We start from the raw sequence: 57671 nt of genomic DNA, 5'->3' as shown, positions 1-57671 counted from the left end.
GCGAGGCGTCGCGGGCGGCCTCGCGGCATTCGCGGCGTTCGTGGGGGTCCGGCATCACGCGGTAGGGGTTCGCGTCGGGCCGGCCTACCCGTGGCGGCGGCCGTGACTTCGGCGTCAGGTGCGCCGGGCGCCCGCCCCGGGTTGACGTCGTGTCGGCGCCCGGTCGCGCCAGGGGAGGGGCGAACTCAGGCCAGATCACAACTCGTTGAACCTGACCTTCGATTCCTACTGATTGTTCGTAACGCCATCGTGGGTCAGTGTGGAGGCCGTGCACGAGGCATATCGGTGGGTGCGACAGAGAGGAAGGGGCGCTATGCGGGACAGCGCGGATGTGGGGATGGCGGCTTCGGTCGGGCCGTGCGCGAGCATCCCCGTCGAGCACATGGAGTTCGTCCGCCAGGTGCTCGACCGGGTGGGTGACAAGTGGAGCATGCTGGTCATCGCCGTCCTGGAGAGCGGCCCGATGCGCTACACGGACCTGCAGCGCCAGATCCCGGGCATCTCCCAGCGCATGCTGACCCGAACCCTTCGCCAACTCGCGGAGGACGGACTGGTCAGCCGTACCGCCTATGCGGAAGTGCCACCGCGCGTCGAGTACGCGCTCGCCCCGCTCGGCGGCGGACTGTACGGCATCGTCAGGCAGTTGATCGGCTGGGTGGCCGACCACCACGACGAGATCCGCGCCAACCGTTCCCACGCCGGCGCCACCGCCTCCTCCGCGTCCCGGCCCTGAGGGCGGCGCGCTTCGCGCTCGCGGAGAGTGGGTGACTCTGAGGGGTAGGGGACAGGGGCAGCGGTGTGCTCTACGCACACCAATGTGCCTTTTGTGAGGCCCCCGTTACATCCCTATGGTGAGGCAACGCACTATTCGTCACCACGCGAGGAGTGACATGCCTGTCCAGCGTCTCAACCACGCCGTGCTCTACGTCCGTGACCTCGAACGCAGCGTCGCCTTCTACGCCGACCTGCTGAACTTCCGCGTCAACCACCGCCTGCACGCCGACGGCGACAAGGTGCCCGAGGCCGCGTTCCTACAGGCCGAGGGGTCGACCAACGATCACGACCTGGCCCTTATGCGGATCGATGGCCCGAGTTCCCCGCCGAGGCCGGGGCCGGGGCGACGTCCGGGGCTCGGGCACCTGGCGTGGGAGGTGGACACCCTGGCCGAACTCCAGCAGGTCCGTGGCAGGTTGCTGCGGGCCGGTGAGGTGGTCCACGAGATAGACCACGGCACCACCAAGTCGCTGTACGCCAGCGATCCGGACGGTCTGCAGTTCGAGGTGTGCTGGCTGGTGCCCGCGGACAAGGTCGACGAGGTGACCCGCGAGGCGTTGGCGCCGCTCGACCTGGACGCGGCGATCGCACAGTTCGGCGCCGACCTGCCCAGCGGGACCGGCATCTCCACCCCGGCCCGCCACTGAACCGTCAGCCACCCTCCCTCGGCGGGCCGCCACGCCCGCGGCCCGCCGGACCCCGTAAGAGCCTCCCGGCCCCCCACGCCGGCCGGCCGGTCAGTGCGGCGCGCGAGTTGGGACCGAAGGGGCTCGTGGGCCCATACGAAGAGTGGCCATCGCGCACACCACGTCGGCCGGCCTGAGTACGGTGCCGGAGTGACTGGTAATGGGGAACAGCGCGCCATCGCTGACCGATACGTAATCGTCGCCCGCATCGGCAGCGGAGGCATGGGAACGGTGTGGCGTGCCACGGACCAACTCCTGGGCCGTACCGTGGCGATCAAGGAGATCCCCCTGCACACCACGGGGGTCGAACTCGCCCACCGGATGCGGCGCGCGATGCGCGAGGCCCGCGCCGTGGCCCGGATCTCGCACCCCCACGTGGTGGACGTCTACGACCTGGTGCAGCACGACGGGCGGCTGTGGATCGTGATGGAACTGGTCAAGGGCCCGTCCCTGGCGGAGTACCTCGCCGCCAACGGGCCGCTGTCACCGGCTCAGGCCGCCGCGGTCGGCCTCCAACTCGTCGCGGCGCTGGACGCGGTGCACGCTGTCGGCGCGCTGCACCGGGACGTCAAGCCGGCCAACGTGCTGCTGCGCCCCGACGGCAACGTCGTCCTCTGCGACTTCGGCATCGCGGTGCTCACCGACAGCGACACCGACTCGCTCACCGGGCCCGGCGAGGTGGTCGGCTCCCTCCCGTTCCTCGCCCCGGAGCGCCTGGTCGACCGGCCGGTGGGGCCGCCCAGCGACCTGTTCTCGCTGGGCTGCACCCTGTGCGCGCTGGTCTCCGGCCGCTCGCCCTTCGAGCGCTCGGAGGCCGCCGCCATACTGCACGCGGTGGCCCACGGCCAGCCCGCGATCCCGCAGAGCGTCGGCCCGCTGCGCCCCCTCATCGAGGCCCTGCTACGCAAGGAGCCCGCCGAACGCCCCCTCACGCCCACGGTCCTGGCGCACCTGCGCGCCGTCGCGGGTGAGGTCCCGCAGCGGCCCGCCACCGTACGCGACGCCGTGTTCCCGAGCCCGCACCCCGCACCCGCGCCCCTCCCCGTACTCACGCCCACGCGCCGCCGGCCGCCGCGCTGGGCCTTCCCCGTGATCGGCGCGCTCGTGGCGGGCGTGGTCGTCGCCGTGGTGCTGGTGAGCCGCTCGCCGGACGGTTCGTCGGCCGCGGCCGGCGCGACGACACCCACCGGCGGGGCGACCCGGCCCGCCGCACCCCCGGCCGCCGACGGGCGACTGACGCCGATCGACGCCGTCATGCCCGTCCCCGGCGAGTTGGGCCACGCCGCACCGAGCACCTACTGGCTGTTCTCCGCCGACCAGTACACCCGGGTCGATGTCGCGGCCTCCGGAACCCCGTTCCGTAAGAGGCACACCACCTCAGCGACCTCACTGAGCGGGTGGAGCAACACGTTCCAGCGCGCGCCCGGCTTCACCGAGAAGATCGACGCGACGCTGCGCGTCCCCGGCCAGCGGGACCAGTACTGGGTCTTCTCCGGCGACCAGTACCTGCGGATGAGGGTCGGCGCGAGCCACCCCCACGCGGACACGCTGCTCACCGGGCCGCGCCCGCTCAGCGACTGGGCCGAGGCCTTCGCCGGCCGGCCGGACTTCCTGGACGGCATCGACGCCATCATGCCGACCCCGGACGTGCCGAACGAGGTCTGGGTGTTCGCGGGGAGCGAGTACGTACGCGTCCGCCTGCACGACGGCGCGCGGCCCGGGGGCGTGGTGGCCCGTGGGCCGTCGAAGCTCAGCGCCTGGTCCGACACCTTCGACGACTTCCCGGACTTCAAACGGGAACTGCGCGCCGTGCTGCCCGTACCGAACGAGCCGAACCAGTTCTGGGCCTTCTCCGCGAGCCGCACCATGAAGATCGAGGTCGCTGACGGCGACTACGCCGACGCCGTGCTCGAACCGCCACGGCCGATCCCGCACTGGGACGACATCGGCGACGGCGGCGCCGGACAGGAGTGACCTCCCGGTGCCGCGAACGGCCCGGGCCCGCTGGCCCGGGCCGGCCGCGACGGGCCGTCAGCGGATCTTCTCGCCGTAGACGCGCTCGACCGCCATCCTCATCAGCACCCTGCGGTCGGAGACCATCACCGATCGGTACTCCTCCCAGTTCGGATGCTCCCCGGCCGCGCGGCGGTAGTAGTCCACCAGCGCCTCGACCTCGACGCCGTGCGGGTCGCTGCCCGGCCCGACCAGCGTCACGGTGCCCTCGGCGGTGGCCCACGCGAACCCGTCGGGGCCGGTGACCTCCAGGGCCGCGCGCGGGTCACGTCGCAGGTTGGCCGTCTTGGCCCGGCCCTCGGTCATCGAGACGTAGAGGACCTCGGCCTCCCGGTCGTAGAAGGGCATCACGGGCGAGAGCTGCGGGCGGCCGTCCGACTTGATGGTCGCGAGGACACCGAGCCGGCTTTCGGCGAGCAGCGTGCGCGGATCGTACGAGGTAGCGGTCATGTCGGAGATCAAGCCACGCGCGGGGGGTGGCTATTCCCCCGCGTGACGAACCCGCCGCCGATGCCCCCGCGGAACCGGCCGATCGGGTGAGAAGCCCCGGGCCGCCACCCGCCGGGCCCGGCGCACCGCGCGCCCACAGGAGTGCACGACCGCGCCCGTGCCGCGCCCTGGACGTGGCCCGCGCGGCGTCGGTCGCGGTCACGACCAGCGGGGGAAGCGCCGCGGGCCGGTGCCACCCGCCGGGCCGTCGTCCGCGCGCCGGGAGCGCGGGGCCTGCCCCGACTCGTGCCGCCGGTAGGCCGCGCCCGACCCGCCCGGGCCCCAACTCGGCCCGCGCGGCACGCGTTGCCCCTCCCGGTCGGCGCGGTGGCGGAAGTCGCTGGGCGCCATCCCGTACGCGGCGCGGAAGGCGCGGCTGAAGCCCGCCGCGTCGGTGTACCCCCAGCGCGCGGCGATGGCCTGGATGGGCACCGCGCGCCACCGCGCGTCGGCCAGGTCGGCACGGCAGCGCTCCAGCCGGCGGTGCCGGATGGTCGCGGCCACGGTGCGCTGTCGCGCGCGGAAGAGGGCGTGCAGGAACCGCAGCGAGATGTGGTGGTGCGCGGCGATGGTCGCCGGGGTCAGGTGCGGATGCGGAAGGTTCTCTTCGATGAAGCGCTCGATGCGCGCCAACAGCATCCGATGGCGCGCCTCCGGCGGGAAGTGGGCCTCGGCGTCGAGGTAGTGCGCGAAGACGGACGCGGCCAGTTCCACCGCCGTCGCGCCGATCCGCTGCGCTGCCACAGGCGTCAGCGCCGGCCCCTGCCGCAACACGCTGCGCAGGAAGTCGGCGAGCACCGCACCCGTGCCGTGCGTGGCCGACATGTTGCGCACCAGTAAGCGGTCCACCCGGTCGCTGGCTAACGGCAGCACTCCGCGCGGCAGTTGCAGGGCCAGCACCCGGGAGTCCGCCCGCCCCGCCCCGCCGCCGTCGGGCGTGTGGCAGTCGTAGGGGTGCGACGTGCTGCGCAGCGCGAACTCGCCGGCGGCCAGCAGGATGTCGCGGCGCCGCTGCGAGACGCGCTGCTCGTGCTGGACCGCGAGTACGAGTTCGTACTCCTCGGGGTCGCTGCCGTTGATGAGCGCGGCGGTGCGCTGCGCCCTGACCGGTGAGAAGACCAGGGAGGTGAGGCGCGCACCGCCCAGGGCGAGCGTTTCTAGGTGGGCAGAGAAGTCGTTCACGTGCTCACTGCTGACACGAGCCGGTGACACGGTGCGATTGCTCACCTCGCACCACCAATCGAACCGCTCTTCCCGCGGCAGATCGTCCCCGTGCTGGAAGCTGTACGTCACGCGTCCTCCGTTGATGACGTGCGCGCGTCCGCCGCCTGAGCCCGTGATCGGCCCGCGCCGACGTGCCCGTTCCGCGCCGACGCCCCGGTGCTTCGCCTCGGCCCGACGGGCGCGGCCCCTCCCGCGAGGGGCGGCGGTCCGCGCTTGACTGGCTCACCGAGTCTTGGGCATCGAACCTTTGTCCTGCAGCCCCTTCGGGCGCGTCGGACCACACTGATGCGGGCGTGTGACACGGACGTAGCGCTGCCGTGCCCGCCACGGACGAAACACCCCACGTCCGTGCCCGAGCCGCGCGGCCCCCGGGCCACGGCGGTAACGCGTGTCACAACTGACGGTGGCCGTGGGGGCCGGTGTGTGTGCCGGGGGAGATGTGCGTGGTATCCGGTACGCGCTGCTCTGCCCCGGCCAGCGGCCGAATGTCCGGGTTCCTCCGCGCGGGCCTCGCTCTGCCGGGCACGGTACGGGGCGGACCGGCGCTGGCGCGGACCGCGACGGGCAGGCGCGCGACCGCGCCCGGCGTACGCTCTCGGGGGCAAGGCGGGCCCGGCGCGTGACGGCGCCGGTCCGGGCCCGGCCCGGCGGCCGTCGCCCGGTTGTCCCGCGCGCACGGCGGGCGCGCCGAGGCGCGCGCCGCACAGACTCCGGCGCGACCTGCCGCCGCCCTCGCACCCGGAGCACCCACCGGCGTACGCGTACGCGCCCATCCGGCCGCCACGCGCCGCCTCACGCCGGCGCGAGGCGGCGCATGGCGCCCTAGCGTCGGCCCCGCAGCCGGCGCAGAAGCTGCTGGGCCTGGGCCCGCTTGCGGGGATCGGACGCCGCGCGCTTGCCCTCCGTGACCAGCTTGCGCCCCTGGGGGCTGCTCGCGAACGCCTTGATGCGACTCAGCAAGCCCGACATGGCTCCTCCATCTGTTCGTTAGCCGTACGACACGGCTCCCTGGCCGACCATACGCGCCGCCGGCCACGGCCCTGACCCGCACGGCACCCGGCGACGCGCGGACCGTGTACCCGGCTACACAGGCCGGCAATCGCAAGCCGCTGGCCCCGCCGGGGCGGTCACACGGCCGACACCAGCGCAGCCGCCCCTTACTCGCCTGCGTGCCGCTCGGCCCGGCGGCCATACTGGACGGACAGGGGAGGCACGGCGACACACGACGGGGGCGACGGCAGCCGATGGCGGATTCGATGGCGGACACCAGGCTGATCCAGGGCCGGTACCAGCTTCTCGACATCATCGGGCGGGGCGGCATGGGCGAAGTGTGGCGGGCCCGCGACACCTCGCTCGGCCGCCTCGTCGCCGTCAAGTGCCTCAAGCCGATAGGCCCCCAGCACGACGCCTCCTACCTGCCAGTGCTGCGCGAACGCTTCCGCCGCGAGGCGCGGGTGGCCGCGGCGCTCCAGCACCGCGGGGTGACCGTGGTGCACGACTTCGGCGAGTACGAGGGCATCCTCTACCTCGTGATGGAGCTGCTCGAAGGGCGCAACCTCAGCCAGCTCCTCGACGACAGCCAGCCGCACCCGCTGCCCGTGGCCGACACGGTGGACATCGCCGAGCAGGTCAGCGACGCCCTGGCCTACACCCACCGGCAGGGCATCGTGCACCGCGACCTGAAGCCCGCCAACATCATGCGGCTGACCGACGGCACGGTGAAGATCTGCGACTTCGGCATCGCGCGCCTCGGCCACGACATCGGCTACACCTCCCGGCTGACCGGCACCGGCATCGCCATGGGCACCCCGCACTACATGTCGCCCGAGCAGATCGCCGGCGGCCTGGTGGACCACCGCAGCGACCTGTACTCGCTCGGCTGCGTGCTCTACGAACTGGCCACCGGCGTCCCGCCGTTCGACCACGACGACGCCTGGGCGGTGCTCGTCGGCCACCGCGACACCCCGCCGCAGCCCCCGCGCGTCCACCGCCCAGAGCTGCCCACGCCGTTCGCGGACGTCGTCCTTGACCTGCTGGCCAAGGACCCGGAGCGGCGCCCGGGCGACGCGGCCACGCTCGCCACCCGCATCGCCGCCAGCCGCGCCAGGATGACGGCGGCCGGCCAACTGCCCCCCGCCGCCCCCGCCGCCCGCGTCGCCGTCGGCCCGGCCACCGCCCCGGTCGGCGGCGCCCCGGACGTCGACCCCGACCTGCCGCGGTGGGCGCGCCACATCACCACCGGCACCAAGGCCATGGGCAGCGGCACGGTCGTCGAGCAGCCGCTGGACCGCACCGCGGGACTCACTGGCGCGTGGACCGGCCCCCACGCCAACCTGTCCGAGGCCCCGCCCGGCCCCGAGCAGAAGCGCCCCACCCCGCCCCCGGGCGTGCTCGACCGACTCGCCATCCGCCACCACGCCGGGCTCAGCTTCGCCCGTCTCGGCCGCTGGGAGGACGCGGCCGAGGTGCACCGCGCGGTGGCCGCCGAGCGGGAGCGGGCGCTCGGCCCCGACCACCCCGACACGCTGGCCAGCCGGTACGAGGTCGCGTTCACGCTCAGCCGGCTCGGGCAGCCGGCCGAGGCGCTGCGCGAGTACGGGCGGGTGGCCGAGGGCCGCGACCGCGTCCTCGGCCCGGAACACCCCGAGACCCTCGCGGCCCGCCAGGAGAGCGCGTACGTGCTCAGCCAACTCGGCCGCCACCAGGAGGCGCACGAGGTCTACGGCGTCGTACTCGCCGCCCGCGAGCGCGTCATGGGCCCCGACCACCCCGACACCCTGCGCTGTCGGCACAACCTGGCCTTCAACCTCAGCCGCCTCGGCCGCCTGGAGGAGTCGTACCGCATGGCGCGGGAGGTGGCCGACGCCCGGTCCAGGGTGCTGGGCGCCCTGCACCCGGACACCCTCGTCACCCGGTACGAGGTGGCCTACGCGCTCGGCCAGCTCGGCCGCTCCGACGAGGCCCTGCGCGCCTACCGCGAGGTGGCCGCAGCCCGCGAGGAGGCGCTCGGCGCCGACCACCCGGACACCCTGGCCGCCCGCTACGAGGTGGGCATCAGCCTCGGCCGGCTGGGCCGCAGCGAGGAGGCCCTCGCGCTCTACCAGGCCCTGGCCGCGGACCGGGCGCGCGTGCACGGCGCCGACGACCCGGAGACCCTGCGCGCCCGACACGGCCTCGGCGTCAACCTCGGCCGCCTCGGGCGCTGGGAGGAGGCGCTGGCCGAGGCCCGGGACGTGTGCGCCGTCCGCGAGCGCGTCCTCGGCCGCGACCATCCGGACACCCTGGTCAGCCGCCGCGAGGTGGCCGTCTGCCTGGGCTGGCTCGACCGTTGGCCGGACGCGCTGACGGCCTACCACGAGGTCGCCGCGGCCCGCGCCCGCGTCCTCGGCCCCGACCACCCGGACACCCTGGCCAGCCGCAACGACGAGGCCCAGTGCCTGGAGCGGCTCGGCCGCCACGAGGAGGCGGTCGCCGTCTACCGCCAGGCGGCCGCCCTGCACGGCGGCGAGCCCCCGCGCGACGGCTAGCGGGGGTGCGATCGCGCGGCGCCTGTGGTGAGCTACCCCACACGACCGTCGGCGACGAGGGGTGAAGGCGATGCCGCTTGAGGGCGAGTACGCACCGCATCCGGTGCGGTGGGTGCGCGAACAGGTCGAGCTGTACGAGAGTTCGGGCGGCACGCGGGGCGTGACGCTGTGGGACACGGGCCTGCCCGTCGTCATCCTCACGACGCGCGGCGTCCGGAGCGGCAGGATCCGCAAGATCCCGCTGATGCGCGTGGAGCACGAGGGGCGGTACGCGGCCGTCGCATCGAACGGCGGCTCCCCGCGTCACCCGCTCTGGTACGCCAACGTCACCTCGGGCCCGCACGTGGAGCTGCAGGACGGTGCCGTACGCCGGGACATGACGGCCCGTGAGGTCACCGGGGACGAGAGGGCCGCCTGGTGGGAGCGGGCGGTCGCCGCGTACCCGCCGTACGCCGAGTACCAGGAGAAGACCGATCGCGTGATCCCCGTCCTCGTGCTGGAGCCCACGCCCACGCCCGCGACCGGGCCGGCCGGCACACCGCCAGCGGGGGCGGGAACCTGATGCGCGCGGTGCGTGCCGTGCCCCGCTTCCGTGCCGTGGCGATCGGCGTCCTCACCGCGCTCGCGCTCGCCGCCGCGCCCCGGGCGGCGACGACCGCACCGGCGTACGACCGTGGCCCAACGGACGCGTCGAGTGCGGCAGTTGTCGCCGAGGCCACGGGACGGGCCGCGTCGGCCGGGGCCGGGACGCGCCGCGCGCTGCGACCGCTGGCCGAGCTGTCGGCGCGGCGGCTGCGGACCGCCGACCTGGTGGCCGCGGCGAAGTGGGGGACCGGGCAGTCCATCGACGACCCGGAGCGCGAACGACAGGTTCTGGCGGACGTCGCCCGGCAGGCGGGCGAGGTGGGCGGCGACCCGGTGGCGACGGTCGCCGTCTTCCGCGACCAGATCGAGGCGAACAAGGTCGTCCAACGCGCGCTGCACCGCCAGTGGCGTGCCGCGCCGGCCTCGGCGCCGACGGAACGACCCGACCTGGCCGAGGTCCGGGCGGAGATCAGCCGGATCAACGGCGGCCTCGTCCGCGCCATCGCCGCCGCCGAGCCCGCCCGCACAGCCTGGCCGTGCCCCCTCGTGCTGCTGTCCGAGGCCGCCCGCGCGCACCGGAACCACGCGCTGGACGGCTTGCACGGCGTGGCCCTCGCACGCGGCCTGCGCTCGGTGTGCCAACCACCACCCACCGCCTCGGCCGGACGCTAGCCCCGTAGCCCCGTAGCTCGGAAGCCGGGGTGCGTCGCGTCGGATCGTCGGTCGTCGCCTGACCATCACGCCTTCGTCGCCGTTCAGTTGCTGGTCCTCCCCGCTTTCCGCGCAACTTCCGCGTGTCTCGTACGGGTGTGCGGCTGCTCCTCCCGATGCGGTCGGGCATCTTCCGCAGCGACCTGTCCCATGGCCCCGACCGGTGGTTAGGCTGACTCCGGATGACGAACCGGGAGGAGCACGGACGTGGCCGACAGCACCACTGAACAAGCACTGGCGGGCGGCAAGAAGCCGCAACTCGACCTCAGCGACGCGAAGTGGCAGTCGAGCAGCCAGGGATCGGGTGACGTCCAGATCGCCTTCGTCGAGGGGTACATCGCGATGCGGGACGGCCGTCACCCGGAGGGCCCCGCGCTGATCTTCACCCCTGCCGAGTGGCGCGCTTTCGTACTTGGCGCGCGTGACGGCGAGTTCGACCTGACCTGACGCGGGTCGGCCACCCGCCGTGGCCCACCGCCGGGCCTCGCCTGCCCGGCCCCGTAGGATCCCGCCCTTTGCCGCACAGTCGGCAGGGCCGACGAGCTGCCCCGGCCGCACCAGCGGCCCGGGCAGCTCGCGCGCGTTCGCCGCGGCACGCGGCCCGCACCGCCGCCACCCGGCCAGCCACCACCTGTCCACGCCGCCTGTCTAGGGTGCCCCCATGACCGTGCCCACGCCCTGGCCCGCCGCTGCCCCGCTGACCACGCCGCGCCTGCGCCTGGAGCCGCTCCGCCGCGCGCACGCGCGCGAGGCGGTGGAGGTCCTCGACGACGTCCGGCTGCACACCTGGACCGGTGGGGCGCCCAGCTCGCTCGCGCGACTCGAAGCCCGCTACGCCCGCCAGGAGGCGGGCCGGTCGCCGGACGGCACCCAGGGGTGGCTGAACTGGATGCTGCGCCGGGCCGTGGACGGGCAGGTGGTCGGCACCGTCCAGGCCACCCTGTGCCGCCCGGGCGCGGGAGGGCTGGAGGCGTCGCTCGCCTGGGTGGTCGGCGTCCCCTACCAGGGCGGCGGTTACGCGCGCGAGGGGGCGCTGGCGATGGCGAGTTGGCTGCGCGCCCAGGGGGTGACCAGGCTGGTCGCGCACATCCATCCGCGGCACGACGCGTCCATGGCCGTCGCGCGTGCGCTCGGCCTGACCGCGTCCGACGAGGTGGTGGACGGCGAGATCCGCTGGAGCACCGCCGCCGGGCCGCGCGCCAGCCCCTGAGCCCGCGCGCCCGCCGGGCCGGCGACCGGAGGCCCGCCGCCACCGGCGGTCAGCGGTCCGGCACCGCCGGTTCTTCTGTAGTCATGGATAAATTAACCGGGGCTTTCGATCTTCGAAATCCGTGGCCTGGGGATGGCGCTGAGCGACTCCCCGGGCGCCGCACGCCCTCCCTCCGGGCACGTACCATGTCGGCATGTCGTTTCTCCGCCGCCGCAGCGCCGCCACGCCGACAGGTCCGGACTTCGATGTCCTCGCCATGGACCCGGGGGACTGGCCCGGCGACCTGGGTGCCGGGCTGCTGCCCGCGCCGGACGGTAGCTGTCAGGGCGTGTTCCTGCGGTACGACCTGTTCGGCGGACGCGGGCCCGCCATGATCATCGGCAACCTGCCGGCCGGCTCGCCCGTCCGCGAGGTGGGCGAGGGCGTGCCCTTCGAGGTGACCCAGCTTCTCGACGCCCTGGGCAACGACGAGCCCGTGCAGGTCGTCTCGTCCGAGGACAGCCCCGTGATGCATGAGGACAACCTGCTGATCGTCCGCCGCATCAAGCTCTCCGAGAGCCGGGTCTCCTGTGTGCAGTTCGACCGTAGCGACGGCGTCCTGGTCACCATCGCGAGCTGGGACCGGCCCATCACCGACGACCTCTACCGGCTTCTGAAGCCGCTGCCGGCCGAACTCTTCCAGCAGGGCTGACGACAGCAGGGTCACGACCGGGCGAGCCCCGGACGACGGGCCCCGCGGCACTCGACAAGGCCCCCGGCGCATCGGCGCGCCGGGGGCCTTCGCCGCTCCTCTCCCGTCCGGCTACCGGCCCGAGGGCCGCAACGTCACGTCCGCCGCCCGCACGAACGCCACCCGGTGCCCGAACTGGATCTGGTAGTACGTCTCCTCGCCGCGCACCACCTTGTGCCCGGCCGGGTCGAAGGTCGTCGCCCACAGGTACTCGCCCCGGGTGCGCAGCCCCACCGCGTACCGCTGGCCCGCCTTCAGCGCGTACGGCAGCGGCGACACCGCCTGCACCGGCACGCCCTGCGGGTAGGCCGCCGGCTCCGGGTACGCCCGGCCGTAGACCGGCACCTCGCTCCTGCCGGGTCGTGGCGTCACCACCCAGCCGGTGGCGTGCACGGCCGTCGGCTGCCGCGCCGGGTTGTGGAACCACGCGCGCTGGCCCAGGTACCAGATCGCCGTCCAGTCGCCCTCGTGCCCGGCTACCGCGTAGCGCTGGCCGGTGGAGGCGCGGGCGCCGGTGTCGTTGACCCCGGTCGTCGCCGGCGACCCGTCCGGGCGCAGCCCCACGTCCGAGACCAGCGCCGCGTCCGCGCGCGGCGCGGTGTGCAGCCGCACGGCGCCGGAGCCGTGCGGCGCGCACGGCTGACCCGGCTTACCGCAGTCGGTGTAGTCCGGCTGGTGCCGGTCGTAGTCCGGGCGGATGGTGACCAGCCCGCCGTCGGGCCCCGCCGTCTGCCGGAGCGGGGCGCCGAGCAGCCGGAAGTAGTGCGCCCAGTCCCAGTACGGGCCCGGGTCGGTGTGCATGCCCCTGATGGAGGAGGTGACGGTGCCCGGCACGTTGTCGTGGCCCAGGATGTGCTGCCGGTCCAGCGGGATGTCGTACCGCCGGGCCAGGTAGCGCACCAGCCGCGCCGACGACCGGTACATCGCCTCGGTGTACCAGGCGTCCGGCGCCGTCAGGAACCCCTCGTGCTCAAGGCCCACCGACTTGGCGTTGACGTACCAGTTGCCGGCGTGCCAGCCGACGTCCCTGGTCGGCACGTGCTGCGCGATGTGCCCGTCCGAGGCCCGCAGGGTGTAGTGCCAGGAGACGTACGTCGGGTCCTGCACCAGCTTGAGCGCGGTGTCCCAGTACCCCTCCGTGTCGTGCACGATGATGTAGTCGATCCGTTGCGACGCGGGGCGGTCGGCCTTGTCGTGGTTACCGTAGTCGCCGTCCCCCAGCTCCTGGTACGGCGCGGGCACGGACTCGCAGGACACGCCGCGCGGGCACTCGACGTCCGGCCCCCGCTCACCGGCGGGCAGGCCGAGCCGGCGCAGCGTCGCGACGTCCGGGCGCAGCCCGGGGCTCCGGTCGAGCCGCACCCGCTCACCCGCGTCGGTGGTGCGCTGGGCCCCGGTGCGCAGCACCGCGTACACCTCGTCCGCGAACGCCCTGGCCGTCGCGGTGTCGGCTGCCCCGGCGTAGTCGGCGACCGCCGCGTACCAGCGGGCCGGGTCGCGGCTGAGCGGCAGGCCGAGACGTTTCTGCGCGGCGGCGAGCAGCGCCGCGCCACCGTGCACGTTGGCCGTGGGGCTCTCCCGCAGCTCCCGCGCCGGCAACCCGGTCAGATGCCGGGCCCGCTCCAGGGTGCGCAGGCGCGCCGGCAGGTCGTCCGCCACGGGCGGCGCCGGCGGTGCGGGGGCCGCCTTCTTGGGCGCTCGCGCGTCGTCCCCGCGCGGGTCCTCGGCGCCGTGAGCGTGGTGCGTGGCCGAGCGCGGGGCCGAGGCCAGCGCCGTGGCCGCGTCGGTGAGGTGCATCGGCCCGTAGCCACCGCCGACACTGGGCGCGCCCCGGTGTCCGTCCCAGCGGGACTGGAGGTACGAGACGCCGAGCAGCACCTCGCGCGGCACGTCGTAGCGCTCCGCGGCGGCCGTGAACGCCTGCTGGAGGCCGCCGCCGCGCGGCTGGTCGGCCGTGGCCGTGGGGGCCGCGGCCAGCAGGGGGAGGAGCAGGGCGATCGACGCCGAGGCGCTGAGCGCGCGCGATGACGGCCGGGCGCGACGGCCGCCGTGGCCGCTCGCCGCCGCTCGTTTCCGGGTGAATCCTGGCAACCTTGGCAACGCAGCCTCCTCAAGCTGAGCCGTAGCTCCCACGCGGGGTGGCGCGCGGGAGCGATCGGGCGTGCGGGGCTGAACCCACTTAGAGGTAGCCGCTGGCGAGGGGCTCGTCAATCACGTCCGAGCCGGTTTCTCAACTGACCCGTACTCTCGGGCGCGTTGCCCCTGTCGGCGCCGTGTCGCGGTGGCGCCGGCAGGGGCGGTGACGGTCCGCGCCGGCTCAGCGCGTGCCGACCGCGGCGCGCACGGCACGCCGCGCGAGCGCGCAGTCGTCGTGCAGCCGCCGCAACAGCAGTCGCTGCTGCTCACCGGCTCCGGCGCCCGGCTCGCCGGGCGCCGCCGGGGCGGGGTCGCGCATCGTGCGCTGGACGGCCGTCTCGTACATGCGGATCTCCCGGGTCAGCACCAGCATGAGGTTGACCAGGAACGCGTCGCGCGCCGCGCACCCCGCGCTCTGCGCCAACTGGGAGATCTGCCGCCGCGCGAGCGCGGCGTCGGCGCCCACCACCACCCACAGGGTGGCCAGGTCGTAGCCCGGCAGGTACCAGCCCGCGTGGTCCCAGTCGATCAGCGCCGCCCCCGACGGCGTGAACAGCATGTTCGAGAGCACCGCCTCGCCGTGGCAGAACTGCCCCTGCGTCTGCCGGCCCTGGGCCTGCGCGATGCCGCGCAGCAGCTTCTGGAGGTCGCCGATGTCCCGGTCGGTCAGCAGCCCCAGCTCGTGGTAGCGGGCCAGCCGGGCGGCGTAGTCGATGGGAGCGTCGAACAGGCCGGGCGGCGGGCGCCAGGCGTTGACCCGGTGGATCGCGGCGAGCGCGCTGCGCAGGTCGGTGCGCGGCGGCGGCTCGGTCGGATGCCGTTGCAGGGTGGTCACCCGGCCCGGCATGCGCTCCATGACCAGCGTGCAGTTGTCGGGGTCGGCGGCGATGAGCCGTGGTACGCGCACCGGCGGACGGTGCCGTACGAAGGCCCGGTAAGCAGCTATTTCGTGCTGGAACCGGTCCGCCCAGGCCGAGGAGTGGTCGAGCAGGCACTTCGCGACCGCCGTGCTCCGCCCCGTCGTGCCGACCAGGAGCACCGAGCGCCCGCCGCGGCGCAACACCTGGACGGGGTTGAACTCGGGACAGATGCGGTGCACCGCCGCGATGGCCGTCCGGACCCGGGCCCCCTGCGGGCCGGACAGGTCGAGCCTCCCGCTCAGCGGCTGGGGAAGAGCGCCCTCAGCGCGTCGTGCCCGTCCGCCGCGGCTGGGATCGAGGTACGGCCCGCCGCCGGCGTGTGGGCGATGCGGCCGAAGAGGGGCGGACACGGGGGACGGTGCTGTGTACATGGGCGAGACAGATCCCTTCGTGTGCCGGCAAGTGCGTGCGCTCCAGACCCGGGAGGTGACCGCACCCTGGGGAATGCGGACCGCCTGCCGGGCTGGGCCCCGGCGCGCGGACGCGGTGCGCAAGCCCGGTCCAGGGTGGCGCCGCCGTGGCGGGCCCCGGCACTGTCGTGACGGTTCCTGGGAGGGGCCGCGCCGGCTCGGGAGCCGGCACGCCACGCGCCGCTCGGCCACGGAACCCGCGACATCACCGCACGTGGTTGCGTCACCTGAACCCGAGAGCCAGGGGAGGGTGGCGCGTTCCTACAGGACACCCGCGCACGGGTGGCACACCATCTGGCGGACCCTGGCGAACCCTGGCGAATGCTCGCTACCCCCCACCCCTGGGGCTACTGTCAACTCAGCCGAGGAACCTGGGGGCTTGACGTGACGAGGGAACCCAACACCCGTCTTTCGGACCTGTTCGGCCTCGCTGGCTGGTCCAAGGGGGAACTCGCGAGACTCGTGAACCGGCAGGCGGCGGCCATGGGCCATCCGCAACTGGCGACCGACACCTCGCGGGTGCGGCGATGGATCGAGACCGGCGAGACGCCCCGCGATCCCGTACCGAAGGTGTTGGCCGCCCTGTTCACCGAGCGACTCGGTCGTGTCGTGACCATCGAGGACCTCGGATTCGGCCGCCACGGACGCGCGGGCAAAGGACAAGCGCACGACGGTCTGCCCTGGGCGCCCGGGCGTACGGCCCAGGTCCTCACCGAATTCACGGGAATGGACCTCATGTTCAACCGACGCAGCCTGGTGGGCGCGGGTGCCGCGCTCACCGCGGGCTCCGTGCTCAGCAGCGCCATGTACGACTGGCTGCACGCCGATCCCGCCCTGTCAGCCGACGCCCCCTTCCACCCCGGTTCGCACGCCGCCGACCACGCCAGTTTCGACCGCTACGAGGCGGCGCCCGTGGGCTCCGCCGAGATCGAGGCGCTGGAGAAGTCCGTCGACATCTTCCGCGCCTGGGACGCCTCCCGTGGTGGCGGGCTCCAGCGCAAGGCGGTGGTGGGCCAGCTCAACGAGGTGGGCGGCATGCTCGCCTACCATCACCCGCCGCATCTGCAGCGCAGGTTGTGGGGGGTGGCGGCCAACCTGGCGGTCCTGGCCGGGTGGATGTCCCACGACGTGGGCCTTGAGCCCACCGCCCAGAAGTACTTCGTGATCGCCGCCCACGCCGCGCGCGAGGGGGGCGACCGCCCGCGGGCCGGTGAGGCGCTGTCCCGGGCCGCACGGCAGATGGTGCACCTGGGACGGCCCGACGAAGCCCTGGACCTCATGAAGCTGGCCAAGTCCGGCTCCGGCGAGGAGGCACTGCCGCGCACCCGCGCCATGCTGCACACCATCGAGGCGTGGGCACAGGCGTCGATGGGCCGGGGCCAGGCCATGCGCCGCACGCTGGGCGAGGCGGAGGAACTCTTCGTCTCGGACAAGGGCGACGTGCCGCCGCCGAGCTGGATGCAGATGTTCGACGAGGCCGACCTGCACGGCATGCAGGCCCTGGCGTATCGCACGCTCGCCGAGCACGAGCCCGGTGCCGCGGTCGTGGCCCAGCAGCACGCGAAGGAGGCGCTGCGGCTGCGCGTGGGGGGCCGGGAGCGGTCACAGATCTTCGACCACATCTCGATGGCCTCGGCCTGCTTCATCGACGACGAGCCGGAAAAAGGCGACCGTTACGCACGGTTGGCCCTGGTCACCATCGGCGAGACGTCCTCACTGCGCACCTGGGACCGACTGCGCGAGATGTACCGGCTCACCGGCCAGTACGCGAGCCAGGCGCAGATCAGGAACCTGCGGGAGGAGATCAAGGAGGCCCTGCCGCATCGCGGCGGCGAAGGACCGGAGCGCGGCGCCGCCGTCTGACGGCCTGTCGCCGCGACCACTACCCACTCACGAGGCCCTCGTCACGCAGGTCGACGCGGGCCCGCACGCGATGGCCGTCCTCACCAAGGGAGTTGACCCGGAGTCACCCGGGCCCGAGCCCTCCGGTGGGCGGGGTCACGCGCACGCACGGCACGCCGGTCGGCGACGGGTATGCCGCGAGCGGAGCGACCACGGTCGCCGTGGGGCGCCGTGGCGTGAGCAGCGCGCGCCCACCACCGTGCCGGGTCGGGGCGGACGCACGACCGACGGTGTGGTCGTCCGTCGCAGGGGATCCGGCCGTGGCGGTGTGCGGGCGGTGGCGGGTCACGCGTCGGAGCCGATCCGGGTGACGAGGACACACGCGTCGTCCTCGCGCTCCTCGTTGCCGAAGGTCTCGGCGACGGTCCGCACGCACTCCTGTGCCGTACGGGCCGAGGCGAACCGGTCGGCGAGGCGCAGCAGTCGCTCGGCTCCCGTCGCGTCACCGGCCAGTGGGCCACGGGGCGCCAGCCCGTCGGTGTGCAGGACGAGCGTGTCGCCCGGCTCCAGCACCTCGGTGCGCTGGGTGTACGTCGCCCCGGAGGTGGCGCCGAGCAGCACGCCCTCCGGCGGTCGCAGCGACCACCCCGCTCCGCCGCGGAACAGCAGCGGGGCGGGGTGACCGGCCTGGGACCAGGTGAGGGTGTGGGCGCGGGGGTCGTAGAGGGCGCAGATCGCGCTGCCGAGCGCCGGTTGGGGCGCGGCGTCGACCATGTGGTTCAGGAACCCCATCAGCGGGCCCGGCTCCACGCCGGCCACGGCCATCCCGCGCAGCGCGCCGAGCAGTGTGGCCATGCCCGAGGTGGCGGCCACCCCGTGGCCGGTGAGGTCGCCGACGCTGAGCAGGGTGCGCCCGTCGGGCAGGTGGAGGGCGTCGTACCAGTCGCCGCCGATCAGCGCGCTGATGGCGGAGGGGAAGTAGTGGGCCGCGAGGTCGAGTGAGTCCTCGCCCGTCGGGTGCGGCAGGCGCAGCGAGCCGCGCCAGGGCGGGAGGACGGCCTCCTGGAGTTCGACCGCGAGCCGGTGCTCGGTCTGCGCGATGTGCCGCTCGCGCTGGAGGAAGTCGCGGGACTCGCGCACCGCCTGCTGGCTGCGGCGCAGCGCGCTGACGTCGCGCAGCACGGCCCACATGGAGCCGGTGCTTCCGTCGGCTTCGAGGACCGGCTCGCCCATCATGTGCACCGTGCGCTCGCGCGGGCCCGGGCCCAGGATGCGGAACTCGCCGTCGATCGGCGTGCCGTCCACCAGGCAGTCGGTGACCATCGCGGTCAGCGCCGCCTGGTCCGCGGGGTGCACCCAGGAGGGCAGCTCGTCCAGGGAGAGACCGCCGTCGGCCGGCCGCCGCCCGAAGATCTCGTACAGCTCCGGCGACCACGTCACCTCGTCGGTGAGCAGGTTCCACTCGGCGCTGCCGACGCGGCTCAGCAGCGAGCGGTGCTCGGGCTCCGGCGGCGCGGCGGGCCGGCGCTCGTGCGGCGGCGTCTCCTCAAGGTCGGTCGGCACTCCCTCGCGAAGCTGGCCCAGGTGCTCGCCGAGGTCGTCCAGGTGGTGGACGGCTAACTCACACAGGGCGCGTTGCCAGCGGGCGCGCGGATCTTCGAACTGCTCGTCCTCGACCCCGGACCCACGGCGGACGGCGTCCAGGCCGCCGCGCAGCCGGCGGGTCTGCGAGATCAGTGCGTCGAGGGCGCCGCGCTCGGGCGGCTGCGGTGCGGGACGGTCCGCGAAGAGGGGCGACGGCATGGGACGTACTCCGATACAGGCGCGGCGCGACCAGATTGGACGGAAGGGCCGGTGACGACTGTCGCACAGGCTGCGACGGACTGTAAGGGATTTGGCAATACCCGATACGGTGGTGCTCTTGACATATGCCAGCGGCCTTCCGTGGATATGCCGGGCACATTCGCGGAGCGAGGGCTTCCGGGTAGGCTGCGGCGCTCGGGACGCGTGGCCGCTGCCGTTCATCAGGCATACCGGCGCGGACATCGGCAAGAATGCCGATCGAAGGAAATCCCGTTGCCAGTCCAACCCCCCGCCCCGGATGCTGACCTCATGTTCGATCCAGACATAGCGCCCAGCGGCTCCCTACTCGGCCTCCTCCAGCGAGGCCGCGGTGACGGGACCCTGCACGCCCTCGCGGCACCGCGAGCCGAGGCGCTCGAAGCGCTGCACCACTGCGTGCTGCGCGATCCACGCCGCGACTGGCAGGTGGAGAACCGCTCGCTGTACTACGCCAGGCTCTGCGTGGACCTCGACGGCGGACTTGAAGAGATCGAACAACACCTCTTCCACCCGGACGACCTCCTCGACACCGCCGAGGAGCGCACCGGGCTCGCCCTCGCCGTCCTCGGCCACCTCGCCTCGTACGGGCGCGATGACGCTCTGCACCTGCTGCGCCGGTACGCGGCGACGGGCGGTAACTGGCAGTGGGCCCTCGACGAGCTGGCGCTGCGGGACGACGACAGCGGGCTGCGCGCCCTCAGCGGCCTGGTGCTGGCCCGCTTCCCGCACACCCCCGAGGGGGAGGCCGCGCTCGCGACGGCGGCCAGGGACGCCTTCGAGCCGCGCCCCTGGCGGCTGTGGGCGGAGGACACCTCCGAGCCGGGGAACGCCGCCCGGGTGCGCGCCGCCCTGGAAAGCGGCTGCTTCGACCGCTGGCAGCGACAGCTGAGGCCGACCGGGCCACGGCCGGGCTGGAGCGTACGGGAAGTGCTCGACTGGGCCCAGCAGGGCCAGGACCAGCACCCCACCCAGGACCGGCAGGGGCCGGCCGCCCGGTGCCTGACGGCCGTCGCCGGACCCGACGACCACCCGGCGATCGTCGCCGCGGCCACCCACGGCCCCGACGCCGCGCGCGCCACCGCCCTGCGGTACCTGGCCGAACAGCACGCCCCCGAGTCGCTCGCCCTCATCGAGGCGGCGGCCGAGTCCCCCTCGTCCCTGGTGGCCGACGCGGCCATCGGCGCCTTCGAGCGCATGCGCAGCAACGCCTCGCTGGTCAGAGCCCGAAGCTGGGCGCGTCGCGACGACGCGCTCGGCGCCGCCGCCGCCTCGCTCCTCGCCCGCAGGGGCGGCCAGCGCGACGCCACCGTGGTGCTGAGCGCGCTGCGCCGCGTGGTGCGCACCGAGGGTCCCGACGCCGCGCCACTGTGGGACCTGGTGGACGGCGCGGGCCGGCTCACCATCGCCTGCGCGGCGCCGGTGCTGCGCCACATCTACCGCGAGACCTCGTCATCGCAGCTCCGTGGCAGGGCGGCGCGCGCCCTGGCGGCCACCGACCCGTCCTTCGCGGCCGGGTTCGCGGTGGAGTGCCTGTGGGACTGCGAGGAGACGACCCGCGAACTCGCCGCCCGGCACGCGGCCACGGCCGACTCCCGCGTCGTGGACCAGTTGCGCCGGCTCGCGGCGGACCCGGCCGAGGAGGCCGAGGTGCAGACCGCCGTGCGCAGCCGGATCGACCCGGACACGGCCTCCCTCTGACCGCCCGGCCCGCCCGGCACCGGCCCTCGCCGTACTGACCGCGAGCGATCGGCGACGCGGCCACGGCGCGCGACCGCCCCGAGGCCCGTACGAGCACCCACGCCGTACGCCCCCGCTACGCGCGTTGACGCGCCCGCGCGCTTCGTGCCCAGCCCTGAACGGCCCCTGGGTGCGCGCCCCGAACCGCGCGTGTCGCGGGCCCAGCGGGCGGGGGCGTGGCGTCGGGCCGGCGGGGGTGGCGGGCCGGTGTGCCGGGGGCGTTTTCCGGACAGACCCGTCCGGCAGGGCAGAACCCGCCCCCACCAGCGGCGAACGCTCATGGGACGTTTCCTGATCGGAAAGATCCACGTGGCCCGGGTCACGTTCCGCGCGCCGACAACACCGGTATGCGTGTCGCCATCGTCACCGAATCCTTTCCCCCCGACATCAACGGCGTCTCCCACTGCGCCCTGCAGACCGCCCAGCACCTCGCCCGGCGCGGTCACCAGCCCCTGGTCCTCGCCCCGGCCGGGGCGCACGACTGTCCGGCGGACAGCGACGGCACCCACCCCTACCCGGTCGTCCGCGTCCCCTCGCTGCCGCTGCCCGGCTACCCACAGGTGCGCGTCGCCCTGCCCAGCCGCCGGCTCGCCGCCACCCTGACCGCGCACCGAGCCGACCTCGTCCACCTGGCCAGCCCGTTCATCCTCGGCGTACGCGGCATGGCCGCGGCGACCCGGCTGGGGGTCCCCGCCGTCGCCGTCTACCAGACCGACATCGGCGGCTACGCCCGTACCTACCTCGGCACCGGCGAGTCCGCCGCCTGGCGCCGGATACGGGCCGTGCACGCCGCCGCCGACCGTACCCTCGCCCCCTCCACCGCCGCCGCCCGCGACCTGGCCGAGCACGGGGTGCCACGGATCGCGCTGTGGCCACGCGGCGTCGACACCACCCGCTTCCGCCCCGCCCTGCGCGATCCGGAACTGCGCCGCGGCCTGGCCCCGGGTGGCGAGCTGATCGTCGGCTACGTCGGCCGACTGGCGCCCGAGAAGTGCGTCGAGCTGCTCGCCCCGGTGGCCGCCGTGCCCGGCGTGCGACTGGTCGTGGTCGGCGACGGGCCGAGCGCTGCCGGGCTGCGCGCGACGCTGCCCGGGGCCCGGTTCCTCGGCCGGCGCACCGGCGACGAACTCGCGCGCCTCTTCGCCTCGTTGGACGTCTTCGTACACACCGGGCCGCAGGAGACGTTCTGCCAGACCGTGCAGGAGGCACAGGCCAGTGGCGTGCCGGTGGTCGCCCCCGCCGTGGGTGGACCGGTCGACCTGATCACGCACGGGCGCACCGGGTTGCTGGTGCCGCCGGGCGACCCGGCCGCCGTGCTCGACGCGGTCGCGCTGTTGGCCGAATCGCCACGGCTGCGAGCCGACCTGGGGCGAGCCGGACGCGCCGCCGTGGAGGGGCGCACCTGGGATGTGGTGGGCGACCTCCTGCTCGACCACTACGCCGAGGTCCTGGCCGAGCGCACGGGGCGGGTCGTGGAGGGCAGGGCGGCATGACGGAACTCAGCTCCCCCCGGCACGCCCCGGCCCCCTCGGCTCCCGCACCCGGGCCGTCCGCCCCGCCCCGTACGCATCCCGAACGCCCGCTGCGCATCGTGCGGCTCGCCAACTTCGTCACCCCGACCTCCGGCGGGCTGCGCACCGCGCTGCGCGAACTCGGCGCCGGCTACCAGGCCGCGGGCCACGAACCGGTCCTGGTCATCCCCGGCGAGCGGGCCTCCGACGAGGCCACCGCGCAGGGGCGGGTGATCACCGTCCCCGGTCACGAACTGCCCGGCACCGGCGGCTACCGGGTGCTCACCGGCCGACGCCACCTGGCCCGACTCCTTGAGCGCCTCGCCCCGGACCGCCTTGAGGTCTCGGACCGCACCACGCTGCGGTGGACGGGGGAGTGGGCCAGAGCGGCCCGCGTGCCCGCGGTCATGGTCTCCCACGAGAGCGCCGACGCCGTGCTGCGCACCTGGGGCGTCCCACCGGCCGCCGCGGGCTACGCCGCCGACCGGCTGAACCTGCGCACGGCGCGGGCGTACGCGCGCGTGGTGTGCACGACGGAGTGGGCCGCGCGGGAGTTCGTACGGCTCGGCGTGCGCAACCTGGTCCGCGCCCCGCTCGGCGTCGACCTGGAGAAGTGCCACCCCGCCTGGTACAGCGCCGCGCTGCGGGCCCGCCATGTGAGCGGGGCGACGACGCTCCTGGTGATGTGCTCGCGGCTGTCGCCGGAGAAGCGGCCGGGGCGCGCCCTGGACACGGTGGCCGCGCTGCGCCGGCGCGGGGTGGCCGCGCATCTGGTGGTGGCGGGCGACGGACCGCTGCGCCCCCGGCTGGCCGAACGCGCCCGTGCCGAGAGGTTGCCGGTCACCTTCCTGGGCCACGTGGCGCACCGGGCGGAGCTGGCCGCCTGGCAGGCGAGCGCCGACGTGGTGCTGGCGCCCGGGCCGGCCGAGACGTTCGGGCTCGCCGCGCTGGAGGCGTTGGCCTGCGGTACGCCGGTGGTGGTCAGCGCCTCGTCGGCGCTGCCTGACATCGTTGACAGGGCGGGCGTCAGCGCCGCCGACGACGGCGCGGCCTTCGCGGACGCCGTCGAGGACGTGCTGGCCCGCCCGGAAGTGGCCCGCCGCGAGGCCGCGCGGGCGCGCGCCGAGGAGTTCGGCTGGCCGATCGCGGTGGCCGCCTTCCTGGCCGCGCACGACGCGCCGCCGTCGGCCCCGCCGGCCCCGTCGGCCCCGTCGGAGCTGGCGCCCACCGCCGACGCCGTGGTCGCGGCGGCACCGGCGCCCAAGCCGTCGGGGACAGGCGGCTCATGACGACGCGGTGGGCGCCCGGCGGGCCACCCGCGGCGCCCCCCGACCCCGGCGCCCCGGCCGGCTCCGGCACCCCGGCCCACCCCGGCACCTCGACCGGCCGCGACATCGCGGCCGGCCGGGGCCGGCCGCGTACCCGCTCCGTACCGCCCCGCGCTGCGACAATGCGAGGATGACGACGGGACGCTGGGAGTTCTGGATCGATCGGGGCGGCACCTTCACGGACGTGGTGGGCAGGCGGCCGGACGGGCGCCTGGTGACCAGGAAGCTGCTGTCGCACCACCCCGAGCGGACGCGGGACGCGGCCGTCGCCGGCATCCGCGACACGCTCGGCCTCGCCCCCGGGCAGCCGCTGCCCGCCGAGCGGATCGCCGTCGTCAAGATGGGCACCACCGTGGCCACCAACGCCCTGCTCGAACGCTCGGGCGAGCCCACCGTCCTGGTGGTGACCGAGGGGTTCCGGGACGCGCTGCGCATCGCGTACCAGAACCGGCCGCGCATCTTCGACCGGCACATCGTGCTGCCCGAGGCGCTCTACGCCCGCGTGATCGAGGTCCCCGAGCGGATCGGCGCGCACGGGGAGGTGGTGCGGCCGCTGGAACTGGAGGCCGTGCGGCGGGAGCTGCGGGCCGCCCACCGCGACGGCCTGCGCGCCGCCGCCGTCGTCCTCACCCACGGCTACCGGTACCCGCGGCACGAGCGGGCCGTCGGCGCCGTGGCCCGGGAGGCCGGCTTCGCCCAGGTGAGCTGTTCGCACGAGGTGAGCCCGCTGATGAAGCTGGTGCCGCGCGGCGACACCACCGTCGTCGACGCGTACCTCTCGCCCATCCTGCGACGCTACGTCGAGGAGGTGGCCGGCGAACTGCGCGGCATCCGGCTGATGTTCATGCAGTCCAACGGCGGGCTGCGGGAGGCGGCGCACTTCCGTGGCAAGGACGCGGTGCTCTCCGGGCCCGCCGGTGGCGTCGTCGGCATGGCCCGCTCGGCGGCCGAGGCCGGCCACGAGCGCGTCATCGGCTTCGACATGGGCGGCACCTCCACCGACGTGTCGCACTACGCCGGCGAGTTCGAGCGGGTCTACGGCACCGAGGTGGCCGGCGTGCGGATGCGGGCCCCGATGACGAACATCCACACCGTCGCCGCGGGCGGCGGCTCCCTCCTGCGCTTCGACGGCCAGCGCTACCGGGTCGGCCCCGACTCCGCCGGCGCGGTGCCCGGCCCCGCCTGCTACCGCCGCGGCGGGCCGCTGACCGTCACCGACGCCAACGTGATGCTCGGCCGCCTCCAGGCCGACCACTTCCCCGCCGTCTTCGGGCCGCACGCCAACCAGTCGCTGGACGTGGCGGCCGTGCGCGAGGGGTTCGCGGCGCTGGCCGCCGAGATCACCGCCGCGACCGGCGACCGCCGAGGCCCCGAACAGGTCGCGGCCGGCTACCTCGACATCGCCGTCCTCAACATGGCCACCGCCGTCAAGAAGATCTCCGTACAGCGCGGCCACGACGTCACCCGGTACGCGCTGACCACCTTCGGCGGCGCCGGCGGCCAGCACGCCTGCGCCGTCGCCGACGCGCTCGGCATCAACACCGTCATCGTCCCGGCGCTGGCCGGCGTGCTCTCCGCGTACGGCATCGGGGTGGCCGACGCCACCGCGATGCGCGAGGCGGCCGTCGAGGTCCGCGTCGACGACCCGGCGGGCATGGACCGGGTGCGCTCGGTCAGCGCGGAACTGGCCGAGCGCACCCGGGCGGAGCTGGCCGCCGACGGCCTGCCCAGCGAGGCGATCACCACCGCGACCCGGGTCCACCTGCGGTACGCCGGCACCGACTCGACCATCGCCGTGCCGCTGGCCGACGCCGCGGCGATGACGGCCGACTTCGAGCGCGCGCACCGCGCCCGCTACGCCTTCACCACGGACAAGCCGCTGGTCGCGGAGGCCGTCGCGGTCGAGGCCCGGTGCGCGGCGGCGCCCGCCCACGTGAGCACCGGACCCACCGCGCACCAGGACGCGGCGGGGCCGGCCGAACCGCCGCCGACCGTCCGGATGTTCGCCGGCGGCCGCTGGCGGCCGACGCGCCTGTACCGGCGCGCCGACCTGCGCCCGGGCGACACGCTCAGCGGGCCCGCCCTCGTCGTGGAGGCGGACGCCACCACCGTCGTCGAGCCGGACTGGCGGGCCAGCATCGGCGAGCGGGGACACCTGCTGCTGAACCGGGCGCGCCCGCGGCCGCGCACCGTCGCGGCGGGCACCGACGCCGACCCGGTCCTCCTGGAGGTCTTCAACAGCCTCTTCATGGCGATCGCGGAGCAGATGGGGGTGCGCCTGGAGAACACCGCCCACTCGGTCAACATCAAGGAGCGCCTCGACTTCTCCTGCGCCCTCTTCGACGCCGAGGGCAACCTGATCGCCCACGCCCCGCACATCCCGGTGCACCTGGGCTCGATGGGCGAGTCGATCAAGGAGGTGCTGCGGCGCAACGCCGGCGCGATGCGCCCGGGCGACGTCTACGCGATCAACGACCCGTACCACGGGGGCACCCACCTGCCCGACGTCACCGTGGTCACGCCGGTCTTCGACGACGCCGGGCCGCGGCTGCTGTTCCTCGTCGCCTCGCGCGGCCACCACGCCGACATCGGCGGCAGCACCCCCGGCTCGATGCCCGCCTTCAGCCGCACCATCGAGGAGGAGGGCGTCCTCTTCGACAACTGGCTGCTGGTGCGCGGCGGCGAGCTGCGCGAGCGCGAGACGCGCCACCTGCTCACCTCGGCCCGCTACCCCTCCCGCGCGCCGGAGACCAACCTCGCCGACCTGCGGGCCCAGATCGCCGCCAACGAGAAGGGCGTCGGTGAACTGCGCCGCGTGATCGACCAGTTCGGCCTCGACGTCGTACACGCCTACATGGGGCACGTGCGGGCCAACGCCGAGGAGTCGGTGCGCGCCATCATCGCCGGCCTGCGCGACGGTTCGTACCGCTACGAGACCGACAGCGGCGCCGTCATCCAGGTCGCGCTGCGCGTCGACCACCGCACGCGCGGCGCCGTCGTGGACTTCGCCGGCACCTCCGCGCAGCAGCCGGGCAACGCCAACGCGCCAAGCTCGGTGGTCATGGCCGCGGTGCTCTACGTCTTCCGCACCCTGGTCGCACACGACATCCCGCTCAACAGCGGCTGCCTGGCCCCGCTCGACGTGCGCATCCCCGCGGGCTCCATGCTGGCCCCGACGTACCCGGCGGCCACCGTCGCGGGCAACGTGGAGACCTCGCAGGCGGTCACCGGCGCGCTGTACGGGGCGCTTGGCGTGCAGGCCGAGGGCTCGGGGACGATGAACAACATCACCTTCGGCAACGACCGGGTGCAGTACTACGAGACGCTGGCCAGCGGGTCAGGGGCCGGCGACGGCTTCGCCGGCGCCGACGCGGTCCAGACCCACATGACCAACTCCCGGCTGACCGACCCCGAGGTGCTCGAATGGCGCTACCCGGTGCGCGTGGAGTCCTTCGCCGTGCGACGGGGGAGCGGCGGGCGGGGCCGCTGGAGCGGCGGCTGCGGGGTGACCCGGCGCGTGCGCTGCCTCGAACCGATGACGATCGCCCTGCTCACCGGCCACCGCAGGGTCGCCCCCTACGGCATGGCCGGCGGCGAGCCGGGCTCCCTCGGGGTCAACCTGCTGGAGCGCGCCGACGGCAGTGTGCGCACGCTGGCCGGGTGCGACGTGGTGGAGGCGGCGGCGGGCGACGTCCTGGTGGTGCACACGCCGGGCGGCGGCGGCTACGGGAGGCCCGAGGAGTAGCCCCCACGGGATCGCCCCGGAGTCGGTGAACTGTGGGTGTCCGCAGGCCGTCCCCCGACACCTGGGCACGGGGGCCTCCGATCACCGCTCGTCGTCCGCCTCGGTCACCGCAACGCGCGGGTCCACCACGTCGGCGCCGCGCTCGGCGACCCGTGACCAGAAGTCGATGGCCATCCGCTCGAACCGCAGGCCGTACGCCAGGGCGGCGGCCTGCGGGGGCTGGAATGTCAGGCCGAGCCCGGGAGGGTCCGCCGGGGGCTCGCCCCGGGCCGGGGCCGTGGCGAGGATCGTCTCGTACTCGGCGAGCTTGCGGCGGTGCGCCTGGAGTTGCTGCTCGGCCAGGCGTCGCACCTGGTCCGCGCCGGACGGGCCGTCCTGCTGGAAGTAGAGCCGCAACAAGCCCTCGTCGTGGATCTCCGTGGGTCGGTCCGCCGGGCCCGTGAGCCACGTGGCGAGCAGGTCCCGCCCGGCCGGGGTCAGCGACAGCGTCCGGCGCCGGCGCCCCGAGTCCTCCCGTTCCTCCACGACGAGCCCGTGGCGTACGAGCCGGGCCGCCTCCGCGTAGATCTGGGACCTGGGGAAGGCCCAGAAATGTCCGATGCTCTGCTGGATCTCGCGGTCGAGCGCGTATGGCGTCGCGGAACCCGACTGCGCGAGGAGGCCGAGCACGACGTAGGCGCTGGCGGAGAACGTTGGCATCCCTTGCCCCGATCCGGACGGTCTGAACCTCAGCATTGCACGCGCGACGCCGGGAGTTGGAGCATCTGAACAGTACACATTGCACCGTCACATCTGACGATCGGAGTTCCGATGAGCGCCGCGCCCCACAGCCCCTACCTGAACGGCAACTTCGCCCCCGTCGCCGACGAGGTCAGCGTCGACGACCTGCCGGTGACCGGGGTGCTGCCCCCCGAACTGAACGGCCGCTACCTGCGGATCGGCCCCAACCCCACGGCGCCCGAGGAGACCGGTCGGGGCCACCACTGGTTCGTCGGGCGGGGCATGGTGCACGGCGTCCGCCTGCGCGAGGGGCGCGCCGAGTGGTACCGCAACCGGTTCGTGCAGGGTGACGTGCCCGAGGACTCGCCCAACACCAACATCCTGGCCCAGGGCGGCCGGCTCCTCGCGCTCGTCGAGGGCGGCGGGGCACCGGTGTCGATCGCCCCCGACCTGGACCGGATGGCGACCTGGGACGCCGACGGGGCGTTACGGGCCGGCTTCACCGCCCATCCGAAGACCGATCCGGTGACCGGCGAGACGCACGCCGTCAACTACCTGATCAGGCCCGGCGCCGAGCACCTGCGCTACGTCGTCCTGGACGCCACCGGAAAGGCGACGCACGCCGCCGAACTGCCCGTCTCCGGGGTGCCGATGATCCACGACATGGCGCTGACCGCCACCCGGGTCGTGGTGCTCGACCTGCCGGTCTCCCTGTCACCGGACGCCGTCGGCCGCCTGGCGGCGGGCGCACCGGAGACCGGTGACGCGCTCCCGATGCGCTGGAACGAGGAGCGCCCCTCGCGGGTGGGAGTGCTGCCGCGCGGTGGCACGGCCGGGCAGGTCACCTGGTGCGAGGCGCCGCGCTGCTACGTCTTCCACGTCCTCAACGCGTACGACGTGCCGGGCGGTTCGATCGTCGTGGACGTGGTCCGCTACGACACGGTCTTCCGCGACGTGTTCGGCGGGCCCGCCGACGGGCTGCCCGCCCTGGCCCGCTGGACCATCGACCCGGGCCGGGGGACCGTCTCCGAGCAGATCATGTCCGACCGCGGCGTCGAGTGGCCCCGGATCAACGGGGAGTGGCTCGGGCGCCCGCACCGCTACGGCTGGTTCGGCGGCGTCGGCCCCACCAGCCTGCGCCTGTCCGACGACGTCAACCGCGACCTCGGCGGCAGCTTCGAACCCGGCCCCCTGGTCAAGTTCGACACCACGACCGGCGAGGCGTCGACGCACCACTTCGGGGCCGGGCGCGTGACCCAGGAGCCGACGTTCGTGGCGCGACCCGGCGCCAGAACCGAGGACGACGGCTGGATTCTCTCGGTCGTCCACGACGGCAACACCGACCGTGGCGAACTGGTCGTGCTCGACGCCGCCGACGTCGCGGCGGCTCCCGTGGCACGCGTCCACCTGCCGCGACGTGTCCCCTTCGGGTTCCACGGCAACTGGATAGCCGACGACGAGATCGGCGGGTGACCGTCAGCTGGCGGCCGACCACGGGAGGCCGGATGGGCTCCGCGCGGACTCGGTGCGCGGAGCCCATCGGCGGCGATGGCCGGCCCGGGCTCGTCGCCTGGCGGCGACTGCCGTGTGGGCTCGGGGGCCGGCGCCGCACGGTGCCTGGCACCGCGCGTGTGGCCGTCCCCCGCACACGGGCCGTTCCACCCTCCCTGGATGCCCCCTGGGAAGCGCCGCCGACGGCGGCTCCCTTCCCCATCCACGGCCAAGCGTCGCGGGACGTATCCGTATCGACAAATCCTTAGAGCCGTTTGAAAGGGTCAGCCACCAGGCCCGGACGACATGTCGACCGCCGGCCCGCACGGCGCCGGCCGCTCCCGTACGAAGCGGCCCGTAACCCCCTTCAGCCGCGTGCCCCCGAGCGCGCCCGACGGGGCACGAAGCGCACCGGCGTGCCCGGCACGGCCTGCGCCGCCGAGGCCAACCAGCGCTCGGGAACGACCCCGATCATCGGGTAGCCGCCGGTCGTCGGGTGGTCGTGCAGGAAGAGCACCGGCCGGCCGTCCGGCGGCACCTGGAGCGCGCCGAGCGCCATGCCCTCGCTGGGCAGCTCGCCCTCCCGCGCGCGTTCCAGCGCCGGCCCTTCGGTACGCAGCCCGATCCTGTTGCTCGCGGGGGAGACGGCGTACGCGGCGCGGCCCAACGTGCGCAGCGCCCGCGCCGTGAACCACGCGTCGCGCGGGCCGAGCAGCACGGGCAGCACCAATTCGCGCACCGGCCCGGGGGCCGGCGCCGCGTCCAGGCGCGGGGCCGCGTCCGTCGGCGGGCCGAGTCGCAGCACGTCCCCGTCGGCGAGCGGGTCGGGCCCGAGCCCGGAGAGCACGTCGGTGGCGCGGCTGCCGAGCACGGGGGTCGCGTCGACGCCGCCGGCGAAGGCGAGGTAGCCGCGCACCCCGTGGGTGGCGGCGCCGATGTCCAGCACGGCCCCGGCCGGCAGCCGGATCGGCGCGCCCCACGGGGCGGGCCGGCCGTTCACCCGGACCGGACAGGGCGCTCCGGTGACGGCGGCGGTGACGGCCCGGTCCACGCGCACGGCGCAGCCGGTGAGCGTCGTCTCCAGGGTCGCGGCCTGCTCCGGGTTGCCCACCAGGCGGTTGGCGAGCCGGTGCGCGGGCTCGTCCAGCGCGCCCGAGCGCGGCACGCCCAGGTGCGCGTGGCCGGCGCGCCCCAGGTCCTGCACGGTGGTGAGCGCCCCGGATCGCACCACCTCCAGGATGGCGAACCCGCTCATCGGCGCGCCCCGTTCACCGAGGGGCGTCGGTCGGGCGCCGGCAGGTCGGCCACGGGCCGCGCGGGGGCGCCGCCGGGCGGCACGGCGCCGTCCTCGTGCGCGGGGTGGCGGTCGCCACACGGTACAAAGCGGACCCGGGTACCGGGAGCGAAGAGCGCCACGGGGTCGCGGGTGGCGTCCCAGAGCACCGCGTCCGAGGTCCCGATGAGCTGCCACCCGCCGGGCGACGGCCGCGGGTAGACGCCGGTGTAGGGGCCGGCGAGGGCGAGGGAGCCGGTGGGGACGCGGGTGCGCGGGGTGTCGCGGCGCGGCACGTGGTAGCGGCTGGGCAGCCCGGTCAGATAGCCGAAGCCGGGCGCGAAGCCGCAGAAGGCGACGCGGAACTCGGTGCCGGAGTGGATGCGTACGACCTCGTCGGGCGTGACGCCCCACAGCTTCGCGACCTCGGCCAGGTCCGGGCCGTCATAGCGCACCGGGATCTCCACGGCCGTCCCCTGGCCACGGGTGGGCGCGGGGATGTGCCAGCGGGCGGCCAGCGCCGCGGTGCGCGCGGGGTCGGCCAGGCCGTCGAGGAGTACGGTGCGGGCGGCGGGCACGACGTCCCGCACGGCGGGCAGCTCCGCTGTGCCGAGCCGCCGCAGCACCTCGGCGTGCAGGGCCTCCACCGCCTCGTCGGAGTCCACCTCGAGCAGCAGGGCGTTCTCCCCCACGGGCAGGCCGCGTACGGCGAAGCCGGCGCGGTCCGGCGCCTGGTGCGGCATGCCGGCCACCTCCTCGATGTGCCGGGCGTGCTCGGCCTCGGGTACCGGGGTCGGCCCGCTGTTTCCCGTGGTCGGGTGCGTCGTGGGCGCGTGCGGCGCGTGTTCCCTCACGCGAACGCCCTGAACCCGACCCCGGCGGCGGCCAGTTCGGTCCGTACCCGGCGGGCGGTCGCCGCCGCGCCCGGGGTGTCGCCGTGCAGGCACAGCGACCGCGCTTGCACGGCGACCTGATCCCCGTCGATGGTGGTCACGGCGTGGTCGCGGGCGATCGTCAACGACCGTTTGACCACGGCGTCGGGATCGTCGATGACCGCCCCGGGGGTGCCGCGCGGCACCAGCGTGGCGTGCGCGGTGTAGGCGCGGTCGGCGAACGCCTCGGGAACGGCCGGCAGTTCGGCCGCCGTGGCCGCCGCGAGGAGCAGCGAGCCGGGCAGCCCGAGGACGGGCAGCGGCGCGTCGCTCGCCAGGCGTACGCCGTCCACCACGGCGGCCGCCTGCTGCTCGTCGCGCACGCACCGGTTGTAGAGCGCGCCGTGCGGCTTGACGTAGGCCACCCGGGCGCCGGCGGCGCGCGCGAAGACGTCCAACGCGCCGATCTGGTACGCGACCTCGTCGGCCAGCTCGCGCGGCGGTACGTCCATGGCGCGCCGCCCGAAGCCGGCCAGGTCGCGGTAGGAGACCTGGGCGCCGATCACCACGCCGCGCTCGGCGGCCAGCTCGCACACCCGCCGCATGGTCGACGGGTCGCCGGCGTGGAAGCCGCAGGCGACGTTGGCGCTGGTGACGACGGAGAGCAGGGCCTCGTCGTCGGTCAGGTGCCAGCGGCCGAAGCCCTCCCCGAGATCGGCGTTGAGGTCGATCACAGGTCGGTCCGCGTCGTCGGTCATGTCCGTCCGTTCGGGCAGGCGCGCCGTGCGGCGCGCGGCGTCGTGGCAGGGGCGGGCGCCGGGGCGTGGCCGCTGGCGCGCGGGGCGGGAGCCGGGGGTGGCCGGCGGACTGGGCGCCGGCGACGCCACGCTCCCCGCCGCGCGCGGAGCCTGACGCCGTGGACCGGTCGACCCGCATCCGTAGAACTCTCCGCTGTCGTGCAACCGGGCCGACCGGCCGACACTCAACGTAGACGATTGTTGAACGATCCGACAAGGGATTGTTGTGATCGCGGGTCCGTCTCGGCTTGACTTCTGTCGCGCCGAGCCGAGCGCCGGCGCGCTCAACAGGGCAGACGCGGCCATCCCACGATGGTCGCACCGGGCGAGGGAGAACACGCGTGACAAGCGGTGCGGACGAACGGCTCACGGCAGTGATCGACGTCTCCAGGCTGGAGACCGACCGGCTGCTGCTCGGGCGCACGAGCACCGCGGAGCGGGTGGCCGACGTGCTGCGCGACCGCATCGCCGAGGGCTTCTTCCCGCCCGGCACCAAGCTCTCCGAGGACAGCATCAAGGGGGCCCTCGGCATCTCGCGCAACACCCTCCGGGAGGCGTTCCGGCTGCTGACCCGCGAACGTCTGCTGGTGCATGAGCTGAATCGCGGAGTGTTCGTACGCGTCGTGACGGTCGAGGACCTCGGCGACATCTACCGGGTTCGCACGTTGGTGGAGTGCGCGGCGGTACGCAGCGTGGGCGAGCCCCCGTACACGGGCGCGGTCGCCGAGGCGATGCGGGCGATCGAGGCGGCCGTCGTCGCTGGCGAGGAGGCCGCGCGCGGGCGCGCCTGGCAGGACCTCTCCACCGCCAACATCCGCTTCCACCAGGGCATCGTCGCCCTGGCGGGCAGCCCCCGGACGAACGATCTGATGCGCGGCGTGCTCGCCGAACTCCGCCTGGTCTTCCACGTGATGGCCGACCCACGCCGCTTCCACGCGCCCTATCTGACCCGTAACAGGCAGGTCTGGGAGGCGCTGGACGCGGGCCGCGTCGCGGAGGCCGAGGCCCTCCTCGCCGACTACCTGGCGGACTCCCGCAGCCAGCTCTCGGGGGCGTACGCCCAGCAGATGGCGACCGACTGACCCGCGCCGACCCGCGGTCGGGCCCGGTCAAGCGGGCCCTGGCGGCCGCCGCGTGACCGCCGGGGCGGGCGCGCCGGCCGGCCGCCGGCGGGGTGTGGGGTGGCGGTGCCCAGGCGTGGCGGCGGGCTGCCGCGAGCCGCCGTGCGCGGCCGACGCGGCGGGGCGAGCGGGTGGTGGCGGCGCCGGTCGCTGTGGCCTCTGTCTCTCGACCCCTTGTCGGATCGTTGAACAATCGCCTAACCTCCCGTTCACTCTCCTCACGCCCCGTGGGGTCCCACGCGGAAGGCGGACGCATGCTCGTTCTCCTGGGCGTCCTCGTGGTGGTGATCGGATTCGCCACCAGGCGCAACCCCCTCCTGGTCGTAGGAGTGGCCGGCATCGCGACCGGCCTGCTCGGCGGCCTGTCGCCGCGCGAGGTCCTCGCGGCCTTCGGCGACGGCTTCGCCTCCAGCCGAGCGGTGACGATCTTCGCCATCACGTTGCCCGTTATCGGCCTCCTGGAGCGCCACGGCCTCCAGGAACAGGCCCGCACCCTGATCGCCCGGTTCACCAAGCTCACCACCGGGCGCTTCCTCACCCTGTACCTCCTGCTGCGCCAGGTCACCGCCGCGCTCGGCCTCGTCAGCGTCTGCGGACCCGCCCAGACGGTGCGCCCGCTGGTGGCGCCGATGGCCGAGGGCGCCGCCGAACGCGCCCACGGGCCGCTGACCGACAAGGCCCGCGAGAAGGTGCGCTCCTTCTCCGCGAGCGCCGACAACGTGGGCCTGTTCTTCGGTGAGGACGTCTTCCTCGCCGTCGGCTCCATCCTGCTGATCACCGGCTTCGTGAACACCACCTACGACACCCACCTGGAGCCCCTGCACCTGGCGCTGTGGGCGATCCCCACCGCGATCTGCGCCTTCGTCGTGCACGGGTGGCGACTGCTGCGCCTGGACCGCCAGTTGGAACGCGAGCTGCTGGCCGCCAACGCCACCCAGCCGACCGCCGAGGAGGCCGCGAAGTGATCAAGGCAGAGTGGTTCTACTGGCTCGTCGGCGCCATCTTCCTGGTGATGGCCGCCCAGATGGTCACCGACCGCAGCAACCCCAAGCGCGTGGGTACCGCGGCGTTCTGGGGCCTGATCGGCGCGGGCTTCGTCTACAGCTCCTGGGTCGTGGAGGACCGCGCCCCGGCCGAGCCGCTGGGCGTCGCCGTGCTGGCGATGGCCGTCCTCGCGGGCTTCGGCTTCACCGGGCGCGGCACCGTACGCACCACCACCGGCGCGGAGCGCACGGCCAGCGCCGCGCGCCTGGGCAACCGGCTCTTCGTGCCCGCGCTCACCATCCCGCTGGTCGCCATGGTGTGCGCGGTCGGCGTGAAGAAGCTGTCCATCGGTGGCGAGCCGGTGCTGCAGAAGGGCAGCGAGACCATCCTGGGCCTTGGCATCGGCGCCATCGTCGCGCTGGCCGTGGGCATGGTGATGCTGCGCGAGAAGCGGATCGCCACGCCCGTGCACGCCGGGCGCTCGATGCTGGAGGCGATGGGCTGGGCGATGCTGCTGCCGCAGATGCTCGCCACCCTCGGCACCATCTTCTCCGTCTCGGGCGTGGGCGAGGAGGTCGGCGAACTCACCACCAAGGTGCTGCCGGAGGACTCCCTCTACCTGGCCGTGGCCGTGTACTGCGTCGGCATGTTCCTCTTCACCGTGATCATGGGCAACGCGTTCGCCGCGTTCCCCGTGATGACCGCGGCCGTCGGCTGGCCGGTCCTGGTGGAACAGGCCGACGGCAATGCCGCCGCGGTCCTGGCCATCGGCATGCTGGCCGGCTTCTGCGGCACCCTGGTCACGCCGATGGCCGCCAACTTCAACATCGTGCCCGCCGCGCTGCTCGAGCTGAAGGACCAGTACGGGCCGATCAAGGCCCAACTGCCCACCGCCGTCGTGCTCCTCGGCTGCAACATCGCGATCATGTCCGCGGTGGCCTTCTGACCCGCCACCGCCCTCACCGGCCAGCCCCGACCGGCCCGCCCCGTCCGGCCCTGACGCGAGCCCGACGGGCCGCGCCGGCCCGGCCGTGCCAGGCTGCCCCGTACCTCCGTACCCCCGCACCACCCGCCACCCCTGATGAGCGAGGCGATCCCCATGTCCCCCTCCCCGTCCGAGCAGCAGCCCCTCTCGTACCCGACGACCCCGCCCCGCGCCGGCCACGGAGCCGTGACCGGCGCGGGCGGCACCGGAACCGACCCGGGCGGCGCGGACCGGCCGGCGGCCGGGGAGGGGGAAGCCCGGCCGCGGCGCGTCCTGCTGACCGGGTTCGAACCCTTCGGCGGCGAGGCGGTCAACCCCTCGTGGTCGGCGGTGCGGCAGGTCGCCGCCCAGCCGCTGCCCGGCGTGGAGTGGAGCACGGCCGAGCTGCCCTGCGTCTTCGGCGCCGCGCTCGACGCGCTGCGCGAGGCCGTCGCCGCCGCCGAGCCCGACATCGTTCTGTGCGTCGGACAGGCGGGCGGACGCCCGGACGTGACCGTCGAACGCGTGGCGATCAACGTGGACGATGCGCGCATACCCGACAACGCGGGCGCGCAGCCGATCGACGAACCCATCGTCCCGGACGGCCCCGCCGCCTACTTCGCCGCGCTGCCGATCAAGGCGTGCGTGGCCGCCGCCCGCGCCGCCGGGGCCCCGGCCAGCGTGTCGCAGACGGCCGGGACCTTCGTCTGCAACCACGTCTTCTACGGGCTCATGCACCTCATCGCCACCGAACGCCCCGCTCTGCGCGGCGGCTTCGTGCACGTCCCGTACGCGCCCGAGCAGGTGCCGGACGGCGACGCCCCCGCACTCGCGGTCGCCGAGACCGCCGTGGCCCTGCGCGCCATCGCCGCCACGGCCGCCGCCGGCACGCCCGAGCTGCGCGCTGTGGGCGGTGCCACACACTGACCGGCCCCTTGGCGCCGTTTCGTCCGTTGTCAGTGGGACCGCCTACTCTGTGCGACGTGACTTCTCCACCCCCGGGGGCCGCTACGCCCCAGCTCAGTGGCCCACCCCGGCCAGCCCCGGGCCCGGCAGCCGACGAGGGCCTGGCCCGGCGGCTGCGCGCGCTCGCCTGCACGGCGCCGCTGCACGACCTGGACGTGCGCAAGGCCAACCTGGCGGGGGAGTACAGCGGGTACGCGATGGCGGAGGTGGCCCTCGCCGCCATCGACCTGGTCACCCTCACCATGGACTTCGACACCGGCGCCGACCACGAGCAGATCGTGGCCAGGCTGCTGCCCCGGGTCGCAGCGCAGGCCCCCGGCCGCCCCGCCGCCGAGCACGAGCGGGTGGCCCGCTGGGTCCTGGAGAGCCTGATCAACGTGGGCAGCGTGGACCGCGGGTTCCGCGCCGCGTACGGCACGTTCAGCCCCGACGGCAGCTACGTGCGCCGGGACTACGACTTCAAGCTCATCGAGGAGGTCCCGGGCCCCGGCGGCACCGTCTACCTGCGCACCACCGACGAGGCGGTCAACGTCCTGGTCGGCGCCCTGGACACGGACGTCACCAGCGCGCAGATCGCCGCCGAGGTCAAGCTGGAGGTGCTGATCAGCCGAGGCCGGCTCGCCGACGCCCAACTGGCCGCCGAACAGGCCCGCTACCGCACCGTGCAGTACGCGGAGACGCTCCGCAAGACGCTGGAGGCCACCCGGCGCAACGTGCGCGCGGTGGACTGGCTGCGGGCCGTGCCCGACATGATCGCCGAGGCGCTCGACCACATCGCCGAGCGGTACCGGCACGAGAACGCGATCCTCACCAACATCCGCAAGGCCCGCGACGAGGCGGTCGACCAGCGCGGCCCCGACCACAAGCGGCAGGCCGCCGAGCTGGTGGACATCGTCAAGGACTGCATCCGGCGGCACACCCAGTTGCAGTCCCGACTCCTAGACGCCGGCCCCATGTTCCGCGCCGAGCAGGACCGGCAGGCGTTCGCCCCGCCCGCCGCGCGCGCCGGCATCGACCTCTACGGCCAACTCGTCGCGCCCCTGTTGCCACTCCCCGTGGAGCGCGCCATCCGCGTCACCGACGCCTTCTTCGCGCGCGGCACCGGACTGCGCACGCCCACCTCGGTACGGATGGGCGACCTGGTGGACCTGCTGCTGACGCCACCGGTGGAGCGCGAGCACCTGGGCGCCGAGATGCCCGAGCCCGACCTGATCGCCACCCCCGACGACAACCGGTTCAGCGAGGAGCAACTCGCCTCGGCCATGGACCTGCTCGAACTGCCCCCCGACGCGCCCCGCCGGCTGTCCGGACTGCTCGCCGAGGCCCGCCGCCGCGACCCCGCCCTGCCCTACCTGGTCGCGCTGCTCGCGGTGCACGCGGCCAGCCCCCCGGTCGGCACGGCCTACCGGCAGGGGGAGCCGCGACTGCTGTTCGCCGTGGATGACGGGACAGAGCTGGACGACCCGGAGTTCGGCGGCGCCGACCTCATCGTCGGCACCGCGCTGCTGGACGCCGCGGGCATGGCCGCCGACCGCACGGAGGTGGCGTGATGCCCGCGCCCGCCCACCCGGCGAGCCTGCGCCCCAGCGCCCCGCCGCCGCCCGGTCCGGCCTCTCACCACCCCGCGCCGCCCACCGGCCCGTGGCCCCGCGCGGCCGTCGCGCGCGCCGGCGAAGGCCCGGCCCGCGCCCCCGCTCACCTTGTAGCCGGCCACCGGCCCCGGCACCGCGCAGACCCCGCCCGCGAGGCGGCACCGTTTCACCCCGAGGAGCAGCAACCGTGACCGATCACCGCGCCGACGACGGCGCGCAGCCCGAGCGCTCGTACGCGGCGGACGAGCACGGCCGGGGCACGGCCGGTGGCGGCCCCTCGCACGGCTCCGGTGCGCCGGGCGGCCCCGGCCTCACGCCGGCCGACGCCGCCGACGCGGCCCGCCTCGTGGCCTTCGGCCTCCAGCCCAAGCTGCTGCCGGCCCGCGACGCCGAGTACGCCGAACTCCTGCGCCGGCACCGCGAGGACCCCGCCTTCGCCCGGCTGGCCGACGCCGTGGCCACCGGGCTCGGCCTCGTCGTCCTGGAGGTGTCCACGCGCGCCGGCATGGCCGTGACCGCCGCCGACGACTCGGTCTTCGCGGTCCGCATGGGCGAGTACGCCAAGCGCGCCGCCCCGGACTCAGCGGACCGCTTCCTGCACGGCCTGGCCCACCTCGCCGTCGCCGCCATGGCCTTCCCCCGCCCCGAAGACCTCGCCGACGACGGCTACATCGGCCGCATCACGGTCAACGGCGTCGACGGCTTCGTACGCCAGGCGTGCCGCCGCCTGGAGGAGCGGGCAGCGGAGACGGGGGAGAACACCGACCCGGCCACGGACGCGCCAGGGCTTGAGGCCGCCTGGCGGGTGTACGCGCGGCGCAGCGCCACCGGCGCCACCAAGGACGCCCGCCGCCTGGCCGGCTCCACCACCGGCATCGTCGGCAAGGCCGTCGCCTTCCTCGTCGACTCCGGCTTCCTCCAACGCACCGGCGACGACGCCGGCGGCGCCTACCGCACCACCGCCCGCTACCAACTCCAGGTCCGCGACATGGCCGGCAGCGCCGCGATGGCCGAACTCCTGGAACTGGGCGTGGTCCCGGTGGGCGACGGCAGCGCCACGCTGCTGCCGCCCGCGGAGGGCGACGACCTCGACCTGGTCGCCGACGCGGGCCTGCCGTTCTTCGCCGACCAGCACGGCCCCTCCTGACGCCACATCAGACGCCCCCGGCCGGCCCGCCACGCCGACCCAGGTCACCCCACCCGCCAGCCCGTACGGAGCGGGCCGGCGCCGAGACGGTACGCCGGTGGCCACCGACCGCCCGTACGCCCACGCCGCACCCGCCCGCCCCCCTCGCCGTCACCCGTTCGCCCACCACACCACGAGAGTCCGCCATGTACGAGCTGTCCCGGGTCCGCCTCTACTCCATCGGGCCAGCCGGTGCGCGCTACGCCGACACCGTGCTGGACCTGCGCGGAGTCGGCGAGCCGGTGCCCAGCCCCGCGCCCGCCCAGGCGGAGTTCTTCCAGGAGGAGCCCGTCGGCCCGCCCCGCCGCCCGGCGCCGGCCGGCGTGCTGTTCCTGGAGAACGGCGGCGGCAAGTCCGTCCTGCTCAAGCTGATCTTCTCCGTCATGCTGCCCGGCCACCGCAACACCCTGGGCGGCGCCAGCTCCGGCGTGCTGCGCAAGTTCCTGCTCGCCGACGACTGCGGCCACGTCGCGCTGGAGTGGCAGCACACGGTCACGGGCGAGACGGTGGTCGTGGGCAAGGTCAGCGAGTGGCGCGGACGCCAGGTCTCCAACGACCCGCGCAAGTTCGCCGAGGCGTGGTACTCCTTCCGGCCCGGCCCCGGACTCAGTCTGGACTCGCTGCCGGTCGCCGAGTCCACCGCCGTACGCCCCCTGGTCGAGGGCCTCGTACGACCCGAGACCTCCGGCGCCTCCGGGGCCCGGGGCCGGCGCCGCACCATGAAGGGCTTCCGCGACGCCCTCACCGAGGCCGGCAAGAACTACCCACACCTCGAAGTGGCCTGGGAGGAGATCCACGAGCGCTGGAACGAACACCTCGGCGACCTGGGCCTCGACCCCGAACTCTTCCGCTACCAGCGGGAGATGAACGCCGACGAGGGTGAGGCCGCCGGCCTGTTCGCGGTCAAGAACGACTCCGACTTCACCGACCTGCTGCTGCGCGCCGTCACCGACACCCGGGACACCGACGGCCTCGCCGACCTCGTCCACGGTTTCGCGCACAAGCTGGGCCGGCGGGCCGAACTCACCGCCGAGCGGGACTTCACGGCCGGTTCCCTCGACCTGCTCACCCAGATCAGCGAGGCGGCCGAGGACCGCGCCCGCGCCCGCGACGTCCACACCGCGGCCGAACGCCGCACCCGCGGCCTCGCCCAGCGGCTCACCGCCCGCGGTGCGGCCGAGCGCGAGCGCGGCGCCGACCTCGCCCAGCAGGTCACCGCCGCCGCCCACGCGGTCACCGAGGCCGAGCGCGAGCGGGGCCGCAGCTCCCTGATCGCAGCCGAACTCGCCTACCGCAACGCCTCGTTGGCGCTGTCCGCAGCCGAGAAGGGCGCCGCGGCCCAGCGCCGCGAACTGGCCGACGCCAGGACCCTGCACGCCGCCTGGCAGGCGGCTGAGACCGTGCTGCGCCACCGCGCCGCGGCCGACCGCTCGCAGCGGGTGGCCGCCGCGATCCGCGAGGCCGAGCGGGACGCCGCCCCGGCGCTCGCCGCCCGCGCCAAGGCCGCCACCGACCTCGTACGCGCCCTGCACGCCGCCGCCGAGGGCGGCGAGCGCCTCGCCGCCGAGGAGGAGGAACGCTCCGCCGCCCTCCAGGAGACCGGCGAGGCCGCCCACCGGGACGCCACCCACGCCGCTACCGCCGCCCAGCGCGCCCGCAGCGAGGCCGAGCACCTGCGCCAGCGGCTGACCGAGGTCGAGCAGGAGACCGCCGAGGCGGTACGCGCCGGCTGGCTCGACGACTCGGCCCCCGACGCCGACCCGGCCCGCGCCGCCCTCACCGCGAGCGACGCCGAGAAGGCCGCGGCCGCCGCCTGGGAGAGCGCCCGCGACCACGCCGCGTCGGCCGCCGAGCAGGCCCGCGAGGCGGGCGCGGAACTGAGCCGCGCCGACCTCGCCGCCGCCCGCGCCTCCGACGCCGCGCGCGCCGCCGCCTCCCGCTACGACGCCGAGCGCCGCGCCGCCGAGGCCCTCGGCGCCGAGCGACGACTCGCGGAACTGCTCGGCCTGCCCGGTGCCGCCGCACCCGACGGCGCGTCCGGCGAAGCCCCCACGGGTGGTGCCACGCCCGACTCCGAAGCCGCCACGCTCAGCGCCGACGAGCTGGACCGCAACGCGGACGCGCTGCGCGAACTCCTCGACGAGAGCGTCGCCGGAGCCGAGCGCCAACTCTTCGAGCTGCGCACGGCGGCCGCCGACGACGCCCGCATCCTCGGTGCCCTCGGCGACGGCGGCCTGCTGCCCCCCGGGCCCGACGTGCTGGCCACCGTGGAGTACCTCGGCGAACACGGCATCCCGGCGCTGCCCGGCTGGCGCTACCTGGCCCAGGCCGTCGACCCGGCCGACCACGCGGCGGTGCTCGCCGCGCGCCCCGAGCTGGTGGACGGCGTCATCATCACCGACCCCGACACGCACGCCCGCGCCCGCGAGGCGCTGGCCTCGGCGTCGCTGCTGCCCCGCTCCGCCGTCGCCGTGGGCACCGCCGCCGCCCTGCTCGCGCCGACGCCCGGGCCCGGCGCGCGCGACGGCGCCGTCTTCCTCGTACCGCCCAACCCGGCCATGCACGACGAGCTGGCCGCCGACGACGAGCGGCGGGCGCTGCGCTCCCGCGCCATCGCCCGCGACGAGGAGATCAGGGCGCTCGCCGCCCGGCTGGCCGGCGACCGCGCGCTGGCCGCCCGGCTCTCCTCCTGGCGCACCAGCTGCCCGCCCGGCCGGTTGGCCGAACTCGCCGCCGAGGCCGCCGAGGCGCGGCAGGCGGCGCAGGCCGCCGAGGACGCGCTGGCCGCCGCCCGCGCCGCCCGCGCCGAGGCCGACGAACTGGCCGCCGAGGCGGCCCGGGCGCGCGACGAGCGGCAGGAGGCGGCGCAGCGCGCCCGCCGCGCCGCCGACGCGCTGGCCGGACTCGCCTACCGGCTGCGCGAGCGCGCCACCTGGCAGACCCGGCTGCGCGAACTCGCCGAGGAGGCGGCCGAGGCCGAGGAGCGCGCCGCCGCCTGCGTGGACCGGGCGCGCGCCGCCGACGAGGACCGCCGCGCCGCCCAGCGCGCCGCCGACGACGCGCACCGCACCGCGCGCGCCCTGCGCGCCGAGCGCGCCGAGATCGCCGGCGCGCCCGACGACGTCACCGCCGCACCAGCCGACCCCGGAGACCAGGCCCCGGCACAGACCGCGTCGCTGCCCGCGCTGCGCGAGGCGTACCGGGCCGCGTCCCAGCTCTACGAGAAGGTCGGCGTGGGCGCCGACCTGCGCGCCGAACAGGCCCGCGCGGAGAGCGACGAGAGCGCGGCACTGGCCACCCTGGACCGCCTGACCAACAAGGTGCGCACGCGCGCCGCCCAGCTCCTGGAGGGCACCGACGGCGCGGACGGCCCCTCCCGACAGGCGGCGGCGGCCCGCGCCGAGTCGCTGGTCCAGATGCTGGAGTCGCGCACGTCGGCGGCGAGCGAACAACTCGGCCGGCTCCGTGGCGAGGCCGAGCGGCTGGCCCCCGCCGACGGCGAGGCCCACACCGACCTGCCCGAGGACCTGGTGCCCGCCGACGCCGAGCAGGCCAAGGAGTTGCTGCGCACCGCCACCGGCGAACTGAGCGCCCGTACCGACGCGCTGGAGAGCGCCCGCGCGGCCCACGCCGAACTGCTGCGCGCGCACCGGGCCGCCGAGGACGCGGCCAGCGGCTTCGAGGAGACCGGGGCGCTGCTGCGCGACCTCATCCGGGGCGCCACCGTCGATGAGGGCGAGCACCCGGGCGGCGGCTGCGAGGAGGAGACGGCCGAGCCGTACGCCGGGACGCTGGAACAGGCCCGCCAGGCCGCCGCGGAGGCCCGCCGCTCGCTGCGCGGCTGCGCGAGCGACCTCTCGGCGGCCGACGCGACCGTCCGCGAGGCGTGCGACGTGCTCGTACGGCATGCCAACGCCACCCGCTACGAGCAGGTGCGCACCCCCGCCCGGCAGCAGATCAGGGAGCTTCCGGCGGCCGCGCTGCCCGAGCACGCGGCGGCCTGGGCCGAGGCGTTCGCGCCACGGCTGCGGGTGCTGACCGACGAGCTGGCGCAGCTCGAACGCAACCGGGACAGCATCGTGGACCGACTGCGCGGCCTGGTCGACTCCTGCCTGGCCACGCTGCGCTCCGCGCAGCGCCTGTCCCGGCTGCCCGAGGGGCTGGGGGAGTGGTCGGGCCAGGAGTTCCTGCGCATCCGCTTCGACGACCCCGACCAGGCGACGCTGACCGAGCGGCTGGGCGAGGTCATCGACGAGGCGACCAGGGCGGCCGTGCGCAAGAACTCCGACCTGCGCCGGGACGGCATGTCCCTGCTGCTGCGCGGCGTACACGCGGCCCTGCTGCCGCGCGGGGTGGCCGTGGAAATCCTCAAGCCGGACGCGGTGCTGCGCGCGGAGCGGGTGCCGGTCGGGCAGATGGGCGACGTCTTCTCCGGCGGCCAGTTGCTCACCGCGGCCATCGCCCTGTACTGCACGATGGCCGCGCTGCGCAGCAACGACCGGGGCCGCGACAAGCACCGGCACGCGGGCACGCTCTTCCTCGACAACCCCATCGGCCGGGCCAACGCGACGTACCTGCTCGAACTCCAGCGGGCGGTCGCCGACGCGCTCGGCGTGCAGCTCCTCTACACCACCGGCCTGTTCGACACCACGGCCCTGGCGGAGTTCCCGCTGGTCATCCGGTTGCGCAACGACGCCGACCTGCGGGCCGGGCTGAAGTACATCAGCGTCGAGGAGCACCTGCGCCCGGGCCTGCCGCAGCCCGACGCCGGGGCGGAGCAGGTGCACGGCGAGATCACCGCCACCCGCATGTTCCGCCGCCCGGAACCCGCGCCGGGCGAGCCCGCGGCGCCCGCCCTCCCGGCGGCCGACCCCGCGCCGGCGCGACCCGGGGCCCCGGCGCCGGACCGGGGACCGGACCACGAGGCGGCGCCGGACCACCCGCCGGCGCCGGCCCGAACCCCGGCACCGGCGGAGGGCGCCACGCCGCCGCCGACGCCGCCCACCCCGGCGGCTGACACCCCCTGACGGGCCGCGAGAACGGTACGACCGGCGCGGCCGAGGCGTTGTCCCGGCCGCGCCGGTCGCGTTGGTCGGCCCCGGTACCCGCTGCCGCGGGCATGCCGCGCACCACTGCGCACCCTTGGGTGTTTCGTGGCGTTTTCGCGGAGTTTCACCGGAAAGGAGTGCGGTGAGATCGCGCCGGTGGACGGGTGCCCGATGTGGCTGGTAAACGGCCGTTTGAACGACCGAGGTGTTGTCAAAGGGGCCGCCAGGCGCCAGCGCATCGCTCCGTGCGCCCCGGGACGCCCGCTCCGTGAGGTGTGTGGGGGCTCCGCGGTCCGGCATCAGCCCCGGGTGCGCCGGGGCGAGCGGGGCGAGGTGGTGGGCGGGGCCGTGACCTGGGGCCGCGAGCGGGTGAACGGCGCGTGAAGAGTTGGGTGAGGGCGAGCTCAGACGCCCGACAGCCGGCCCGACCGGCGCGGGCGCCGCAGCGTGCGCGCCGAGCTGCTCGGCGCCGAGATGACACCGTTGCGCTGCCGCCAGACCTGCCGCGTCACCCACACGTCAAGCACGCCCCAGGTGGCCGCGACGGTGCTGGCTATGGAGCTGAGCACCATCGGGAACGCGAACCACGACTCGCCGAGCGTGCACAGCACCGCCACCATCGCCTGGACCAGCGTCAACGCGATGATGATGACGGCGCGAACGGCCGCCGTGCGCACCGGATCGGGCAGCCGCAGACGGCGCGCGGGCTCCTCCGTCCACAACGACTGAGGCCGCTCCTGCGGGATGTCGCGATTCTTTTCCATCAACATCTCCCCCTCTCCATGGGTGCCCGGATTGCGTGGTTCCGAAAAGAGGGACATCGGCCGTAATCCGCCCAGGCTTCCCCTTGGATCACGTACGACGATGAACGAAGGTTCCCAGGCTCCCGCGCGTTTCCAGCCACCCCGAACTGGCAGGGTTCTGCCATCCGTGGGAGCGCGGTCGTCGGGGGCCTACCTGAAAAGTCAGGGCAACAGCGGACAACTGGTGATCAAGGGCGCACCTGATGTGCCGTCAGCGGCCGGACGTGTCTTCGAGTTGGTCACGCGACAGTAGTAGGCTCGCGCCGCTTGTTGTCGGAACATCCCCCGCGTCGGCGGGGTTGACGTTAGGGAGGCCATGCGCTTTCGCGGTAAGTCGATCCGCCGGAAGATCGTGGCGCTGTTGCTAGTGCCGCTCGTCTCGCTGACGGCAATCTGGGCCTTCGCTACAGTGATCACCAGTCGTGAGGCCATCCAGCTCATGGACGCGGCCGACGTCATTGACAAGGTCGGTACACCGGCGGAAGACGCGGTGCAGGCCATCCAGAAGGAGCGTCGCCAGACGCTCATCTATCTCGCGGACCGCAATTCCACCGCCCTCGCCCAACTGCGCGAGCGGCAGCACGCCACGGACACGGTGCTGGACAAGCTGCGCGACAACGCGCGCAGCGAGGACACCCGCGACAGCATGAACTCCGACTCGGAGAGTCAGCTCGCCGCGTTCCTCGACAGCACCAAGGGCCTGGACGAACTGCGCGGCAAGGTGGAGAACAACTCCATCAGCCGGTCCAGCGCGTTCGAGAAGTACAACTTCCTGGTGGACGGCGTCTACAACTTCCGTTACGCCCTGCACACCGTGCCCAACGCCGATATCGACAAGCACGGCCGCGCCATCGTCGCGATGATCCGTGCCCGTGAGGCGCTGGCCCGCGAGGACGCCCTGTACGTCGCCGGCGTCACGGCGAAGAAGATCAGCTGGCAGGACCTGCGGAAGATGTCGGACCTGCGGGCCGAGCGCGACCTGATCTACGCCACGAACCTGCCGGTGCTGCCGGTCAAGGAACAGAAGATCATCATGGACTACCGGCGTACGTCGGCGGCCCCCGAGGCGCTGTACAACGTCGAGAACGCCATTCAGAACGCCGGCCCCTCGCGCACCATCGACGTGGTGGACCGCAAGCGCTGGGAAGCCGCGGTCAACCCGTCCCTCGACGACTACGACCGCCTCGGCAAGGAGTACACCGACCGCTACGAGGACGACGTCGTGCGTCCCGAGGCGATGCGGGTCATGCTCCGCGCCGGCGCGGCCGGTGTGCTCGGCTTCCTCGCCCTGCTCGCCTCGCTGTTCGTCTCCATCCGCATCGGCCGCGCCCTCATCCGCGACCTCCAGCGGCTCCGCAAGGACGCGCACGAGGTCTCCGGTGTGCGCCTGCCCAGCGTCATGCGCCGGCTCGCCGCCGGTGAGCAGGTCGACGTCGAGGCCGAGGCGCCCCGCCTGGAGTACGGCGGCGACGAGATGGGCCAGGTGGGCCAGGCCCTCAACACCCTGCAGCGCGCGGCCGTCGAGGCCGCCGTCAAGCAGGCCGACATGCGACGCGGCGTCTCCGAGGTGTTCGTCAACCTCGCCCGCCGGCACCAGGTCCTGCTGCACCGCCAGCTCACCCTCCTCGACGCCATGGAGCGGCGCACCGAGGACACCGACGAGCTCGCCGACCTGTTCCGCCTGGACCACATGACCACCCGCATGCGGCGGCACGCCGAGGGCCTGGTCATCCTCTCCGGCGCGGCGCCCTCCCGGCAGTGGCGCAAGCCCATCCAGCTCATGGACGTGGTCCGCGCGGCGGTCGCCGAGGTCGAGGACTACGAGCGAATAGAGGTGCGCCGGCTGCCGCGCCTGGCCGTGAACGGCCCGGCCGTCGCCGACCTCACCCACCTCATCGCGGAACTCCTGGAGAACGCGGCCGTCTTCTCGCCGCCGCACACCGCCGTGCAGGTGCACGGCGAGCGGGTCTCCAACGGCTTCACGCTGGAGATCCACGACCGCGGCCTCGGCATGGCCCCGGACGCGCTCCTGGAGGCCAACCTCCGCCTCGCCGAGACCCGCGACTTCGAACTGTCCGACACCGACCGGCTGGGCCTGTTCGTGGTCAGCCGCCTCGCCCAGCGCCAGGGCGTGCGGGTCTCCCTGCAGCCCTCCCCGTACGGCGGCACCACCGCGGTCGTGCTCATCCCCGCGAACCTGCTCTCCGAGGGCGAGGTCGACCAGGGCAACGAGCCGTCCGGCGAGGACACCCGCAGGCTGCGCCCCTCCGAGACCGGCATCGCCGCGATCGGTCAGGGCTCCGGTGGGCGCAAGGGCAAGCACGCCCGCGCCCTGGACAACGACCCGTTGGATGGACCGGTCGAGCTGGAGGCACCTATCACGCCGTTCGAGGACGAAGAACCGGACGATGTAGAGGGCGGCTGGTTCCAGGGTCGCGGCGTTCCGCACCCCGGACCGGATGCCACCCCCGCCTCCGAGCACCAGCAGGCGGGCGACGACTACGCGTCGCCCTCCGGCGAGCCGATCTCGCTGCCCCGCCGCCGGCACCCCGTACTGGTCTCCGACCACGGGCGTCCGGTGGAGAGCCCGCGCCCCGGACGCGACCAGCGCCCCGGCGGCCAGCCAGGTCGCCCAATGGAGCCGGTGCCCGACCCCGAGCCCACGCTCACGGTGCAGCGCCCCGCGCAGCCCCCGGCCAGGCCCGCTTCGCCGGCCTCCGCCGCCGGTCTGCCGCGTCGGGTCAGGCAGGCGAGCCTCGCCCCACAGCTCAAGAAGGAGCCCGCCCAGGCGGAGCCGGAACCGCAGCCGGATGACTCGGACCCCCAGCGCGATGCCGAGATGGCGCGGGCCAAGATGGCCTCGCTCCAGCGCGGCTGGCAGCGCGGCCGGCAGCAGCACACCACCTCCGCCGACTCCAACGGCCCGGCGGGCACAGCACCAGGAACGACATGGGAGGGGGACGGTCGATGACCGCACCATTCAACGCCGCGCCGAGGCCATCGAGCGAGCTGAGCTGGCTGCTCGACGAGCTGGTCGAGCGGGTGGGAAGCATCAGCAAGGCACTCGTGCTCTCCGGCGACGGACTGCCCACCGGCGCGTCACGGGACTTGACCCGGGAGGACGGCGAGCACCTGGCCGCCGTCGCCTCCGGATTCCACAGCCTCGCCAAGGGTGTCGGCCGCCACTTCGAGGTGGGCCGGGTTCGGCAGACCATCGTGGAGCTGGACGACGCGTTCCTGTTCGTGACCGCCGCTGGTGACGGAAGCTGCCTGGCCGTGCTCGCCGATGCCGACTCCGACGTTGGGCAGGTGGCGTACGAGATGACGCTCCTGGTCAAGCGGGTCGGCACCCACCTTGGCACCGCTCCGCGGTCCAGTGGGTGATGGTGTGACATGAACGGAGACGGGGAAGACACAGCCCGTTGGTTCGACGACGCGGCGGGGCCGGTTGTCCGGCCGTACGCCATGACGCGTGGTCGCACCCGCAGTCTGACCGAGGAAAAGCTCGACCTGATAGCGGTCGTCATCGCCGACACTCTTCGGAGCCGGTCGGTAGCCGATCAGACCCTCTCCCCGGAGCATCTCGACATCGTCGAGCTGAGCCGGGAGTCCCCGCAGTCCGTCGCTGAGCTAGCGGCCGAACTCGACCTTCCGGTCGGGGTGGTCCGTGTCCTCATTGGCGACCTGCTGCACGCGGCGCTCGTTCGCGTGTCCCGGCCCGTACCTCCGGCGGAACTGCCGGATGAGTGGATTCTGCGCGAGGTGATCAATGGTCTTCGGGCACTCTGACCGCGGCCGTTCCGGTGTTGTCGACCCAGTAACGCTGAAGATCCTGGTAGCTGGGGGTTTCGGCGCCGGCAAGACGACGCTGGTGGGCGCGGTGAGCGAGATCAAGCCGCTGCGTACCGAGGAACTGCTCAGCGAGGCCGGCCGTCCGGTCGACGACATCGGCGGGGTGGAGGGCAAGACGACCACCACCGTGGCCATGGACTTCGGGCGCATCACGCTCCGCGAGGACCTCGTGCTCTACCTCTTCGGTACGCCGGGGCAGGACCGCTTCTGGTTCCTGTGGGACGAGTTGGCGACCGGCGCGCTGGGCGCGGTGGTGCTGGCCGACACCCGACGCCTGGAGGACTGCTTCGCCGCCGTCGACTACTTCGAGCGGCGCGGCATCGCCTTCACCGTGGCGGTGAACTGCTTCGACGGGGCGACCAGGTTCCCGGAGGAGAGCGTGCGCGACGCGCTCGACCTGGACCCTGACGTTCCCGTGATGCTCTGCGACGCGCGGCAGCGCGAGTCGACCAAGAGCGTGCTCATCTCGGTGGTCGAGCACGCCATGAAGATCGCCGCCGAACAGCGGCAGGCAGCCGGTGGCTGACCGGCTCCACGACGCGGCGGGCCCGCACCCCAGGCCAGGGGTGCGGGCCTTCGCGCGTTGTCACGACGTCACGGCGTCACGGCCTCGCGACGTCACGGCGTCACCGTCGCGCCGGCCACACGGGCCGGCCGCGCTCACTCAGAACGCCGCGTTGAAGACGAGCCCCGCCAACACCGCTCCGACCAGCGGGCCGGCCACCGGTACCCACGCGTAACCCCAGTCCGACGTGCCCTTGTTCGGTATGGGCAGCAGCGCGTGCGCGGCGCGGGGCGCCAGGTCGCGGGCCGGGTTGATGGCGTACCCGGTCGGCCCGCCGAGCGAGAGGCCGATGCCGACCACGAGGAACGCGACGAGCAGCGTCTTGGTGCCCGACTCGCCGATGCCGTCGTCGAGCCCGAAGGCGAGCAACGGCAGCACCAGGGCCAGGGTCGCGACGATCTCGCTCAGCAGATTGGCGACCGGGTGCCTGACCTCGGGGATCGTCGCGAAGATCCCCAACGTCGGCTGCGCGTCCGTGGGGTCGCTGTTGGCGGCGAACTGCGCGTAGTACGCCACGTACGCGAGCCCGGCGCCGATCAGCGCCCCGACGAACTGGCCGGCGAGGTAGACCGGAACGTCGGCCCACTCGCCGGTGTCCACCGCGATGCCGACGGTCACCGCCGGATTGAGGTGGCCGCCGGAGAGCGGCCCGGCCGTGTACGCCCCGGCCATGACGCCGAACCCCCAGCCGAAGGCGATGGCGACCCACCCCGCCGACCTGGCCTTCGAGCGCTTGAGGTTGACGGCGGCGCACACCCCGGCCCCGAACAGGATCAGGATGGCGGTGCCGATGGTCTCGCCGACGAAGATGTCACCCTGGGAATAGCTCATGCGGCTCCTCAGCCCTCGCGCCCGGGCCACCGCCGGCCCTCGGCCCTGTGTGCGGGGATCGCTCGCGACCACGGCGCCGTGGCGAACCCGGACGCCCACCCCAGCGGGCCGCGAGGCGGGCGCCCACCCGCGAGGGGCGTGGGCCGCCGCACACCGGCCCACCGCCGGTCTGGCCCGGCCCACCGCCGACAGGGTGCGCCCCACTCGCCGTGGAGCGAAGCTATCCGCGTAGAACGGCGCCCGCCACGGGCAGTGTTGTCCTGCCCTGATGGGCCGTCAAGGTCGGGAACACCGCCGCGCCACGTGGCCGCCGCGTCCGCAACACCCGTCCGTCACTCCGGTATCGCCGGGTGGCCAGATGTCGCAGGAGTTGCCGCACCGACCGCACCGCCGCCCCGCGCACTCCGGCGCCCGTACGGTTCTCCCGTACGGCACACGGCCCGCGCCGTTCTCAATCCGCACCGCACGCAGTCCGCGCCGTTCCCGGTCCTCGCCGCTCTCAGCCCGCCTCGCCGAGCGCGGTCCCCGCGCTCCGTCGGTGGTCCCGCTCGGGATGTGCCGCCAGCCACGCGCGGGCGATCCGGGACAGCTCCGCGTCCCGCCCGGTCAGCATCATCGCGATCATCCGCCCGTCGCCGCGCAGCGACCACAGCGGATGCCCGAAGGTGGCCGGATTGTTGCCCTCGATGAGGAAGTGCGCGGGCCAGGCCGTGCCGTACCCGAGCAACGGCAGGGCCAACGCCCATCGACGGCGCCCGCGCCCGAGGCCGTACGCCGCGACGGCGAGGCCGCCCAGCGTCCCGGCCAGGTGGACCCAGCGTGTCGCGGGACGCGAGTGCATCGCCACGTAGTAGGGCCAGAACGCGTCATAGGAGGCGGGGCTCTGCTCGTCCATCCCCGCACCGTAGTGGACGCAACCAGCGATCGACCTGCCGCGTCCACTTCAACGTGACCGGCCGGGCGGGGTCCACGGGGGTGGTTCCGTCCGGCCGGTCACGCGCGACAACTCCCGTGCGCACGGGCGCGTCCGCGATCGGGCCTCCCCAAGACCTCGCGCGCCCCGGTTGCGCGCGGCGCCGTGCGAGTTCCGGTGCGGGCCGATGCCCGGGAATCGGCCGACCACCCCTTTCGGCCAGCGCGGTCGGCTGGTAGACCCTGGGGGCATGTCTCGATGGAACGCCGCCGTGCGCACGCTCGCCGCGGGAGTCGCCGCCCTGTTCACCGTCGTCGCCGCGCCCCCGGCGGCCCAAGCGTCACACGAGCCGCGCGCGCCACGGGAGTTCGTGGCCCTCCAGGACGTCGACCCCACCATCCGCCAGGAGATGCGCTACGTCACGCCGCACAACTTCGTGGGCACCCGTATCGCCGGCTACCGCCAGCCCCTGTGCATCCTCACCGCGCCCGCCGCACGAGCCCTGCACCGGGCCCAACGCACCCTGCTGCGCCAGGGTTACTCGCTCAAGGTCTACGACTGCTACCGCCCGCAGCGCGCCGTGAACCACTTCGTACGGTGGGCGAAGGACCTGGACGACCAGCGCATGAAGGCGGAGTTCTACCCACGGGTCGACAAGAGCCGGCTCTTCGAGGACGGCTACATCGCCGAGAAGTCCGGGCACAGCCGCGGCTCGACCGTCGACCTGACCCTCGTCAAACTGCCGGCCAAACCCACCCGCCCCTACATCCCCGGCGAGCCACTGGTCCCCTGCTACGCGCCGCGGGCCGAGCGTTTCCCCGACAACGCCGTGGACACGGGCACGGGCTTCGACTGCTTCGACACCCTCTCGCACACGCTGGACCCGCGCGTGGTGGGGGAGCAGCGCGCCAACCGACTGCTGCTGAAGGACACCCTGGAGAAGGCGGGCTTCCGCAACCTGCCCGAGGAGTGGTGGCACTTCACGTACCAGCCCGAGCCCTTCCCCGACACCTACTTCGACTTCCCCGTCTCGCGGGCCTCCCTCCCCGGCCGGCGCTGACACCGGCGCCAGCCGGTCCCGGCACCCGATCGCGTCGGGTCAGGGGACGCCCCGCCACGGGGGGCATCGGGCCAGGGGACGCACGCGGCCAGGGGACGCGCCCCGCCATGAGAGGAGACTCCGCCGCCGGAGGCGGTCCCTCAGGGCGTCACCAGGCCGATCGCGTCCCCGCGCACCCGCATCGCGTACTTCACGTCCTCCGGGCCCTCCCGCTCCACCGCCACCCGCTCCCCGCGCATCCGCGTGGTGAACCGCACCTCCGTCGCCTCGTCCCAGCCGTCGCCCGTCTCGGTGATCAACACCCCGCCACCGGTGCGCCCGACCATCGGCGCCCACACCTCAAGCTCGGTCTCGCCCCGCTCACCCACCACCGGCACCACCGACCCCGCCCGCACCAGCACCGGAACCCGCGACAGCGGCGCGTCCACCACGATCCGCCCCGGCCCCTCGTACGCCTGCCCGGTCGCCTGGTCGTACCAGCGCCCGCGCGGCAACCGCACCGTGCGCTGGCGCACGCCCGGTTCAAAAACCGGCGCGACGAGTAGCGAGTCCCCGAGCAGGAAGGCGTCCTCGCAGTCGCGCAGCGCGCGGTCCTGCGGCCAGCGCCACCACAGGGGGCGCACGTACGGCGCGCCCGTGCGGTGCGCGAGGTGGGCCAGGGTCAGGAAGTACGGCGCCAGCCGCTGCCGCTCGTGCAGCGCGGCCCGCGCGTGCTCCAACACCTCGGGCCCGAACTCCCACGGCTCCCGCCGCCCCGCCGTGATCGCCGAGTGGGTACGGAACAGCGGTAGATAGGAGGCCAGTTGGAACCAGCGCAGATACAGCTCAGGGGACGGCGAGCCGGTGAACCCGCCCACGTCCGGGCCCGAGTACGGCACCCCGCACAGGCCGAGGCCGAGCACCAGCGCCAGCGACGCCCGCAACCCCGGCCAACCGGTGCTGACATCGCCCGACCAGGTGCCCCCGTACCGCTGGAGCCCCGCCCAGCCGGAGCGCGAGAAGAGGAACGGGCGCTGCTCAGGGCGCAGCTCACGTAGCGCCTCGTAGCCGGCGCGGGCCATCGCGAGCCCGTAGACGTTGTGCGCCTCGCGGTGGTCACCGCCCCGCCCCTCAAGGGCGTGCCGCGCCGACAGCGGCAGCGTGGGGTCGCCGAACGCCGCGAAGGACACCGGCTCGTTCATGTCGTGCCACACCCCGGCGAAGCCCTGCGCGAGCCGTTCGCCGTACCACTCGCCCCACCACGCGCGCGTCCGCGGGTCGGTGAAGTCGGGGAACGCCGACTCGCCGGCCCACACCTCGCCGCGCACCTCGCGCCCGGCCCCGTCCCGTACGAAGGCGCCGGCCGCGACCCCCGCGTCGTAGACCGGATTGCCCGGCTCCGCCTTGACCGCCGGGTCGACGATGGAGACCAGCCGCACGCCGTCGTCGGCGAGGTCCGCCGCCAGTCGCGGCAGGTCGGGGAAGCGCTCGCGGTCCACCGTGAACACCCGGTGGCCGTCGTGGTGGTCGATGTCCAGGTGCACCGCCGACAGCGGAAGGCCACGCTCCAGATAGCCCGCGACCACCCGACGTACCTCCCGCTCGCTGCCGAAACCCCAGCGGGCGTGGTGGTAGCCGAGCGCCCACGGCGGCGGCAGCGCGGGCGAGCCGGTCAACCGCGCCCAACTGCGCAGCACCCGCGCCGGAGTGCCCGCTATCACCCAGTAGCGCAGCGGGCCGCCCTCCATCCGCACCTCGCAGCGGCCCGGCCGGTCGTGTCCCGACCCCTGGCCCTCCACGCCCTCGCGCAGCGTCACCGCGCCGTCCCAGGTGTTGTCGTGGAAGATCAGGTGGCTGCCCGCGTCGGCCACCACGAGCTGCACCGGCATCGTCAGGTACAGCGGGTCGTCCGGCGGCTCGAAGGCCCCGCCGGGGTCGGTGTTCCACAACCGGTACGTCCCGCTCCGCAGCCGGGGGCCCGCCGAGCGCCCTCCCAACCCGAAGCACCGGGCGTCCGGCGCCACCACCGAACGCTGCGTCCAGCGCGGCCACGCCCCGTCCGCTGGGCCGGCCGCGGGCTCCCACCAGCGCGGCGGCAGCTCGCGCCGCAGCACGACCCCGCCCGGCGTGCGCACTGCGACCGCCCCGTGCCGGGACACCGTCACCGTCACCCGCTCGGACACCACCCGCCACCCGTCCTCCGTGTCGGGTTCGAGGAACGCCCGCTGGTCCACCTCGGGGCACGATCCGGCCAACGCGTACGAGGGTTCGGGCGTTGCCCCGTCCCAGCCGCAGAAGACCGCGCCCCCGGCCGCCACCCGCACCCGCAGCGACGAACGCGCGAACCGCACCACGCCGCCCCCCGGCTGCGGCTCCGCACCCTCGGCCAGACCCGGTACGCGGGCCCGTTCGGGACCCGACCGGGGCAGTCCGGCCGCGTCCACGCGTTCCCTTCGCCACGCGGCCCGTACGGTCCGCCGCCCCCGCGCCGAACCGATCACTTTCACCGACCGCACCAGGTCACGCGCATCCATGCTGATCACCCTGCCACTGCCGGGACCGGCCAGACGCTTCGTTCAACTGTCGTTCACCCGTTGTCACCCGAGCCCCACACCAACCTGTGACCTTGCGCCCCGGCGCGCCTCATGAACTGGCCGAAACCGCATCCGTCCTGTGCCCGCCCGCACCCCTCAGCGAAGGCCACTCCGCCCCGCCACCCGCCGGTCGCGACCCACCGCGTCACCGTGGACGGCCCGGCCCCGCACGCCGACGCGGAGACCGGACTGCTCTGGTGCGGATGTCGATCACATGGCATCGTCCTGCTGAGCCGCGTCACGCCCGCGCGCCCCACCACACACCGGGGCCCGCGCCCGTGCGCGAGCGGACGCACACCACGCGCCGAGTCCGGGAGCCGAGATGACCACCGCACCGCAGTCAGCAGCCCAGCCGGAACCCCTGTGGCGGCCCGGCCCCGACCGCATCGCGCAGGCCCAGGTCACCCGCTTCCAGAGCTGGGCCGCCGAGCGGTACGGAGCGCCCGCCGCCACCCCCGGCGACCCGGTCGCCAGCTACGCCGCCCTGCACCGCTGGTCCGTGGAGCGCCTGCCGGAGTTCTGGGAAGCGGTCACGAAGTGGTTCGACGTGCGCTTCACCACCCCGTACGAGACGGTGCTCGCCGACAGCGCCATGCCCGGCGCCCGCTGGTTCCCCGGCGCCACCCTCAACTACGCGGAGCACGCCCTACGCGCGGCGCAGGACCCCGCCCGCGCCGACGAGCCCGCCCTGCTGTACGTCGACGAGACCCACGAACCCACCCCGGTGAGCTGGTCCGAGCTACGCCGCCAGGTGGGCTCGCTCGCCGCCGAACTGCGCCGCCTCGGAGTACGCCCCGGCGACCGCGTCAGCGGCTACGTACCCAACATCCCGCAGGCCACGGTCGCGCTCCTGGCCAGCGCCGCGGTCGGAGCCGTCTGGACCTCCTGCGCCCCCGACTTCGGCGCCCGCAGCGTCCTCGACCGCTTCCAGCAGGTCGAGCCGGTCGTCCTGTTCACCATCGACGGCTACCGCTACGGCGGCAAGGAACACGACCGCGCGGAGACCGTCGCCGAGCTGCGCCGCGAACTGCCCTCGCTGCGCGCCGTCGTCCACATCCCGCTCCTCGGCACCCCCGCCCCCGGCGGCACCCTGCTCTGGGACGACCTCACCGCCGCCGACACCGAGCCCGTCTTCGAGCCGGTCCCCTTCGACCACCCGCTGTGGGTCCTCTACTCCTCCGGCACCACCGGGCTGCCCAAGGCCATCGTCCAGTCCCAGGGCGGCATCCTCGTCGAGCACCTCAAGCAACTCGGCCTGCACAACGACATGGGCCCCGGCGACCGCTTCTTCTGGTTCACCTCCACCGGCTGGATGATGTGGAACTTCCTCGTCTCCGGCCTGCTCGCCGGCGTGACCGTGGTGCTCTACGACGGCAGCCCCGGCTACCCCGACACCGGCGCCCAGTGGCGGGTCGCCGAACGTACCGGCGCGACGGTCTACGGCACCTCCGCCGCGTACGTCATGGCCTGCCGCAAGGCCGACGTGCACCCGGGCCGCGACTTCGACCTCTCCCGCCTGCGGTGCGTGGCCACCACCGGTTCCCCGCTGCCACCCGACGGCTTCCGCTGGCTGCATGACGAGGTCGCCGACGACATGTGGATCGCCTCGGTCAGCGGCGGCACCGACGTCTGTAGCTGCTTCGCGGGCGCCGTCCCCACCCTCCCCGTCTACATCGGCGAGCTCCAGGCGCCCGGCCTCGGCACGGACCTCCAGGCGTGGGACCCGCAGGGCGAGCCGCTCATCGACGAGGTCGGCGAACTCGTCGTCACCAACCCCATGCCGTCCATGCCGGTCCACTTCTGGAACGACCCCGACGGCAGCCGCTACCGCGACAGCTACTTCGAGATGTTCCCCGGCGCCTGGCGCCACGGCGACTGGATCACCTGCACCTCCCGGGGCAGCGTCGTCATCCACGGCCGGTCCGACTCCACCCTCAACCGGCAGGGCGTCCGCATGGGCTCCGCCGACATCTACGAGGCCGTGGAGCGCCTCCCCGAGATCCGCGAGTCCCTCGTGATCGGCGTGGAGGAACCCGACGGCGGCTACTGGATGCCCCTCTTCGTACACCTCGCCCCCGGCGCCACGCTCGACGACGAACTGCGCGACAAGATCAAGACCGTCATCCGCGCCCAGCTCTCGCCCCGCCACGTCCCCGACGAGGTCATCGAGGTCCCGGCCGTCCCGCACACCCTCACCGGCAAGCGCATCGAGGTCCCGGTCAAGCGCCTCCTCCAGGGCGTCGCACTCGACAAGGCGGTCAACGCCGGCTCGGTGGACAACATCGAACTGCTCCACTTCTACGAGCGACTGGCCCGCGAGCGCTCCACCGCGAACGCCTGACGGTCACGCCCAGCGACCATTGTCAGACCCCCCGGTTACGGTGAGTGAGCATTGACCGACATGCCAAGGGGGAGCCATGACACCCACGCCCCACGACCGCCCACCCACTGACGACGGACGGCACGGACCCGGCAGGCGCCAGCCCGCCGGGTCGGGCGACACCCGCCCCGGGCGCCCGAGCGGCCCCACCGGACCAGGCCGCGAAGGCCAGCGCCGACCCGGCGCCACGCGCGAGCGCACGGCGGCGCGCGGCAGCCGCAGGGCGATCCGCCGCGCACTGCGCCGCGAATCCCCGAGCA

Annotated in this window: 42 protein-coding genes and 1 pseudogene (1 of these 43 cut by a window edge); 29 read left to right on the top strand and 14 right to left on the bottom strand. The window is 74.4% G+C overall.

Annotation, left to right across the window (positions count from 1 at the left end; all coding sequences use genetic code 11):
* Positions 1–313: 313 nt before the first annotated feature.
* The 3 genes from OYE22_RS02315 (at position 314) to OYE22_RS02305 (ending at position 3434) form a co-directional block, all read left to right on the top strand.
* Complete coding sequence (locus OYE22_RS02315; protein WP_277318823.1) at positions 314–733, top strand: helix-turn-helix domain-containing protein; 420 nt, start codon at positions 314–316, stop codon at positions 731–733.
* A 157-nt stretch (positions 734–890) separates the two neighbouring features.
* Positions 891–1421 (top strand): VOC family protein, encoded by a 531-nt coding sequence (locus tag OYE22_RS02310; protein ID WP_277318822.1) that lies wholly within the window; start codon positions 891–893, stop codon positions 1419–1421.
* Positions 1422–1610: 189 nt separating this feature from the next.
* The gene (locus tag OYE22_RS02305; protein ID WP_277318821.1) at positions 1611–3434 is read left to right on the top strand and encodes a protein kinase; all 1824 of its coding nucleotides are present in this window, start codon (positions 1611–1613) and stop codon (positions 3432–3434) included.
* A 57-nt stretch (positions 3435–3491) separates the two neighbouring features.
* Here OYE22_RS02305 and OYE22_RS02300 read toward each other — a convergent pair whose 3' ends face one another.
* The 3 genes from OYE22_RS02300 to OYE22_RS02290 form a co-directional block, all read right to left on the bottom strand.
* Positions 3492–3923 (bottom strand): PPOX class F420-dependent oxidoreductase, encoded by a 432-nt coding sequence (locus OYE22_RS02300; RefSeq protein ID WP_277318820.1) that lies wholly within the window; start codon positions 3921–3923, stop codon positions 3492–3494.
* 198 nt (positions 3924–4121) lie between these two features.
* On the bottom strand, positions 4122–5189 hold the full coding sequence (locus tag OYE22_RS02295; protein WP_277323947.1) for a helix-turn-helix domain-containing protein: 1068 nt from the start codon (positions 5187–5189) through the stop codon (positions 4122–4124).
* 819 nt (positions 5190–6008) lie between these two features.
* Positions 6009–6155 carry a hypothetical protein gene (locus OYE22_RS02290; RefSeq protein ID WP_187063183.1) on the bottom strand — a complete coding sequence of 49 codons (147 nt, stop codon included), beginning with the start codon at positions 6153–6155 and terminating at the stop codon, positions 6009–6011.
* Positions 6156–6442: 287 nt separating this feature from the next.
* Here OYE22_RS02290 and OYE22_RS02285 point away from each other — a divergent pair, with 287 nt between their 5' ends.
* The 6 genes from OYE22_RS02285 to OYE22_RS02260 all read left to right on the top strand — a co-directional run bounded on the left by OYE22_RS02285 (position 6443) and on the right by OYE22_RS02260 (position 11910).
* On the top strand, positions 6443–8713 hold the full coding sequence (locus tag OYE22_RS02285) for a serine/threonine-protein kinase (RefSeq protein WP_277318819.1): 2271 nt from the start codon (positions 6443–6445) through the stop codon (positions 8711–8713).
* Between the two features lie 70 nt (positions 8714–8783).
* Complete coding sequence (locus OYE22_RS02280) at positions 8784–9275, top strand: nitroreductase family deazaflavin-dependent oxidoreductase (protein WP_277318818.1); 492 nt, start codon at positions 8784–8786, stop codon at positions 9273–9275.
* A complete protein-coding gene (gene aroQ, locus OYE22_RS02275) occupies positions 9275–9970 on the top strand; it encodes a gamma subclass chorismate mutase AroQ (RefSeq protein ID WP_277318816.1) in 696 nt (231 codons plus the stop codon). The genes OYE22_RS02280 and aroQ overlap by 1 nt, the downstream gene beginning before the upstream one ends.
* A 246-nt stretch (positions 9971–10216) precedes the next feature.
* Positions 10217–10456, top strand: coding sequence for a DUF397 domain-containing protein (locus OYE22_RS02270; protein WP_277318815.1), 240 nt, complete (start codon positions 10217–10219; stop codon positions 10454–10456).
* Positions 10457–10670: 214 nt separating this feature from the next.
* Positions 10671–11219, top strand: coding sequence for a GNAT family N-acetyltransferase (locus OYE22_RS02265; protein WP_277318814.1), 549 nt, complete (start codon positions 10671–10673; stop codon positions 11217–11219).
* A 193-nt stretch (positions 11220–11412) separates the two neighbouring features.
* On the top strand, positions 11413–11910 hold the full coding sequence (locus OYE22_RS02260; protein WP_277318813.1) for a hypothetical protein: 498 nt from the start codon (positions 11413–11415) through the stop codon (positions 11908–11910).
* Between the two features lie 111 nt (positions 11911–12021).
* Here the strand turns inward: OYE22_RS02260 and OYE22_RS02255 are convergent, their stop codons facing one another.
* Positions 12022–13947: a peptidoglycan recognition family protein gene (locus OYE22_RS02255; RefSeq protein ID WP_277323946.1), complete on the bottom strand. Its 1926-nt coding sequence runs from the start codon at positions 13945–13947 to the stop codon at positions 12022–12024.
* 319 nt (positions 13948–14266) lie between these two features.
* The gene (locus OYE22_RS02250; protein ID WP_277318812.1) at positions 14267–15376 is read right to left on the bottom strand and encodes an aminoglycoside phosphotransferase family protein; all 1110 of its coding nucleotides are present in this window, start codon (positions 15374–15376) and stop codon (positions 14267–14269) included.
* A 423-nt stretch (positions 15377–15799) separates the two neighbouring features.
* Between OYE22_RS02250 and OYE22_RS02245 the strand changes: the two genes are divergently transcribed.
* Positions 15800–17278 (top strand): hypothetical protein, encoded by a 1479-nt coding sequence (locus OYE22_RS02245; protein ID WP_277318811.1) that lies wholly within the window; start codon positions 15800–15802, stop codon positions 17276–17278.
* Between the two features lie 324 nt (positions 17279–17602).
* On the opposite strand, the gene OYE22_RS02240 is transcribed toward OYE22_RS02245, so the two are convergent.
* Entirely contained in the window at positions 17603–19060 is a 1458-nt protein-coding gene (locus tag OYE22_RS02240) for a SpoIIE family protein phosphatase (protein ID WP_277318810.1), read from the bottom strand.
* Between the two features lie 309 nt (positions 19061–19369).
* Between OYE22_RS02240 and OYE22_RS02235 the strand changes: the two genes are divergently transcribed.
* From OYE22_RS02235 to OYE22_RS02220, 4 genes are all read left to right on the top strand, one after another.
* Entirely contained in the window at positions 19370–20797 is a 1428-nt protein-coding gene (locus OYE22_RS02235) for a HEAT repeat domain-containing protein (protein ID WP_277318809.1), read from the top strand.
* A gap of 386 nt (positions 20798–21183) precedes the next feature.
* The gene (locus OYE22_RS02230; protein WP_277318808.1) at positions 21184–22329 is read left to right on the top strand and encodes a glycosyltransferase family 1 protein; all 1146 of its coding nucleotides are present in this window, start codon (positions 21184–21186) and stop codon (positions 22327–22329) included.
* Entirely contained in the window at positions 22326–23636 is a 1311-nt protein-coding gene (locus OYE22_RS02225; RefSeq protein WP_277318807.1) for a glycosyltransferase, read from the top strand. Before OYE22_RS02230 ends, OYE22_RS02225 begins: the two co-directional genes overlap by 4 nt.
* Before the next feature lie 169 nt (positions 23637–23805).
* Positions 23806–27420 (top strand): hydantoinase B/oxoprolinase family protein, encoded by a 3615-nt coding sequence (locus OYE22_RS02220; protein ID WP_277318806.1) that lies wholly within the window; start codon positions 23806–23808, stop codon positions 27418–27420.
* Between the two features lie 81 nt (positions 27421–27501).
* On the opposite strand, the gene OYE22_RS02215 is transcribed toward OYE22_RS02220, so the two are convergent.
* Positions 27502–28119, bottom strand: a complete 618-nt coding sequence (locus tag OYE22_RS02215; protein WP_277318805.1) for a PadR family transcriptional regulator — start codon at positions 28117–28119, stop codon at positions 27502–27504.
* Between the two features lie 111 nt (positions 28120–28230).
* Here OYE22_RS02215 and OYE22_RS02210 point away from each other — a divergent pair, with 111 nt between their 5' ends.
* Positions 28231–29613, top strand: a complete 1383-nt coding sequence (locus OYE22_RS02210; RefSeq protein WP_277318804.1) for a carotenoid oxygenase family protein — start codon at positions 28231–28233, stop codon at positions 29611–29613.
* Between the two features lie 385 nt (positions 29614–29998).
* On the opposite strand, the gene OYE22_RS02205 is transcribed toward OYE22_RS02210, so the two are convergent.
* From OYE22_RS02205 to OYE22_RS02195, 3 genes are all read right to left on the bottom strand, one after another.
* Positions 29999–30886, bottom strand: coding sequence for a biotin-dependent carboxyltransferase family protein (locus tag OYE22_RS02205; protein ID WP_277318803.1), 888 nt, complete (start codon positions 30884–30886; stop codon positions 29999–30001).
* On the bottom strand, positions 30883–31647 hold the full coding sequence (locus tag OYE22_RS02200) for an allophanate hydrolase subunit 1 (RefSeq protein WP_277323945.1): 765 nt from the start codon (positions 31645–31647) through the stop codon (positions 30883–30885). The genes OYE22_RS02205 and OYE22_RS02200 overlap by 4 nt, the downstream gene beginning before the upstream one ends.
* 107 nt (positions 31648–31754) lie before the next feature.
* Complete coding sequence (locus OYE22_RS02195; RefSeq protein WP_277318802.1) at positions 31755–32534, bottom strand: 5-oxoprolinase subunit PxpA; 780 nt, start codon at positions 32532–32534, stop codon at positions 31755–31757.
* Positions 32535–32914: 380 nt separating this feature from the next.
* On the opposite strand from OYE22_RS02195, the gene OYE22_RS02190 reads away from it, so the two are divergent.
* From OYE22_RS02190 to OYE22_RS02160, 7 genes are all read left to right on the top strand, one after another.
* On the top strand, positions 32915–33655 hold the full coding sequence (locus tag OYE22_RS02190) for a GntR family transcriptional regulator (protein WP_277318801.1): 741 nt from the start codon (positions 32915–32917) through the stop codon (positions 33653–33655).
* Between the two features lie 293 nt (positions 33656–33948).
* Complete coding sequence (locus tag OYE22_RS02185) at positions 33949–34659, top strand: DUF969 domain-containing protein (RefSeq protein ID WP_277318800.1); 711 nt, start codon at positions 33949–33951, stop codon at positions 34657–34659.
* Positions 34656–35624 carry a DUF979 domain-containing protein gene (locus OYE22_RS02180; protein WP_277318799.1) on the top strand — a complete coding sequence of 323 codons (969 nt, stop codon included), beginning with the start codon at positions 34656–34658 and terminating at the stop codon, positions 35622–35624. Before OYE22_RS02185 ends, OYE22_RS02180 begins: the two co-directional genes overlap by 4 nt.
* Before the next feature lie 153 nt (positions 35625–35777).
* Positions 35778–36569: a pyroglutamyl-peptidase I gene (gene pcp / locus OYE22_RS02175; protein WP_277318798.1), complete on the top strand. Its 792-nt coding sequence runs from the start codon at positions 35778–35780 to the stop codon at positions 36567–36569.
* Between the two features lie 56 nt (positions 36570–36625).
* A complete protein-coding gene (locus OYE22_RS02170) occupies positions 36626–38158 on the top strand; it encodes a hypothetical protein (RefSeq protein WP_277318797.1) in 1533 nt (510 codons plus the stop codon).
* Between the two features lie 229 nt (positions 38159–38387).
* Positions 38388–39347 (top strand): hypothetical protein, encoded by a 960-nt coding sequence (locus OYE22_RS02165; RefSeq protein WP_277318796.1) that lies wholly within the window; start codon positions 38388–38390, stop codon positions 39345–39347.
* A gap of 185 nt (positions 39348–39532) precedes the next feature.
* On the top strand, positions 39533–44413 hold the full coding sequence (locus OYE22_RS02160; RefSeq protein ID WP_277318795.1) for a hypothetical protein: 4881 nt from the start codon (positions 39533–39535) through the stop codon (positions 44411–44413).
* 440 nt (positions 44414–44853) lie between these two features.
* On the opposite strand, the pseudogene OYE22_RS02155 reads toward OYE22_RS02160, so the two are convergent.
* A pseudogene (locus OYE22_RS02155) lies at positions 44854–45204 on the bottom strand (hypothetical protein); the annotation flags it as partial.
* A gap of 349 nt (positions 45205–45553) precedes the next feature.
* On the opposite strand from OYE22_RS02155, the gene OYE22_RS02150 reads away from it, so the two are divergent.
* From OYE22_RS02150 to OYE22_RS02135, 4 genes are read left to right on the top strand one after another with little or no spacing between them, the layout of a single operon-like run.
* Positions 45554–48208, top strand: coding sequence for a nitrate- and nitrite sensing domain-containing protein (locus OYE22_RS02150; protein WP_277318794.1), 2655 nt, complete (start codon positions 45554–45556; stop codon positions 48206–48208).
* Complete coding sequence (locus OYE22_RS02145) at positions 48205–48621, top strand: roadblock/LC7 domain-containing protein (RefSeq protein WP_176165406.1); 417 nt, start codon at positions 48205–48207, stop codon at positions 48619–48621. The genes OYE22_RS02150 and OYE22_RS02145 overlap by 4 nt, the downstream gene beginning before the upstream one ends.
* A 9-nt stretch (positions 48622–48630) precedes the next feature.
* Positions 48631–49026: a DUF742 domain-containing protein gene (locus OYE22_RS02140; protein ID WP_176165407.1), complete on the top strand. Its 396-nt coding sequence runs from the start codon at positions 48631–48633 to the stop codon at positions 49024–49026.
* Positions 49007–49615 (top strand): ATP/GTP-binding protein, encoded by a 609-nt coding sequence (locus tag OYE22_RS02135; RefSeq protein WP_176165408.1) that lies wholly within the window; start codon positions 49007–49009, stop codon positions 49613–49615. Before OYE22_RS02140 ends, OYE22_RS02135 begins: the two co-directional genes overlap by 20 nt.
* A gap of 138 nt (positions 49616–49753) precedes the next feature.
* Here the strand turns inward: OYE22_RS02135 and OYE22_RS02130 are convergent, their stop codons facing one another.
* Together OYE22_RS02130 and OYE22_RS02125 are read right to left on the bottom strand one after the other, a co-directional pair.
* Positions 49754–50485: an MIP/aquaporin family protein gene (locus tag OYE22_RS02130; RefSeq protein WP_277318793.1), complete on the bottom strand. Its 732-nt coding sequence runs from the start codon at positions 50483–50485 to the stop codon at positions 49754–49756.
* A gap of 499 nt (positions 50486–50984) precedes the next feature.
* Positions 50985–51380: a DUF962 domain-containing protein gene (locus OYE22_RS02125; protein WP_277318792.1), complete on the bottom strand. Its 396-nt coding sequence runs from the start codon at positions 51378–51380 to the stop codon at positions 50985–50987.
* 268 nt (positions 51381–51648) lie between these two features.
* Between OYE22_RS02125 and OYE22_RS02120 the strand changes: the two genes are divergently transcribed.
* Positions 51649–52458, top strand: coding sequence for a M15 family metallopeptidase (locus OYE22_RS02120; RefSeq protein ID WP_277318791.1), 810 nt, complete (start codon positions 51649–51651; stop codon positions 52456–52458).
* A 140-nt stretch (positions 52459–52598) separates the two neighbouring features.
* Here OYE22_RS02120 and OYE22_RS02115 read toward each other — a convergent pair whose 3' ends face one another.
* A complete protein-coding gene (locus tag OYE22_RS02115) occupies positions 52599–54971 on the bottom strand; it encodes a glycoside hydrolase family 31 protein (protein ID WP_277318790.1) in 2373 nt (790 codons plus the stop codon).
* A 382-nt stretch (positions 54972–55353) separates the two neighbouring features.
* Here OYE22_RS02115 and OYE22_RS02110 point away from each other — a divergent pair, with 382 nt between their 5' ends.
* Both OYE22_RS02110 and OYE22_RS02105 read left to right on the top strand, forming a co-directional pair.
* Positions 55354–57372 (top strand): acetoacetate--CoA ligase, encoded by a 2019-nt coding sequence (locus OYE22_RS02110; protein ID WP_277318789.1) that lies wholly within the window; start codon positions 55354–55356, stop codon positions 57370–57372.
* Between the two features lie 76 nt (positions 57373–57448).
* A protein-coding gene (locus tag OYE22_RS02105) for a hypothetical protein (RefSeq protein WP_277318788.1) crosses the window boundary here: on the top strand, positions 57449–57671 show its start. Its footprint extends 842 nt past the window's final position; only the first 223 of its 1065 coding nucleotides appear in the window; it begins with the start codon at positions 57449–57451; its stop codon lies beyond the right edge, outside the window.

The organism is Streptomyces sp. 71268, assembly GCF_029392895.1.
GTDB lineage: Bacteria > Actinomycetota > Actinomycetes > Streptomycetales > Streptomycetaceae > Streptomyces.
Note: the sequence above shows the minus strand (reverse complement) of the source record. Positions and strands in the feature narration are given on the sequence as shown.

Bases quoted from the DNA above. Each gene is read 5' to 3' on its own strand.
- OYE22_RS02145 (WP_176165406.1), top strand. From the start codon at position 48,205: ATGACCGCACCATTCAACGCCGCGCCGAGGCCATCGAGCGAGCTGAGC.
- OYE22_RS02260 (WP_277318813.1), top strand. From the start codon at position 11,413: ATGTCGTTTCTCCGCCGCCGCAGCGCCGCCACGCCGACAGGTCCGGAC.
- OYE22_RS02310 (WP_277318822.1), top strand. From the start codon at position 891: ATGCCTGTCCAGCGTCTCAACCACGCCGTGCTCTACGTCCGTGACCTC.
- OYE22_RS02120 (WP_277318791.1), top strand. From the start codon at position 51,649: ATGTCTCGATGGAACGCCGCCGTGCGCACGCTCGCCGCGGGAGTCGCC.
- OYE22_RS02150 (WP_277318794.1), top strand. From the start codon at position 45,554: ATGCGCTTTCGCGGTAAGTCGATCCGCCGGAAGATCGTGGCGCTGTTG.
- aroQ (WP_277318816.1), top strand. From the start codon at position 9,275: ATGCGCGCGGTGCGTGCCGTGCCCCGCTTCCGTGCCGTGGCGATCGGC.
- OYE22_RS02235 (WP_277318809.1), top strand. From the start codon at position 19,370: ATGTTCGATCCAGACATAGCGCCCAGCGGCTCCCTACTCGGCCTCCTC.
- OYE22_RS02210 (WP_277318804.1), top strand. From the start codon at position 28,231: ATGAGCGCCGCGCCCCACAGCCCCTACCTGAACGGCAACTTCGCCCCC.
- OYE22_RS02195 (WP_277318802.1), bottom strand. From the start codon at position 32,534: ATGACCGACGACGCGGACCGACCTGTGATCGACCTCAACGCCGATCTC.
- OYE22_RS02285 (WP_277318819.1), top strand. From the start codon at position 6,443: ATGGCGGACACCAGGCTGATCCAGGGCCGGTACCAGCTTCTCGACATC.
- OYE22_RS02185 (WP_277318800.1), top strand. From the start codon at position 33,949: ATGCTCGTTCTCCTGGGCGTCCTCGTGGTGGTGATCGGATTCGCCACC.
- OYE22_RS02290 (WP_187063183.1), bottom strand. From the start codon at position 6,155: ATGTCGGGCTTGCTGAGTCGCATCAAGGCGTTCGCGAGCAGCCCCCAG.
- OYE22_RS02230 (WP_277318808.1), top strand. From the start codon at position 21,184: ATGCGTGTCGCCATCGTCACCGAATCCTTTCCCCCCGACATCAACGGC.
- OYE22_RS02140 (WP_176165407.1), top strand. From the start codon at position 48,631: ATGAACGGAGACGGGGAAGACACAGCCCGTTGGTTCGACGACGCGGCG.
- OYE22_RS02225 (WP_277318807.1), top strand. From the start codon at position 22,326: ATGACGGAACTCAGCTCCCCCCGGCACGCCCCGGCCCCCTCGGCTCCC.
- OYE22_RS02130 (WP_277318793.1), bottom strand. From the start codon at position 50,485: ATGAGCTATTCCCAGGGTGACATCTTCGTCGGCGAGACCATCGGCACC.
- pcp (WP_277318798.1), top strand. From the start codon at position 35,778: ATGTCCCCCTCCCCGTCCGAGCAGCAGCCCCTCTCGTACCCGACGACC.
- OYE22_RS02315 (WP_277318823.1), top strand. From the start codon at position 314: ATGCGGGACAGCGCGGATGTGGGGATGGCGGCTTCGGTCGGGCCGTGC.
- OYE22_RS02115 (WP_277318790.1), bottom strand. From the start codon at position 54,971: ATGGATGCGCGTGACCTGGTGCGGTCGGTGAAAGTGATCGGTTCGGCG.
- OYE22_RS02300 (WP_277318820.1), bottom strand. From the start codon at position 3,923: ATGACCGCTACCTCGTACGATCCGCGCACGCTGCTCGCCGAAAGCCGG.
- OYE22_RS02200 (WP_277323945.1), bottom strand. From the start codon at position 31,647: ATGCCGCACCAGGCGCCGGACCGCGCCGGCTTCGCCGTACGCGGCCTG.
- OYE22_RS02215 (WP_277318805.1), bottom strand. From the start codon at position 28,119: ATGCCAACGTTCTCCGCCAGCGCCTACGTCGTGCTCGGCCTCCTCGCG.
- OYE22_RS02265 (WP_277318814.1), top strand. From the start codon at position 10,671: ATGACCGTGCCCACGCCCTGGCCCGCCGCTGCCCCGCTGACCACGCCG.
- OYE22_RS02240 (WP_277318810.1), bottom strand. From the start codon at position 19,060: ATGCCGTCGCCCCTCTTCGCGGACCGTCCCGCACCGCAGCCGCCCGAG.
- OYE22_RS02135 (WP_176165408.1), top strand. From the start codon at position 49,007: ATGGTCTTCGGGCACTCTGACCGCGGCCGTTCCGGTGTTGTCGACCCA.
- OYE22_RS02125 (WP_277318792.1), bottom strand. From the start codon at position 51,380: ATGGACGAGCAGAGCCCCGCCTCCTATGACGCGTTCTGGCCCTACTAC.
- OYE22_RS02220 (WP_277318806.1), top strand. From the start codon at position 23,806: ATGACGACGGGACGCTGGGAGTTCTGGATCGATCGGGGCGGCACCTTC.
- OYE22_RS02250 (WP_277318812.1), bottom strand. From the start codon at position 15,376: ATGTACACAGCACCGTCCCCCGTGTCCGCCCCTCTTCGGCCGCATCGC.
- OYE22_RS02205 (WP_277318803.1), bottom strand. From the start codon at position 30,886: ATGAGCGGGTTCGCCATCCTGGAGGTGGTGCGATCCGGGGCGCTCACC.
- OYE22_RS02280 (WP_277318818.1), top strand. From the start codon at position 8,784: ATGCCGCTTGAGGGCGAGTACGCACCGCATCCGGTGCGGTGGGTGCGC.
- OYE22_RS02110 (WP_277318789.1), top strand. From the start codon at position 55,354: ATGACCACCGCACCGCAGTCAGCAGCCCAGCCGGAACCCCTGTGGCGG.
- OYE22_RS02160 (WP_277318795.1), top strand. From the start codon at position 39,533: ATGTACGAGCTGTCCCGGGTCCGCCTCTACTCCATCGGGCCAGCCGGT.